This window comes from Nostoc sp. JL23 (assembly GCF_017115065.1).
GTDB classification, from domain to species: domain Bacteria; phylum Cyanobacteriota; class Cyanobacteriia; order Cyanobacteriales; family Nostocaceae; genus Nostoc; species Nostoc punctiforme_A.
In genome coordinates this window covers 1-57,671 of sequence record NZ_JABXKN010000108.1, presented here as the reverse complement: position 1 = coordinate 57,671, position 57,671 = coordinate 1, and the positions used below count along the sequence as shown (strand labels likewise).

Below are 57,671 nucleotides of genomic sequence, written 5' to 3'. Positions count from 1 at the left end.
TCCTAACACTCTTCCAAAGAAATTCTCTAATGCTATGATTGCTCTAGAATCGCGCAACTGCACCTTGAAAACTAAATATAGCTTGAATTTCAGGCTCCCGCTATTGCAATTCATCAAAATCCCTATTAGGGATTGAAACTTGAAGTCACGCTTTTACTGATAAAAATTGTATTGCAATTCATCAAAATCCCTATTAGGGATTGAAACTTGTTCTGTGCGCTTATGAACTCCTGAAGTACTCCTATTGCAATTCATCAAAATCCCTATTAGGGATTGAAACAACTTTTAAACCTGTGAAATCTCCTGATGAAGGAGATTGCAATTCATCAAAATCCCTATTAGGGATTGAAACACATTTTCACCAAAATCAATCCCCGGCTCAAAGAATTGCAATTCATCAAAATCCCTATTAGGGATTGAAACTAGAGCCAAAAAGATGGAGATTTTCATTCCTAATTTTTTTTTAGAGCTACCTTATTAATATGGAGTTAGGTTTGAACTCTAGCCAGAAATTTTTTGGAAGTCCCTTAATTTAGATTCTGTTTTGTGAAATCTAAATTAAGGGACTTTAATTAAACTGCCGTAATCAGTGCAACACTTGGACCAGATATAGCTATAGTTATTGCAACAGTAACAATAACTGAAGCTACAATCCGAGTATTTGGTCTAGCACCAGCAACAACAGATGTAAGATCATAGTCAGTTAAATCAGTCAGAAAGCTTTCTGAATCAGAGAACAAATCAGAACCAGCAGGTATATCAAAAATTTTGATATTAGCCATTTTATTTTTTTCTCCTCTCGTCAAGGTAGTTGAAGTTATGATGAGCTTAAAATTTTCGTGCTCTATTTTTATTCTCAGGTATTTTTTACATAACCTCAATGATTAATTTAATCAAAATAAGGACAAAAATAATATATTTATGTCCTGTTGATTTGTTAGAAGCAATACCAGGGCAAACGCATCTAAATTACTCTTACTCACAACCAAAGTTAAGAACCAACGAAAAATCAGCATTTATCGTTCGGTTTAGTCAAAGAGACTCAAAGCGATGCCTACGGCAAGCCGCAAAGCGTCTACGCCTAAAACTGTGCCAAGAAGCAAGCATTAATGACACCAACTATCTCGTATTTGCTAATAACCCAAGTTGCTAGTTATGGAGGAGTACGATACCTACAGTAAGCTCCGCTAAGGCACGCGACCACTTAAGCAACAAGGCGTTGCATAAATGCGGGATTAATTAGCGCTTAAAACCATTGATAATTCGTTTAAAAATGAGCGAAATCATCCCATGATTCAGCAATGCCAGCAACAAAATCCCCTCCAGTTAGAAAATTCGGAGGGGCACATGTTAAATGAAACAATTGCGATCTATGCTATCATCGGCGACCGACTCAAAGCGATTTACCAAACAAATAGCGATCGCTTTATTTTTCCCGATTTATCCAATCTTCTCCACCAGCTAACTGACTAAGGTAATCATCCATAATCGCTGGTAATTCCTTTGGTGAATAAGTATATGTTAAAGCCAGGAAACTAGTGGCTGTAGTTATAATCTGGTTTTTATCTAACATCGCTGACAACTGAGAGCGAGTAAATTTACCATTTATCACTTCCTCGCTCGCATCAGCGATCGCATCTTCCATAACTTCCTCTTCTATCAATTTATCCCAGTCATCTAAATTAATATAGTAAGATTTTTTATTATCTTTGATATTTAGCTTTTTAATTTCTCGGATTGAATTACGAATAGAATTTGCCCAGGAACCAGTTAAACGTTGTTCTACTTGGTTTTTAATTAAATGAATCAACAGAACGTTTAAATAAGCTTGGATATTCCGCATAATAGCTTGTTTGCTCATGCCTTCTAATTCATCTACAATTGCTAAGGCATCTGCATAACGTCCTTCCAAAATACTCTTTTTGAGGTCTATAAGTTCCTGGGTCATTTTTTATCGCCTACCTGCTTTCCAATCTTCTCCACCGGCTAGCTGAGTTAAATTTTCAGCCACAGTTGCGGGTAACTCCTTAGCTGAATAAGAATAAGTTAGCGCCAAAAACTTCAAAGCAGTATGAATAATCTGGTTTCTATCTACCATTTCAGTAAGTTGGAATTCATTGTACATTCCATTCAAAACTTCCACACTGGCATCACGCACTGCTACTTCTATTTCATCTTCAATATAAGTATCCCATTCGTTGAAATTGATATAAGAGGATTTTTTATTGTCTTTGAGATTAAGTTTCTTAATTTCTATAAGTGAGTTACGAATAGAAGCTGCCAATGAACCAGTTAATCGCTGCTCCAGTTGGTTTTTAATCAAATGAATCAGCAGAATCCTTAAATAAGCTTGGATATTCCGCAGAATAGCTTGTTTACTCATGCCCTCTAATTCATCAACAATTACTAAGGCATCTGCGTAACGTCCTTCCTGGATGCAAGTTCTGAGGTCTATTAATTCCTGTGTCATTTGTTATTAACCTCAAAATTTCATCATGCTAATTTCAATATAACAATCACCTATACTTTATTAATAGCAGAGTATCTTAACCTGCCATTAATAAAGCAGTATTGTTCACTTCTTCGCCTGTATCACTTGCAAACTACCACCTGCATATAAAGTTGGCTCACCCACATCAAACCCAGCCTCAGTTAACAATCCAGGCAAATCAGTTTCCAGTAATTCCCAAGCTGTTTCCGTCTCAAACAACAACAAAAACACCGATACCCCAGGCCAAAATATCGGATTTGTCGGAGCGTGAAAATCCACCAGCGTAAACACTCCTCCTGGCTTCAGTACTCGATAAACTTCATTAATAATTTTTCGTAATTGCTGAGGCTGCATCTCGTGTAATGCAACGCTGGTATGCACCACATCAAACAAATTATCTGCAAATGGCATCTCTTCGGCAAAAGCTTCTATGTATGAAGCTTCTGGTACATTTAGCCGCGCCCGTTGCAAAGACTTTGGTGAAGCATCCAAACCTGTTACATTTTGTGAAGTTTTTACTAAAAACTCCGTCGTTTGACCACTACCACAACATAAATCTAAAACCTGAGTATCTGAGTAAATTGTTAAGCCTTGCAAAGCAAGTTGCCGAAAACGCGCTTCACCACCTACACTTAAGGCTGCTAAACGAGAGATACCATCATATAACCACTGATAACGGTAACTCCAATCTCTTAAAATTGTTGCCATTGCATATTTCCTTGCTATTAAGCTTTATATTTAATAAAGATATATTGTTAACATTAGTAAAAAACCTGAAAAGATTGGGGGAAAGTAACTGCTATGGGTCGTGTAGGCGTCTTATTACTCAATCTCGGTGGCCCTGATAAGCTAGAAGATGTTGGGCCGTTTTTGTACAATCTATTTTCTGATCCGGAAATTATTCGCCTACCATTTCGCTGGTTGCAAAAGCCCCTAGCCTGGTTTATTGCCACGCGGCGAACCAGAACATCTCAAGAAAATTATAAGCAAATTGGTGGTGGTTCTCCATTGCGGCGGATTACAGAAGCCCAAGGGGAAGCTTTAAAAGAACAGTTAGGTTTTTTGGGGCAAGAAGTTAATATTTACGTGGGAATGCGTTATTGGCATCCCTATACAGAAGAAGCGATCGCACAAATTACCCAAGATAAGGTAGAACACCTGGTAATATTACCACTATATCCCCAGTTTTCTATCAGTACCAGTGGTTCCAGTTTCCGGCTTTTAGACAAGCTTTGGCAAGAAGATCCAAAACTTCAACCTATTGATTATACCGTCATTCCTTCTTGGTATAAACAACCAGGCTATCTTCAAGCAATGGCGCAACTCATAGCCCAGGAACTTGAGCAATTCCCTAACCCCGATGAAGTTCATATCTTCTTCAGCGCTCATGGCGTTCCGAAAAGCTACGTTGAAGAAGCAGGCGACCCTTACCAGATGGAAATTGAAGAATGTACTGCGTTGATTATGCAGACTCTCAATCGACCTAATGCCCACACTTTAGCTTACCAAAGTCGTGTCGGCCCAGTAGAATGGCTCCAACCATATACTGAAGATGCCCTCAAAGAACTAGGCGCACAAGGCGTGAAAGATTTGGTTGTCGTGCCTATCAGTTTTGTCTCAGAGCATATCGAGACACTACAAGAAATTGATATTGAGTATCGAGAAGTAGCTGAAGAATCAGGAATTCACAATTTCCGCCGCGTACCGGCTCCCAATACCCATCCAGTATTTATTAATGCACTAGCTGAATTAGTGATTGATGCGCTGAGAAACCCCAGTTTCAAGCTTTCGCAAGCTGCCCAAATGAAAAAGATGGTCAAGATGTACCCTCAAGAGCGTTGGGAGTGGGGTCTGACAACTAGTGCTGAAGTATGGAATGGTCGGATTGCGATGCTGGGTTTTATTGCCTTAATCGTAGAGCTGATTACCGGTCACGGCTTTTTGCACATGATTGGGCTTTTGCAGTAAATGAAAAGAGTTAGGAGTTAGGAGTTAGGAGTTTTAAATTTTTCTCGCTAACTTTTCACTCTTAACTTCTATCTTCATTCCTAACTTCTCACTTTTAACTCCTAACTTTTCTGCCGATACCAGTCATACCACTGCTTCGCACTACGAACTGCGAACCAGAGCATTATTAAAGCAATTACTCCTCCTTGCCAAGGAGCATCAAAGGCAAATAGTACTAGAGCAATGCACAAGGTATCTTGAAGAAAAACTGCCCACAACGGTAAGCCACGTAACCGATAGAACCAACCAATTTGGACAAGCTGGAGTACCAAAGCTAATAAACCTCCAATCATGGCAATTAGCCAGTTTGGGGTTGCTGTTGCGGTAGCTACTCCTAACCCCATAATTGCGCCCACGAAGGGAGACATAAGTAACTGAATCAGTTGGAGCAATCTTTGCCCCCAGAGCTTTTTTGAGACTAATAATTCAATTAATGACAAACTAGTGAGGCAGCCTAATAATATTGGTGGAGAAATGTGAGATAAAATAGGAACTTGTGACCACAAGTTGCTACCCTGCAATAATCCAATAATTAGCAAAGGTATGCCTATTCTCATTCCTGCTGCCGCAGAGGCAGAAAGTGTGGCTAGGATTTCAATCATCAAAGCACTGTTAACACTAATAAATAAGTAAGTATTTGTTCTATATACTACCCAGTGCTATCAATAATTCCAGCATTAAACAGATTGCAATCTTAAATGTTGTTGGTATCTTTATACAGCATAATTCAGAATTCAGGAGTCAGAATGGGCTACGCTCCGATGCGCTCACAGAAGTAAAACAGGCTTTATACCTGCCTTTGAGACTTACAGCTATTTTCAGGTAAATAGACCACGCGGTAGGGGCGCAAGGCCTTGCGCCCCGATGACGGGTGTGCTTCAAATACTTGAAAAATGATTGCGACAGATGGAAAACTGAAACACTTATCCAATGCATGTTTCACAATCCAAAATCTAAAATCCAAAATGGTATAACTTCAGTACCTCACTAACTTGAAATTCGCTGTATATCTTTTTTGATGATATCTGCGTATTTTTTGCTAACAGGTTTGTAGTAAGCGCTTAAACGCTTACTACAAGCAAATTAATCCTAAATACCTAATCGTTGGTAAACTTCTTCTAAATGCCGCAGATGTTGCTGGGGGTCGAAACAAACCTCTAGTTCTGCTGAAGACAATTTTTGGGTAACACGCGGGTCTTTGCTAATCAAGTCTTGGAAGTTTCCTTCTGGCTGATTCCAAGCGGCGTGAGCGCTTTCTTGAACGATCGCATAAGCTTCTTCTCGCCTGCTTCCCTTGTCTATTAAAGCCAGTAGCACTTTTTGGCTGAACACAACGCCGCCGTAACAGTTGAGATTGCGTTTCATGTTCTCAGGATAGACCAACAGGTTTTTGACCAAATCGGTTATTTCTGACAACATAAAATGCGTCAAAGTACAAGCATCTGGCAAAATTACCCGTTCTACAGAACTGTGAGAAATGTCTCGCTCATGCCATAAAGCAATGTTTTCTAAAGCTGCACCGGCATGACTTCTGACGAGTCGTGCCATTCCCGTCAGTCGTTCCGAACGGATGGGGTTGCGCTTGTGTGGCATGGCTGAGGAGCCTTTTTGACCTTTGGCGAAAAATTCTTCAACTTCTAAAACGTCTGTTTTTTGCAGGTTGCGAATTTCTACAGCAAAGCGATCAATGGTTGCGGCTACCAAAGCTAATTGTTGCACGTAGTCGGCGTGGCGATCGCGGGAAATAACTTGGGTTGAGGCTGTATCAGGTTCGAGTCCGAGTTTTTGGCAAGCGATCGCTTCTACACGCGGTTCAATATTCGCGTATGTTCCCACTGCACCAGAAATCTTACCCACAGCGATCGTTTTGCGGAGTATTCTTAGGCGTTCTTGGTGTCGCAACACTTCTGCTAACCAACCAGCTAGTTTAAAACCAAAAGTAATCGGTTCAGCGTGAATACCGTGCGATCGGCCAGCCATCACTGTATGACGATGTTCCCGTGCTTTTTGGCGAATTACCTGAATTAAATCTTCCAGACGTTGCAACAATATATCTAAACTGGCAACTAATTGCAGTGCCAAAGCTGTATCCAAAACATCCGAACTAGTTAAACCCAGGTGAATGTAGCGTCCGGCATCACCAACATATTCATTGACATTTGTCAAGAAAGCAATGACATCGTGGCGGACTACAGCCTCAATTTCCAGCACCCGTTTTGGATCAAAATCTGCCTTGGCTTTAATTTCGTCAACCGCCTCAGATGGAATGTAACCAAGTTCAGCTTGAGCCTCACAAACAGCAATTTCGACTTGCAACCAAGTTTTTAGTTTATAGGCTTCACTCCACAGATTAGCCATTTCGGGTAAAGTATAACGCTCAATCACAGTTCGGCACAGAATACAACCGTCATATTTTACAGTTTAATTAATGTAGATCGCTTTTTAACGCTACTTTTTGCTCAGGGACGATACTAGTTTTTGAATCCGACATGATAATACTAATCCTGCCGTCAGCCTCTATATACGCGAACTTCACATCAGCTAAAAATTCTACACCTTGCTGACGTAACTTGCTCATCAACTCATCATCTGTAATTAACTCTCGTTGCAGATGGCGCTCAATCATCCGACCGTTTTTTACCAGTAGCAACGGTGGCGGATTCAGGAAACGTTGGAACTGGGGAAGTTTGTAACCCAACCAGTTCAGCAAGTAACTCCAAAAAATCACTGTTCCTACCAGGATAGCGCCTTCAGTAATTGATGTGTAATTACTTGCCATAGCATTTTGAGCAGCTTCCGCAAATAGCACAACTACGAGTAAATCAGTAATTCCTAGTGTTCCTAGTTGTCGGCTAGGAAGTAGGCGTAGCACTGAGAACAGCGCTAAATAAACCAGCGATCCGCGGATAATCAACTCAAAGATGCTGATGCTAGGAATAAAAATTGCTTGCCAATTGATAAAAAACCATTTTTCCATTAGCACTGATATTCTTCCTTGTTCAATGGACTTCTGGCTTGTTCAATGGACTTCTGGAAAAAATCCAGTATAAAAAGAATTCAGAATTGCTGAATACTCTACTCATAAACTGTGGCAAGAAAAAATAATTAACTGGACTGGATATTAGATACTTCAATATCTATCAGATTTACAAATATAAATCTCCAGTAATCAATGATTAAAATCGCTGGTTTTTTCTTTTCTGCTTTAAGCGTTTGGGCTTTCTAAAATACTGAAAGAAGCGATTGATAAAGCGAGAAGATGGCTTTTTATTAGCCGATGCTTGTTCTCTTGGAGGTTTGCCATTATAGTTTGTGTTATCAGATATATGTACAGCATTTTTAGTTGGAACTATACCGCTTCCATGCCTTCGGGAATAAACTTGAGTAAATTCTGCACCGAAGAAAAGAATCTGTGCGGCATAATTAACCCAAGCTAAAATTACCACTAGTGAACCAGCAGCACCATAGGTCGATCCAAAACTGCCATTACCTAAATATTGTCCTAATAAAAATCTCCCAATAGAGAACAAAACTGAGGTAAGACCCGCTCCAACTAAAACATCACTCCATGCAATTTTGACATCTGGTAGAACTTTAAAAATTAGTCCGAACAGCACTGTCGTGATTGTAAAAGAGATGATTAAATTGGCAATCTGCCAGATGAAATCGAAACCTGGCAACAAGTTACTAAAGTACGTTACTAATGTTGCTAATATCGTACTAATTACTAGAGAAACTAAAAGTAAAAAGCCAATTCCGATCACCATTGCAAAAGACAAAACGCGGAGGCGAATCATATTATTTATGCCACGTCCAGGTTTGGGTTTAACTTCCCAAATCGTGTTCATGGCATCTTGCAACTCAGTAAATAAGCCTGTAGCACCTAATAGGAGAACTACAACACTAATGATCGAAGCGATCGCTCCTGTTTTTGGTTGGTTAGCATTTTTGATAGCTGTTTCGAGAAACTTTGCGCCATCTACCCCGACTAAACCTTGGATTTGGCCGACAATTTGACCTCTTGCCGCTTCCTCTCCAAATACTGCACCTGCGATCGCAATTACAATAATTAGCAATGGTGCAATAGAAAAAATCGTGTAATAAGCTAACGCCGCCGCTAACCGTGAGGCTTTATCGTCACTCCATTCTTTGAATGTCTCTTGTAATAACTTCCAAATTTCTTGCAAATTCATCCAATCAGTCTCCTTCTAGGGGATGTTGCTTAGTCCCTGATATATTGGATACTGATTTACTGAGTTCTGACATCCTCCCAAGGGTATTTGTGAAGCGTTCTTGGGGAGGAATTTAGAATTTTATAGTCACATGACAATGCGATGTTTAAGACGGGATACGCCTACCTGCCAATTGGCGATAATAAAGATGCGCTGATGTTGATCGAAGCAATGACACAGACCACAGCAATTAAAGAGTCTTTGCTCCGTTTGCATCCGCGAGAGAACTGTACGCCGTTTTGCAAATTCTCAAGCGTATTGGTCAGTTAATTTCTCCTACGTCTTAGCGTTCCCTTTTCCCTTTTATTGCATTCTATCTATCGTGCGATACTGAATCGCCTCCGCTACATGATTGGTTTTTAGCTCATCTTCTCCTGCTAAATCTGCAATAGTCCGTGCTACTTTGAGAATGCGATCGCTTGCTCTTGCCGATAAACCTAATTTTCTAATTGCTGCTTCTAATAAATTGCGGCTAGCATCATCTAACTTGCACCATTTCTGGAGATGACTACTTTGTAGATGGGCATTGCAACGCAGATTTACTTCTCCTTGGAAACGGGTTATTGCGCGATCGCTTGCTTGTTGCACTCGTTCGCGTACTGATATTGATGTTTCTCCCGTGGGCTGTTGGGTAATTTCTTCTGGTTTCAAACGATTCACTGCAACTTGTAAATCAATTCGATCCATCAACGGCCCAGAAAGTTTTGCCCAATATTGCTCGCGTTGGCGGGGAGAGCAAGTACATTGTTGGATGGTATCGCCATAGTAACCGCAAGGACAGGGATTAGTACTAGCCACCAAAGTAAACTGTGCGGGAAACATTACCGATAGTTTGGTACGGGAAATTGTGACATAGCCATCTTCTAAAGGTTGACGCAGAAATTCTAAAACATCTCGTTTAAATTCAGTGAGTTCATCAAGGATTTTCCGACATTACCAAGTACTCGATATTGTCAGTTCATCCAAGAACAGCACACCTCTGTGAGATAATGAGATTTCTCCAGGACGAGGGAAGCTACCACCGCCAACTAGAGAAGGCCCGGATGCCGAGTGGTGGGGACTGCGAAAAGGGCGATCGCGTACTAATGAACCACGATTTTTCAATAAACCAGCTACCGAATGAATGCGAGTCACTTCTAAAGATTCGGCAAAGCTCAACGGTGGTAAAATTCCTGGTAAGCGCCTTGCTAGCATGGTCTTTCCACTACCAGGCGGCCCGACAAAAATAAGTTATCTATAGCTCTTAAAAACAATTCTTTAAAGTCAACAACAACAACTTGACAAGTACATTTGCACTGTGTAGACTATCTAAAATTGAGCTATTCAACACAGTCCATAAAGTCTACAAAGTAAATGAAAGTTCAAAGGGTACGCATCCCCAATGGCGAGAAAGTAACCTGGATTGTACTAGGGGATGATTATTTGCCCGTAGAACCAATTCGGCAGTATCTAGCTTATTTAGAAAACATTGAGCGATCGCCAAACACAATTAGGTCTTACGCTCACCACCTCAGTCTTTATTGGGAATATCTTCAAACCTACGATTTGGATTGGACACAAGTTAGCGTAATTGAGCTTGCCGAATTTATGGCATGGCTTAGAAGTCCTAATCCTCAAGTTGCATCAATTCAAGAAGTGGTTGCCAAGCGTACAGAATCAACTGTAAACGTGATTCTGACTTCAGTCTGTATGCTTTACGATTTCCACGAAAAAACGGGTAAAGTACCGCATATTCCTCTCTATCGGTCACAGGTTATGCCAGGAAGGAAGTATAAAAGCTTCTTGCATCACATAACTAAAAGCAAATCGATAAGAACTCGTTTACTCAAACTCAAAGAACCAAAGCATTATCCAAAAACACTTTTACCTGGACAGGTCAAGCAACTTATTGATAGTTGCAAGCGAATTAGGGATAAATTTTTGATTTGTTTACTGCATGAAAGCGGTATGCGAATTGGGCAAGCACTAGGTCTAAGACATGAAGACATTCAGTCTTGGGATAATCTTATCAAAGTTATCCCTAGAGACGACAATGCTAATGGCGCTCGTGCTAAAGGTAACTCTCCTTACAATGTCGATGTCACTAAAGAATTGATGGGACTTTATAGCCAATATTTACAAGATGAATTTATGGAAATACTTGGTGATGACCTCAGTGACTATGTTTTTGTAAATCTTTGGGATGGAGAGATTGGCTCCGCAATGACATACAACAATGTCATAGATTTGTTCAATCGCCTCAAAAAGAAAACTGGGATTGCTGCTCATCCTCACATGCTTAGACATACACACGCTACAGAACTAGTTCGTGAAGGCGTGGAAATGGCTTATGTCCAGAAGCGACTAAACCACGCAAGTATTCAAACCACAATCGACACCTATGTTCATGTCAACAACGAAGACATGAAAAGAGAATACAACCAATATTTGAACAATAGATATGACGCAAAACCAGCCAGCAATTCAGAAGCAGAATAAAGTCTATCAATTTATCAACTGCCCAAAGTGTAAAAGCACCAGTTTCAGAAAGAATGGAAAAAATTCATCTGGCACTCAAAGTTATATATGTAAGCAGTGCAATAAAACTTTTACACCGGAGGCACTAGATTTAATTCAAGAATCTAAGGAAGTAAGCGTTAATCCTAAATATGAGTATTCTAAAGATATTTGGGATTGTCGGGCATTGGGAGTTGAGAGTGGTGTAGGAAAATCCAGTTATAAACTAAATTTCGTTCCTATAAAACAAGACTGGTTGAAAGAAACAGCGAAAACTTATTTAAAAGTTTGCTTGAGTTCCATCACATTTGCTTCTGTGCAAGAAAAACTTTGCTCAATTAGAAGATTATCAAAGTTTTTTTCAGAAAATTACCCAGATATTACTCCAGAGAATATAAATCGCAATATCATCACCGAGTACACAATATATTTAGCAAGTCAAAAATTAGCATCAAGTAGCCGATATAAGTTTATGAGTGATGCAAAATTGTTTTTTGACTCTGCTTATCAATATCAATGGCTTGATGTCCGAAGGTATTTGGTTCGTCCTGAAGATTTTCCTAAGAGAGAAAAAAGACTCCCTCGCTACATTCCAGAAGAAGTAATGCAGCAACTTAATCAATATCTGGATGATTTGGCAGAGCCAATAATGCGAATGATATTAGTATTGCAAGAGTGTGGGATGCGAATTTCAGAATTAGTAAATCTTAGCTTTGATTGTTTATTGCAGGATAAATCTGGAGATTGGTTTTTAAAATATTACCAATTCAAGATGAAAAAGGAAATTACTATACCTATCTCAAGAGAGGTTGTAAGGGTCATTCAAGAACAACAGAGATACATTCGTAAGCATTTTACTCAGAAAGAATTTAACTATTTATTCTGTGCAAATGTAGGGGCAGTCAGACCTGATTTTATTCCATCCCCTCATGTAATGCTGCGGAAAACGTTACCCAATCATCTTAACCGTTTAGCTAAAAGAAGAAATATTTGCAGCAACTCTGGTAATCTATGGCATTTTCAAAACCACCAGTTTCGTCATACGGTGGGAACACGGATGATAAATAATGGTGTTCCTCAGCACATTGTTCAGAGATATTTGGGACATGAATCTCCTAACATGACCGCTGTTTATGCCCACATCCATGACCAGACAATGAAAGAAGAAATTGCCAAATTTCAAGGCAAAATCGTCAATATTTCAGGGCAGGTTGTCGAGGCAAACAATATAGAAGCAGATGTAACTGATTTGCAATGGTTTAAGCGAAGCATTCAAGCTCAGGCGCTACCCAATGGCTCCTGTGCTTTACCTACCATTTCTCAAGGATGCCCCCATGCTAATGCCTGTTTAACCTGCACTCATTTCCGAACAAATACAGAATATTTAGCAGAACACAGACAGCAGTTAGAACAGACCAACCAGATTATTCAAAAAGCGGAAGCAAATGGATGGGTGCGCCAAGTTGAGATGAACCAGAAGGTCAAAACTAATCTAGAGAACATCATTTCCGTGTTGGAGGTGGATGCAAATGACGGTTGAGCGCAATATTGATGGACTACGTGGCAATGCTCAAAGGAAACGCCAAGAGGCATTCGAGAAAGTTGAGCAAGGAATTCAGAAGCTCATTAAAGAGCAACGAGTTATAAACTTTAATACTGTTGCCAAGGCTTCTGGGCTGAGTAAGGCTTGGCTTTATAAAGAGCCTGAAATTAAAGCTCGAATAGAACATCTTAGGGAGAATAACTCACAAACCAAGGAAATACCAGCAAAGCAAAGAAGCTCAGATGCTTCCAAGGATGCAATCATCAAAACTCTTAAAGAAAGAATTAAAAGGGTTGAAGCTGAGAATAGGGGGTTACGTGACCAGCATGAAGCAATTTATGGGCGTATCCTTCAAGCTTCTGAAATAGAGCAGCGATTGGAGAGACTGGAAGCAGAAAATACTAGGCTAAAGAAAGAATTGGAGGAATGTCTTTCTCAGCCACCCAAAAATTCAGCATTAGAGAAGTCTAACGTTACACCCCTCCGTACAAAAGGGACGAAAGGGGAGATTAGCGACACTATTAGAGATGAGTTAGCTACCTTGGGTATTAAGCTTACTAGCACCCTTGCTTCTAAGATCCGAAATTCGACTCAGGAGATAGTCGAATCAGCGATAGAAGCACTGAAAGAGCAGCTACAACATCAGATAATCAGAAGTCCTGGAGCGTGGCTAGCTACTGCAATTGATGATGCATGGCAGCCGAATCAGCCCCTTGGGGAAGAAACTCATGTGGCGGACATATTTAGTCAGTGGTATATCTTGGCTAGGGAATTTGGGATTGTAATCGGCAGTCGTAAAGAAGATGATGGCTCTATCTGGGTTCAAGAAAACACTGGTCACTGGTTCCTGTTTGAGCAGTTTTCCTCAAAATGGACTATTGAGTATTTGCGTTCAAAAGTGATGAAGTAAATAAAATAACAACTCATGCTTTTAAAATACGCAACTTTACAGAAGCAGTGCTAACTGGGATAGAAGACCTAAAAGAACAATACAGCATCGGGCAGTAGAAAATCCTGGAAAATGGCTTTTCAAGTCTCTTTGAGAGATTGCTCTAAGAGAAACGAAAAGAAGACTTACTTGGAGACTTTTGTTGTTGCCAGATGACGAAGGCGCACAAAAAAGTGGAGTCGTGCATTCTTCTTGTCTTTTCTTGAGACTTATGGTAAAAATTAAGGGTAGAAGTGAAAACTTCTACCCTTAATTCAGGGTTGCCGCAAAATCTAATTTCCTAGACTACAAGTTTCGCACGCTTAAGCTAGGCATTAGATTTGCGGTCAACTTAATCACTCTCTCGTACACCTGATTGATTGCAGGTGCAGATTCTTTATGGATAATATTTTAAACGGTAAAGCCGTAAAAAGTCAACCCCTCGAAGTTGTCTCTTCATCTCAACTCAAATCAACTGAAGACGATTTACTCAGTAGATTCAGAGCTATTCTACTTAAAAGAGATAATAAAGATTTGTTGATGCTTGAATATATATTAAAAGTCAATATCAATCATCGACTAAGCGTTCGAGTAGAACATTTGATGGAATATATGAATATGTCAAATGCTTCTGTTTCTATGCGCTTAAAAAAAATGCGTGAGACAGGGAAAGACATGGAGTTTCCATTACTTGAAGCCTTTAAAGACGGCAATGCTTTTTGTTATTATTTTACTAGCTCAATTGATTTGGACAGAGCTTTAAGCTCAATAAATCGTATTATGTCAATGCGTAGAATCAATTATGAGAGCTATGCAGCAGATAACGGTATCCTTACTGATGTAAACGAAGAATTACAGGATAAAAAAGAATACGAATCTGAAGAGCAACTACTAGACGAAGAAGATGAAATAGTAGATGAGCTAGACGAAGAAGATGAAATAGTAGATGAGCTAGACGAAGAAGATGAGCTAGACGAAGAAGATGAAATAGTAGATGAGATAGACGAAGAAGATGAGCTAGACGAAGAAGATGAAATAGTAGATGAGCTAGATGAAGAAGATGAAATAGTAGATGATGGGATTAATGAAAATCAAGCTTTAGAAGAAATCAGCTTTGATGAATTGTCTACTCGAACAGTCACTATGGGTGAAGTATTAGAAATGATAGGCGAAGCATCTAATACTTTAATCGAAACAATTACAGAAAAACTAACGGAAGTATTCAATGAAAAAATTACACAGCTAAATGATAGAATTGTAGAGCTTGAAAAAAAAGTATCTTCATCTCAAACATCGATTAATAATGAAGAATCGAATGAAGAACTTTTAGCTAGAGCGCGTATGCTGATCAGGCAGAAAATACATTCCAAGAAAGCCAAATAGCTTGAGTTAACTCAAGGGATTTTAGTCAGTCCAAAACGCAATACATATTGTGAAGTTTTGTCCTAGTAAGACAAAGCGACAAGGTGTAACCTTGCCGCAAATACATTCATGGGCGGTGCAGGTAGCCAGACGAGCCTCCTAAACTCAGCGCTGAGGGCTTCGATGCCCTACCGTCCAAACAAAACAAGACATTTCTTCTTTTTCTCTTTAGGTATCCTTTGATCTGCACAGCATAAGCATTTGCAGATTAAGTCCCTGTACATAATTCTAGTACATGGAAGTTACCTCTAGATGAGTTTACTCACAAGATATGGTTTTCTGAAGGTATCTAAAGTGACCAAAAATAAAGATTTTTCCAGAGATTTACTCCGTCGTGTCGAAGATGATGGTGAATACTTTACAGTTAAATCCACGGGGCGTTCTGGTATGTCTCAGCGTGGACTAGCCCGTTTTGTAGGCAAACATCCTAGCTCAATTTGGGATTGGGTCAACAAAGTTCGGAAAGCTGACCCGTTGGGTAATCAACTACCAGAACCATTGAAACCTTTTGCTGGCATGACTTTGACCCTGTTGGGTTACACTGATCCACAAGGGCGCGATATCTTAGAAGATCGGTTTTGTTCTGCATTGGTTGAATATTTCGCTTGGTGGGCGCAGGATGCTGAAACTAATATTCAAGCTAAACGTGCATTTGGGTTAATCCGTGAACTTGGGATGCGACTTTTCATTCATCAGAAAACAGGTTGGAAATCTGTTTCTGATTCAGATGACTTTGAAAAGTTGCTTCAATCTAATGAGCAACGCTCAACAGCAAGAAATATACTTAAAGACGAACTTCGCCCAGAACTGATGGAAGCGGTCAAAGAATGGCAAATCAAAAACAGTGCTTCACGAAAAATTTACTCGCAAACTCATGATGCCTTGAACGAATGTATACAAGGTGTAAAATCTAGGCAAATTAAAGAGCAAAATGGTCTACCTAAAAGCGCTTTAATTCGTGACCACTATGATACCAGACCATTAATTCATTATGCAGCTATAAGTCGTTTTGCTGCTAATGTCGTTAAATGCGGCATTCATCCTGTTGAAGCTGTTAAACTTGCTTGTGGGTTTTATTTTCCGCCTGATTACACTCCAGAAGCTGTGCCGCTTATTGAAAACATCCATAGAGTTACTAAACTTCTGGAAGCCAAGAAAAAAGAGCGAGAATTAGGCTGTGGTATTGAAACTCCTTTGATAACATCGTCTCAAGAGAGTTAAACTCCTACTTGCTGATAACAAGTTAGTACCTAACTTCAAATATTTAACCAAGCCCAGGATAAAACTTTTTATCCAGAGCGGTGAGATATTGTCTCACCGCTTGGCAAATTCATGGGCGGCGCTTGGTGCCAGTCGTGCCTCCTAAGCTCTGTGCTGAGGGGTTCAAATCCCCTGCCGTCCACAAACTTGTACATCCATCCTAATACCCTAATACAACTTTTGTTGCTCACTTACAGCTATCAATATGTTTTCACTGAATCTAGTCCCACCCAAGCCCTAGTATAGGGTAGCCATCTACGTCATCCACGTAATTGGCTAATTCATCTTTGTTATCCCAGTACCATTCTTGTAATTCGGTTATAACCTTACCTAATGTTGGCCAATTATCGTAGCCAACCCAGGTGAGGTCTTGCCATTTTTGTTGATTAACACACCAGTTGAAGTTGTGCCTGTGATGATTATCTGGATGCCCTGAGTTAACAACAAAGTAGTCATCTAGATTGTCATATCTAAAAATATTACCAAACCCTTGGACTGATGCATTGTAGGAATACGAAAAGGTTTGGACTAGACGGTTATTACCAGAATTGTCTAAAATATCTAAAAACTTGTCTACTGTTATCAGTATTTTGCCTTGACAGCCTATTTGACCTTTGAGGCGAATTTGAGGGATAACTTCATCCGAAATATCATCAAAGCGTCGCCCAGCAGAAAATTCCAGAGTATGGTCGTTAATAAAAAGAGAATCACGAAACTGATCTATCACAGTTTCGTGAATTTGTTCATAAGCAGAAAAATTATTGGGGGCGTGAACGCCTATATTTGTTTTCAATTTGACCTCTAATCTTCAAAAGCGCTAGCCAGCTACAAATATCAGGAAAATTAGATGCTTCGCCTGTTTGTAAAGCTTGACGCATGTCATCTGAAGACATTTTATACCGAGATTCGTATGAACGGATCTCATCATTAAGTTCTTTAATCCAAGCTTCTATTTGTTCCGAGGTTGGGCTAACCGCAGCTTGAAGCAGGGCATCTACGCGCTCCCCCTTCTCCTGCTTAGACATTGAAGAGAATTCAGTCAACCTAATTGAGGTGTCCATTACTGCCATGCTGCTACCCGCCCTTAAAAAGCTAATCCATGCACTTTTTAATTCCAAGATACTCAATTTAGGGGACAAATTCAGCATCTTGTGAAATATTTTAAGAAAAATTGTTAAAGTTAGCGCCACCGATCAAGGCGAACAAAACAGCGTGTAACGCTCGTACAGGGACTTAGATGTATATTGTGGCAACCAAAAAGTGACTTTCCCTCCCCTAAAAAATTTTACAATCTTCACAATTTCACATCCCACAACCTGACATGGTGAAAAATCATTCATAATCGCCTAGTTAATTGGATACTTAAGTATCCAAACAAAAAGGGATGCTTCGCCAAAAGTGTGATTACACACAGCTAACCTTCTTTAACCTCTAACTGATAAATTCTCATAGAAGGATATTCTGCCATCAATCGCCAGCAGCAATGCTCTGGAGCCAATGATGGTCTATCGCCGCAACGATATAGAAACACTGGCTCATCCTTTAAAATTCCCATCAGCAAGACTTGTTTCCAGTCTTGGTCGCCTAAATCCCAAATCAAGTGCGACCTGCCAACATATCCTGCATTCAGCAGACTGGCAAGCAGCCACTCCATAATTTGTTGAATCTGTTCTACTTCTAGCCCACTATCCTTTTGACCGTAGCTTTCAATTTCAGGTTTGTTAGATTTTGGTTTTAGGAGTCCCAACAGCAAAGACGGAATTCTCAAAAAACTTTTCATAACGGTGAATGAACTTTACGTTGTAATCATATCCACAAAGTAAAGCTATTGTCCAGAATGGGTTGCAGGTTTTTAGCTATAGATAAACGTTATTAGCTATCCCTTACTTCATCTTCATGGGGGCAATGCTGGAGAAATCAGGGATAGCGGAGAGACTCTTAGAAACTATGGGGATTTTGTTGGGACGCTTGCGCGGCGGACTGGCTTTAGCTGTGATTTTGGTGGGGGCGCTGTTAGCAGCGACTACTGGTGTAGTGGCGGCGATGGGTTTGATTTCTCTGCCAATTATGCTCCGCTATGGTTACAGCAAAGAATTAGCTACTGGTGTGATAGCTGCATCAGGAACCTTGGGGCAAATTATCCCGCCGAGTGTAGTATTGGTAGTGCTGGGCGACCAATTGGGTGTATCGGTGGGCGATTTGTTCATCGGTTCAGTGATTCCCGGTTTGATGATGGCTAGTGCATTTGCCCTACACGTGCTGATTGTGGCATTTTTGAAGCCAGATTTAGCACCAGCTTTACCTGCTGAGGTCAGAGATATTGGTGGTAAAGCTTTGGGAAGGCGGGTAATTCAAGTGATGATACCGCCTTTGATCCTGATTTTGTTGGTGCTGGGGAGTATATTTTTTGGCATTGCTACGCCGACAGAAGCGGGTGCAGTGGGTTGTGGTGGTGCGATCGCACTGGCGGCTGCTAATCGTAAACTTACCTTAGAATCTCTGCGTCAAGTTTGTGATGCTACTTTGCGAATTACCAGCATGGTAGTTTTTATCCTATTTGGTTCCACAGCTTTTAGTTTAGTCTTTCGGGGATTAAATGGCGATCGCTTCATGTTCGATGTTCTCGCCACTCTTCCCGGCGGTAAAACTGGCTTTTTGGTTGTCAGCATGGCGGTAGTATTTATCCTCGGCTTTTTCATCGACTTTTTTGAGATTGCCTTTATTGTCGTGCCGTTGTTTGTACCAGTTGCCCAAAACTTAGGTATTGACTTGATTTGGTATGGTGTAGTTTTGGGAGCAAATTTGCAAACATCTTTCCTCACACCTCCCTTTGGCTTTGCGCTGTTTTACTTGCGGGGTGTCGCGCCGCCAGAAGTTACAACAAAAGATATTTATCGTGGTGTAATACCGTTTATTTTGTTGCAACTATTGGTGGTGGTGTTAATTATTATTTTCCCAGGAATTGTCAGTTTCTTACCTTCTTTGGGAAACTAGCGCTCTCCTAGAGTTAAAAGTTACCAAGATTCCTACACCTCTTGCCAGTTTCAAAAAGGATGGCTAGAACATTGAATCACAAGTTATTGGATACAATTTCTGTCAAAAAACATTGCAGCCCTGCTCTCTGAATTTCCGTCAAATGCTGCTCTGCTGAATTCCTATCACCTGTCCAGACTATCGCCATCCCTTCTTTATGAATTCTAAACATAAGATTAATTGCCTGTTTTTCCGATATCCCAATAACTCTTACTAGAGTATTTACAACTGTTTCCATCGAACTGATATCATCGTCAGTAAAGATAAGGGCATGTGTCTCAATTCCAGTGAAAATTTTTCTGGATAAAATTGGCTCATTCGTCTGCTGAACAAGACGAGTTAGTAGATAGATAATAATGATACAAAGGAAAACAGATATTAGTAGCGCCATATAAAATTTATTTTGTATCAAGCTTAACTATTTACATTAGCATTGCTCAGTTAGTACAGCAAATGCTTTGCGAAATTAGGCGGTAGTGCGTGACTTCACAAAGTATCGGGATCTAACGCTTTGGTTTTGCCTGCGCGATACTCAGCGACTGCCTCACCGGCCACTTTAGCAAGGAAATTTTGGGACTTCGCAAAGGTCTTATCCCATTGAACTCCATCTTCAAGTTCTTCTAGAATTATTAGAGCGATCGCTTTCATCTTCAGAAACCCAACATGAACAAAGATCAAGCGTTGGGTTTCGTTCCTCAACCCAACCTTGTATCTTAGAAATAGTAGTAGACCGTCCGAATCTGATATCAGGGGTAAAAGATTGACCACTAATGTGATCAGCAGAGCTTGTGAGAAATGCGGGAGTCGTTGATTGAATTGGGGCAATCGTTGATTGAATTCGGGCAGTCGTTAATTGAATTCGGGCAACCCCCAATAATTTACATAAAGCTATTCAATGTTTTTGTAATAAATAAATTAATCTATATTGAAGAATGCGGGTGTCAAGTAACCCTAATTCTGTATATCTTAGTGCTGTAGGGGTAAAATTGTTGGCAAAGATTTCTCTTTACTCTGTGGTCTCTGCGCCTCTGCGGTGAAATAAATTACTTTTGAACCGCAGAGGCGCAGAGAACGCAGAGAGAAAAGCAAAGGTTTTATAAGTTACCTGATGTTATTAGAAGTGACAAAATTGGCATAACTTAATTCGTTAACGCGATTCCAATTAAAAATCTGCTGGCGAAAGGCTTTCCACTGTTCGTAGACTTGTTTAAAAGCCGCATCTTTACTGGCATTTTCTTCACATAACTCAAAGGATATTTTTTGGGCTGCTTGTAGAATCTCCTGGCTATAAGGAACTAGCTTTGTACCACCAGCCAATAACCGCGTTAGCGCTTGTCCATTTAAGGAGTCGTATTGACTCAGCATATTCAAATTGGCTTCAAAACTCGCTGTCTTCAAAACCTGTTGATATTCTTTGGGTAGGCGATTCCAGGCGGTGAGATTAACTAACACATCCAAGGTTGGCCCTGGTTCCCACCAACCAGGATAATAGTAGAATTTCGCGGCTTTATTTAAACCGAGTTTTTCGTCATCGTAAGGGCCTACCCACTCAGCAGCATCAATGGCTCCCCTATCTAATGCTAAATAAACTTCGCCTCCAGGTAATACTTGCACGTTTACCCCTAAACGGGACATGACTTCGCCACCCAATCCGGGAATTCGCATTTTCAAACCTTTGAGGTCAGAAATAGACTTGATTTCTTTTTTGAACCATCCCCCCATCTGTGCCCCAGTACTGCCAGCAGGGAAACTAATCACGTTAAAGTTGGTATAAATTTTGTGTATGGCTTCTAATCCACCACCGTTATAAAGCCAAGAATTCTGCTGTTGAGCATTTAAACCGAAAGGTACGGAGGTGGCAAAGGCTAATGCTGAATTTTTGCCGATGTAATAGTAACTAGATGTGTGTCCACATTCAACAGTCCCGGCTTGCACTGCATCGAGTACTTGCAATCCCGGTACTAACTCTCCAGCGGCAAAGGGCGTAATCTGGAAACGTCCATTGGTCATTTCTTCAACTCGCCGGGAAACTGTTTGAGCGCCGATAAAAGTACCTAAAGATTTGGGCCAGCTAGTTGCCATCCGCCAACGAATATTCGGCAATCCTGCTTGTACACTAGGGGATTTACCAGCTTGGCTACAGGAAACTAGAGTAGCAGCAGTTGCAGTGGCGATCGCAGCTGTGTTAAAAACCTCTCGGCGTTTCATAATTGTTCGTGATTTAAATTGCGGAAAATTTAGACTGATAGAGAATATTTATCAGGTTTTTGGCAATTTTTTAGCTTTAAGTACTAAATTAAACACGATAGGGACGCATAGCTATGCGTCCCTATCGTGTAATCCAGTTTTAGATGCTGAAACTTTCGCTTATTATTACCACCAATGTTGAGGTATTTTCAGGTTTTCCGGTAGGATTGTTGTGCGATCGCCAATAGCCTGTTCAATCTGGTATGATTCTACATTTTCTGAGCCATTCAAGTTAGCTCCACAGAGGTTAGCTTCTTGGAAATTAGCTTCTTGGAGGTTAGCTGTACTCAGTAATGCACTTTCTAGATTAGCACCAGCAAGTTTTGCTCTTTGCAAGTTACTACCAATCAGGTTTGTATCTTGGAGATTGCTACCCTCGAAGTTGACTTCTTCTAAATTGGCATCACAAAGGATTGCTCCTTCCAAGTTGGCATCACAAAGGATTGCTCCTTCCAAGTTGGCATCACAAAGAACTGTCCCTTCCAAGTTGGCATCATAAAGGATGGCTTGGGAAAGGTTCGCTTTTCTAAGAACTGCGCCTTGGAGATTGGCTTCTGGGAGGATTGCTTTTTGCAGGTTGGCTTCATAGAAGATTGAGCCACAAAGACAGGTAACAGATAAGTCTGCTTCAGAGAGGTTGACTCTGGTAAAATTGACCCATTGCAAGTTTGCCCCGACAAAAATTGCTCTAGAAAAGTTAGCTTCGGTTAAGTCTGCATTACTGAGGTCTGTATTGCGTAAATCGAGTTTTTGATTGACTTGATCTTTATATGAGTCACGTCTGCCAATAACAGTTAAGGCTGTTTGAATATCTGTAGGAAGTTTTGATAATTGTAGTGACTCATCTTCATATTCCCTATTCACCGGGGCATTCTCGCGGATAAAAGCAGCGAGGATTTCCATGATCGTCCAATGATCTTTCGGAGAATCTTTGGCAATTCGTTCTAAAGCATAAATGGCGGCAAATCGCGTTTCAATCTTTTCATTTCCTAATTGTTCAATCGCTTTAGAAAAGCGTTCGGAAACAATTTTTTGGGGAGTTAATTGTGTCTGATTGATACAATTTCCGGTATTGTTATTCCAAGCTAGTGTTCCAGCTAAGAGTTGCGTTAACAAGCTGTGGTTCTCATCCAGAGAGAGTCTGGAGGTGTAGTAACCATTAATAATTAATGCCAATCCTCCAATAATTATGGCAATCGTTGTTAAGGCTTGCGTGATGTATTCAATTTTTTCTTGATTTGAAAATCCTTGAATATTTTCAAAAAATAAAATAATTAAAGTGAATGATAAAATAAATATAACTGAGACAAATGCCAACAAAGTGGTGAGTCCATTGGTCTTTATGAAAGACATGTCATAAGTCTTCATATCCGACTCCTTACGGAAGTAAATCTAGGTTGATTCTAAGAGTATCCGTAAGGTTATGATAGAGTACAAACACGGATAAAATTTGCGAACCATTAAATCTACTATATAAAAATTATCTATATAACAGTCCTGAATCATTCGCAATCGACAAGATTATCGACTTTTTAGAAAAGTCAACTTAAGCCTTAGCAAATGGAATGAGACTGTTGGCGAATTCTTGATGGGTTTGACCCCTCACCCCTAAAACATTGGTTTGGCGTTCCTTTCCCGCCCTGAAATAAATTTCGGGCTAATAGCTCAAGTCCGTTGAAACGGACTCCAATCAGGGAAATCAAGAGCAATAGATAATGATGGGTTAGGCCCCCTATGAATTCGCCAGCAGAGTCATGGAATTCGCAGCTACACAGGCACAGTCCGCCTCCTCGGACTAAGGTCAAATCAAAGCTTTGAAACCCACGGAGGTGGGTTTTGTTTGTGTAGACGCGGTTTCTAACCGCCCATTTCGCGTTAAGTTGACACCAATGAAGCCCTTGCGCCCCTAAGCGTGGTCTATTTATCTGAAAATAACTGTAAGGCAAGATACGGCGATTTATCGCGTCTTTGCGATCTCGAATTTTCATCAAAAAACCTTAACCGAACCGTATTGACACAACATTTTCTGCATTACCCGGAGTATTCCAAGCAATTAAAAAGGCCATATTACTTGTGAAGAATAGTTCAAAATCTATAACGTTAATCAGCTTTATCTAATTACTCAGGTTGATAATAAACCCTAAGTAGATTGGACTAAGTTAGAAATCGCTATGAGCAATTCCTCTGGTGCTACAGGTTTAACGATGTGCTGTTGAAACCCTGCCCTTAGTGCGTATTGCTGATTGATTTCGCCTGCATAAGCAGTCAGAGCGATCGCAGGCATCTTTTTTCCCCCAATTTTTGCTTCCAGAGTCCGCACCTGTTGCATCAGCATATAGCCGTTCATCTCTGGCATCCCAATATCGCTAAGTAAGATATCTGGCTTTGACTCGGTTAGTGCTTGTAATGCTTCATATCCTGATGCTACTGCGGTGACGATCGCACCAAACTGTTCCAGCACAAAGCTGAAAAAGTCGCGGGTATCATCATTGTCATCCACAACCAGCACTTGTAAACCCATGAGGGGAGAGGAGGGAAAAACGGCAGTTGAGGAATCAGTATTTGTGTCATCGTTGATTGTTGCATTGTCTTTGATGAGCGGCAACCTCACTGTGAAAATCGCTCCTTGCTCCTCGCCTGGACTTTCCGCCCAAACTGTTCCCCCGTGCATCTCAATCAAGTGACGAGCGATCGCTAAACCTAACCCTAATCCACCAAACCTTCTAGTTGTTGTACTGTCACCCTGACGGAAATAATCAAATACATGAGGTAGAAAATTCGGGTTAATGCCTTTACCTGTATCGCTGATGCTAATCTGCGCCTGAGCATCGATGCACTCCAATTGCACACTTACTTTTCCCTCAGTCTCAGTAAACTTGACGGCATTCGATAGAAGGTTCCAGAAAACTTGCTGTAAGCGGGCTGGATCGCCCAGAACTTTCCCCACGCTGGGATCGAGCATCATCTCAATCTGAATAGTTTTAGCCTCTGCTGCCAAATGCACTGTTTCTATTGCGGCTTCAATGGTGGATACCAGATCGACTGGGATCGTGTTGAGGCTGAGTTTGCCTTGGAGGATGCGAGAAACATCTAGTAAGTCTTCAATGAGTTGAGCTTGTAATTTGGCATTGCGCTCAATAGTTTTCAGGGCTTTGTTGAGCGATGCCTCATCAAATTTCCGGCTCTGCAACAGTTTTGCCCAACCGAGAATCGGATTCAAGGGCGATCGCAATTCGTGGGAAAGTACCGCCAAAAACTCATCTTTGATGCGATTAGCAGCTTCAGCTTCCGCCCTGGCTGTTTGCTCAAGTTGCAAAAGGCGATCGCGTTCTGATTCGGTGCGTTTGCGATCGGTGATATCAGTTAACATGGCGATCGCACCTAAGCACTCACCCTGTTCATTCAAAATCGCTTTTGCAGAAATCAGTGTCCAGATGTACAAACCATCCTGGCAGCGCAATCGCCCTTCTTTAAGATCGCTCCCTTCTCCTTTGAACCACTCCAGTTTCTCTCGATCTGCAATATCATCACCCAGATCCATAAAATCAAATATAGAACGACCGATTATTTCTTCTACCGGATAACCCAACATCTGAGATATTCGCTGATTCACAAACTCTGTTCGGGTTTGGGAGTCAATCATCCAGATTCCCTCATAAGAAGTATCAACAATTCGGCGATACTTGGCTTCACTCTTTTGTAAAGACTCCTCTGCTTGCTTGCGCTTACGCCGCTCCTTAGCTTCCCGCAATGCGCGTTGCACTGAGGGAACTAACCGCCCTAGTCGTTGCTTTAATACATAATCGGTTGCACCGTTCTTCAAAGCTTCAATCGCTAATTCTTCACCCAGTACGGCAGAGACAAAGATAAAAGGAACCTCTGGAGTGCGATTTCGGGCAATTTCTAAGGCAGAAATTCCATCAAAAGACGGTAGGGCATAATCGGCAAGAATTAAATCGAAAGCCTCTGTTTCCAAAGCAGCTAGGAAATCAGCACCGGTTTCGACTCGGATCAGTTCGCAATTAATTCCTCCTTCAGTTAGTATTGCTTGGGCTAGCTCTACATCTAACAGGCTATCTTCCAAAAGAAGGAAACGCAGGACATTCATCAGTTGCTCTCCTTTTGAGGATGAGGTGCGGGAGGTAAAGCACCAACGGGAGGCTGATTGATCACTGCCCAAAATAGGCCGACACCTTTAATAGAATCGACAAAATCATGGTAATCTACTGGCTTCACAACATAAGCATTCACCCCTAACTCATAGCAGCGAACTAAATCCGGTTCCTCGCGTGAAGAAGTCAGTACCACTACTGGAATTACTCGCATTACGGGGTCAGATTTGAGTTGTACCAACACTTCTAGCCCATCGATTTTAGGCAGTTTCAAATCGAGTAGAACTACAACAGGATACCCTTCCATTCGTAACCGGAACAACCCCCGACGATAAAGATAATCTAGTGCTTCTTCGCCATCACGTACCACCACTACTTCATTAGCGAGATGGTTTTCTGACAAAGCGGCTAGGATTAACTCTGCATCGTTGGCACTGTCTTCAATTAGCAGAATTCGCTTCAGTTCTTTCATTCACTCTCCTTCTTGGACAATTTAGGCAGCGAGAAATAAAAGGTGGCGCCACTGTCAACTACAGCCTCTGCCCAAACTCGACCATTATGCCGATGAATAATGCGTTGCACGTTTGCCAATCCAACACCAGTGCCTTCAAATTGTGGGTCGCTATGCAGGCGTTGAAATACTCCGAATAGCTTGTGGACATATTGCATATTAAAGCCTACGCCGTTATCTTGTACAAAAAAGACAACTTCGTTTTCATTGTCAATACTGCCAACAGTAATTTCTGCTGGGTTTCGAGTCTGGGTATATTTTACGGCATTGCCTATCAGGTTGCGAAGCACCAGCCGTAGCATAGAGGGATCGCCCTGCACTTCTGGCAGTGACTCAATGTGCCAATGGATTCTGCGTCCTGGGGTTTCTGCGAGCGAGTCGCGTTTTACTTCTTGTACCAATTCCTCCATATTGAGATTGATGTAGCGCATTTCGGTGCGCCCCATGCGAGAAAATGTCAGCAACTCATCAATTAATATCCCTGCTTGTTTGGCAGTTTCGGCAATTATTTTTAAATAGCGCTGACTTTTTTGATCTAAGCTTGTTGAGCTATGGCGTTTCTGAAGCAATTCTACAAATCCGGCGATGTGGCGCAGCGGTGCCCGCAAGTCGTGAGAGACTGAGTAAGAGAAGGATTCGAGTTCTTTATTGGCGGCTTCGAGTTGGGCAGTGCGCTCTTGAATTCGTTGCTCTAGCATTTCATTGAGTTGTTGCAAGGCGGCTTCGGCAACCTTGCGATCGTGAATGTCGCTGGCGATGCCCACCCACTTGATAATCTGTCCAGCTGCATCTCGAAATGGTAAACCCCGGACAATATGCCAACGATAGCTACCATCAGAAACTTGACGAAAGCGAATTTCTACTTCGTAGTTGGTCGCGTTAGCAATAGCCTGCATCGAAGTTTTTAAGACGCGATCGCGATCATCGGGGTGAATGGCATAAATCCAGCCATAGCCAGTGGTCTGCTCCATTGTCAGTCCGGTGTAGTCTAACCAGTGTTGATTGCAATAGGTAATACCACCATCGCTATTGCCCATCCAAATGGCCTGTGGCGAGACTTCCGTTAAAATTCGGTATCGCTCCTCGCTGTCACGTAGCGCTTCTTCTACCAACTTGCGATCGTGGATATCAACACAAGAGCCGATATAGCCGAGAAACTCCCCCGTTGGTGCAAAACGAGGCACACCAGTATCAAAAACCCAACGGTATTCGCCATCACAGTGTCTGAGGCGATATTCCATTTTAAATTTTTGTCGGGCATCAAAGGCATTGGTGTATGTGTCTAAGCAACGCTGAAAATCATCAGGATGAACACCTTCAGTCCACCCATAGCCCATCTCTTCGTCCAGAGTCCGCCCAGTAAAATCTAGCCAGGGTTTATTAAAGTAGTTACAAAGTTTGTCAGTGCCGGACATCCAAATCAGTACGGGAGCAATGTCTGCCATGTGGCGAAAGCGTAATTCACTTTCGCGCAACGCCGCTTCTGCCTGATCGCGATCGCGTAGCGCAGCTTGCTGTTCGCTAATATCGGTGACTAACGCTACATACCCTTCAACGATTCCCTGTTTATTAAACTGGGGAGCGTAAATAGCATTAATGTAACGTGTCCCACCATCTTTATAAGGAACTTCACTTTCAAAAGTAACCTGCACTCCTGCTAGTACTTGTTCCACATAAGGACGAAGCACTTCATAAGCGGGTTCACCCAAAACTTCCCAAAGATGCTTCCCATAAACTTCTACCGTCGAATGCCCAAACCAATCTTGATAGGCTCGATTGTTGAAGCGGTAGCGTTGTTCTGAATCTACAAAGGTAATCAGAACTGGCAGCGTATCTGTAATTAAACGAAGTTCTGTTTCTCGTTGCCGCAGTGCTTCTTCCATGAGCTTACGGTTGGTGATATCGCACCAGCAATCTATTGCACCGATAATTTGATCTTGGGAATCTCGAATTGGCACTACATTAGCGATCGCTGTAATTGTAGTGCCATCTGGACGTTCAATGATGCATTCTTCATCGCGGATCGTTTCACCATAGCGCGTAGCTCGGTATAAAGGTAGTTGCTCTAAAGTGAGGGGCGTGACACCATCAGCCAAGAACAGGCTGTAGAGCTGAACATAAGATTCAGAAGACATACCCACGAGAGATTCATTCGGTCTGCCCAAAAGTTTTTGCGCGAGTTTGCTGTTAGCGATAATTGGGAAATCAGGGGGGCCACCAGCGATCGTAATTCCCTCTGGGACGTGTTCTAGGAGCATTTGCAAAATGCTCTGGGCTTCTTCTGCTTGGCGGGAGCGATACTGGGCTTCTGCTTGGGCTTGCTTGCGTTCGCTTAAGTCAAGAACAAAACCAATGATTGTCCGATCTCCCTGTTTAGCAAAGCCGAGTAGAACGGGAACTAGAGAGCCGTCTTTGCGGATGTATTCCTGCTCAAAGGGCTTACAACTCCCAGTAATTGTCAGTTCTTGAATTGATAGCTCACTCACCTCAATATATTCGAGTGGAACGATCTCGCCCCAGCGAATTCGACCAGAGCGCAAATCCTCGCGTGTATAATTGAGCATTTTGAGAAAGGCATCATTGGCTTCAATGATTAAGCCATTGAGATCGGCCACAATCACCCCAATAATACTAGACTCTGTTAAGCGACCAAACCGTGCTTCGCTTTCGTGTAGTGACTTCAGGTTCGCCTCAGCTTGCTGTTGGGCTGTGCGGCGTGATTCGTTAAGCCAGCTGATTAACCCTGCTGTCAGCATGAATACTAACAAGGGAACTACAATATTCGGATTTGTAATGTTCTGCGGATGGAGTGGTTTAAAAAAGAAGTAATTGACCGTAAAAGTAGACAAAAGGGTTGCAACTAATCCTGGCCCTAAACCACCGTACCAGGCACTCACCATCACCGCAGCAAAAAACAGCGCCCCAGGCGTTGGAATAAGATATGGATTGAGTAGCAGAGTTGTCCACAGTGCTAAGGCAACGGATAGCAAAGCAACACTATAGTGCAGCAGTTTCTCTCGGATGAATGTGCTTTTGTCTCTACCACCAGCAAAGATGTTTTGGGGTTCAGATGCCTTCGCCTGACGACTCATAACCCTACTTTGCTTCTGGAAAATACTGATTTAGCAGTCTTTTGCCGGGTTCACCCATTTTCGGTAACGTTTCTTCTACTAGTTTTAGCGCTATGTATGAAGGGACTGTATGACCTTTCTGCCAACGGTTGACTGTTTTGCAGGAAACTCCTACTTTAGCAGCAAACTGTTTTTGAGAAAGATTGATTTGCTGACGAAGTGCCCGAATTAAATCTAAAATTTTTAGCCGTTTTGTTACAGACATCTCTGTATTTTATCCCGATAGGATAATTAGCGTAGGACAGATGTCTTATTCATTGTCTCTTACTTGGGAAATATTTTCTCTGTTTCCGTCTCGAAGTGAACCGTTTGAGTTCAAAGCTTCGGCGATGAAGCTAAAAGGTTCGACGATGATGCTCAGAGGTTCGACAGTGAAGCTAAAAGGTTCAACGGTGATGCTCAGAGGTTCAACGATGAAGCTAAAAGGTTCAACGATGATGCTCAGAGGTTCGACGGTGAAGCTAAAAGGTTCGACGGTGAAGCTAAAAGGTTCAACGATGATGCTCAGAGGTTCAACGGTGAAGCTAAAAGATTCAACGATGATGCTCAGAGGTTCAAGTTTCAGTATCTAAGGGTGAAACTTGAGCTTTCTAATGTTCGGGTAGTTGAAGATTTTCCGGTAGGAGGATGTTTTAAAAGTCCTCTTCTCGGTAACAAAAAGTTTTAGATCCCCCTAAATTCCCCGATAAATTGGGGGACTTTAATTCCAGTTCCCCCCTTTTTAATGGGGGTTAGGGGGGATCAATAAGTTCCTAAAATCACAGCCAACCACTTTTCAAACAACTTCTAAGGATGAGTTTAATTTGATCTACTAATTTTTAATTGCGATTGTGAGTTCTATCGTGGGTAGGCATTGTTCAAGATGCTAAAAATTCACTGAGGATAACAACAGGTAAACCAGGAACATTACGAAAGCCTTTATCGTTAGTAATAAATTGGTTAGAATTAACAGATAAAGCTGTTGTAGCATGAATAGCATATTACGCAATGGAACAACTAAAACCTCCATTAATATTAGTTCACTGTTGATGATTTGAATGTCTCCTGTATAAAACTTAGACCAGAGTTGTTGCAGAATAGAGTAATAATCAGGGTTGCCTTCAATAGTATAAATAGCCACCGAAGTATCTATATAAATAGAGCCGCTTGTTGGAAGTATTAGCTGTCCCATGATAAGCGTTCTTCTTGTAGTTGTCTGTCTATATCCTCAGCAGATCTAGAAGGGTGTCTCCTACGGCTTTCTTCTATAATGTCCAGTACAGAACGATGTTTGGGTTCAGTTTTTTCTGGTAAAATCACAAATACATCAACGCTATCGCCTATTTCAGCTTCTGGAATTTCAATTTCTATTTTGTTTCCGGGTAAAACCTTGGTTGTGATACGTAAAGCTGATTGCATGGTTTTTCCCTCAAAATTTATTAATACTGTAGGCAAGATTGTTCTCTTCTATATTCTCCTACAACCTTTAGAGGGCGGTAGTACTCTCATCTATTTCTTGTTTTTCGTTAAATGATTGAAGAAGAATTCAGAAGTCAGAATGGGCTACGCCCCGCTGCGCTAACAGGAGTCAGAATCAATATGCTTCTACGATACGCTATGCGTAGCTTGCTAATAAATAAAATTAGAACTATAAACAAATTTCTCGGTGTGTCTGTCTTGTTATCAGACATAGGTTTCATTTTGTTCATCTCCAGAATTGTTACGGAGAATTTTTGGAAAAACTATAGCACTAAGTGAAAACGGTAGAATACGCCCAAATAACTAATGATGCTGTGATAACTTAACCCAATTGCCGCCAATGTGCCGGTGCTTCGATATAATCAGGTAGGCGAGTGGTGCGATCGCCAAGTGCCTCTCTAATCTGCTGCAACTCTAAGTTTTTCGCTCCTGTCAAAATAGTCCCTTCCAGTTTGACATCACTGAGATTAGCTTCTGAAAAGTTAGCTCCCATGAGGTTTGCCTGAGTTAGGTTAGCTTGATAAAAGGTTGCCCTATAGAGGTTTGCTCCAATCAGATTAGCCTGATACAGGTCAGCTTCCGTTAAGCTGGCTTCCGAAAGGTTGGCAAAATATACTTCTGTTTGGTGAAGTTTGGCTGCATTCAAATTAGCTCCAGAAAGGTTAGCTCCATTTAAGTTAGCCCCACAGAGATTAGCACCAATCAAACCCGTTTGGCGCAGGTTGGCTTTACCCAATTTTGCTCCTTGCAAATTAGCTAAAAACAACTTTGCTCCAGAGAGGTTAGCCATTTTTAAGGTCGCTTGTTGCAAGTTAACCTTATAAAGGTTCGCCCCCTGTAAATTAGCTGCACGCAGACTTGCACCAGAGAGGTTGGCTGAACGCAGGTTGGCTCCAGAGAGGTTAGTACGATTCAGGTTAGCCCAACAAAGGTTAGCTCCATATAAACTAGCTTTGAGTAATTTGGTTTCATAGAGAATAGACCTAATGAGTTTAGCGCCACTAAGGTCACATCCACTCAAGTCAGCCCCACGCAGGTCAGCCCCACTCAAGTCAGCCCCACGCAGGTCTGCTTGTTGCAAGTTAGTTTTTAGCAGGTCGGCTTGTCTAATGTCGGTATTACGTAAATCAAGTTTCTGATCTTTTGGGTCTTCGAGTAAATTACGCCTACCAATAACAGTCAGGGCTGCTTGAATATCGGTGCGTATTTTTGGGAATTCTTCATGGAGATTTGGCTCTACCTGCGGTGTCGAACGCGACCCACCTCTACGCCGACTTGAGTAAACTGCTCCTTGATATTCCGAGTTTTGTTGCTCCCCTTTTACGTGCTGGATGGGTGCATTCTCTCGCACAAAGGCAGTGAGAATTTCCATAATTGTCCAGTGTTCTTGAGGAAAATCCTGAGCTACCCTTTCTAGAGCGTAAATTGCGCCTGTCCGGGTTTCAACCTTTTCATGTCCAAGCTGGGCAATTGCGCCCATAAAGCGCTCCGCAATCAATCTGTCTTGATTGAGTTTGGCATTTTGCAGGCCAATTTCTAAGTTTTTCTCAGATGCGATCGCACTCTTCTGCATCGCTTGGGCACGCCTTGCTGCATAATAAGTATTAAACATTGCTGCCGATGCAAGAAAAACTATTGCAGTAGTTGTTAAAGCTTGGTTTCTATACTGGATTTTTTCTTGAATTGACAACTCTTTAATATTGGACAAGGCGAAGAAAATTACAGTCAACGAGCAGCCAAATATAGCTGTTAAAGTTATCAACCAATTCAAAAGAACGTCTGTCTTTTTAGAAGACATGGTAAAAATTTTCCTTACAACCTAGAATTATTACTTAGATGTTGCGGAAAAATAGTATAGCATTTAGCAGAAAATTATAATAGGTGTCAAAACACTCATTGAATTAAGGAATTATATCGAATATACTTTTACATCACGATATCAATAAACGCTTGCGCTACAAGAATTATAAATTACACTGACAGTAGGAGAGTAGGGAAAAAATTGTCATTTACTTGCACTTTACCCCTTAATCCCATCCCTTTAATAAGGGTAGTACCGCAAAGCGAAAGTCAAAAGTCAAAAGTCAAAAGAATTGTATTCCAAGCTCTTGCGCCGTGCTTTACTAGGAGAGACAAAGTGTGGTTTTGCTGGGGTGGAGTTTTTCGGGTTGAATAAACAATCAAGCGGATATGATATTACTCAGAGAATTTGGTTTCTCTGAGGTTTGCGCCATCAAGTATGGCGTTATTGAGAATTGCCCCATGCAAGCTAGCTAGATATAAACTGGCGCGATGCAGGTTAGCTCCAGAAAGGTTAGCTTTCTCTAGGTTGGCTGCACTGAGGATTGCTCCTTCTAAGTTCGCTAAATATAAATTAGCTCCTTCTAGGTTAGCTGCGCTAAGTATTGCCCCCGCTAGATTAGCTTGATAGAGATTGGCCCCAGCTAGATTAGCTTGATAAAGATTTGTCTGTTGTAGATTTGCCCCTTTCAAGTTTGCTCCTCTCATATCTGTGAAACTCAAATCAAGTTGCTCATTTGCTGGGTCTTTATTTGCATCTCTTCTGGCGATAACAGTCAGGGCGGCTTGAATATCTATACGAATTTTTGTTGACAGCTTGCTTGTTACTTTCTCCTGGGGCAGAAAAGGAGCATTTTTTCGTACAAAAGTAGTAAGAATCTCTATGATTATCCAGTGGTACTGTGGATGACTATGGGCAATTTGCTCTAAATCATTAATTACAGCTAAACTAATTTCTCTAGTGTTATTTTCAAGCTGTTCGCTTGCTATTCTTAAGCGTCGTCTTAGCAACTGATGCTGAGTTTGTTTAATTTCTCTCTGTAAAAGAGGTATCCGCAGAAATGTTTTTGATAAAATATTTTTCATAGGATGACGAGGACTAATAATTAATGAAAATAAATTTAAACAGTCGCTTCTTCTTGAAGGATTTATTTGCGTCTGCTATTGTTTCATATATAGTTAACATTGGAAATCCTAATTTAACTAACAAAACAAAAAGTAGAACTGTTGAGTAAGTAAATATAATCATACATACTCTTTCCATTCCCAATCATCAGTTGTATTCACTAGTGTTTAGTCTTCACTGACAACTAACTATCATCATGATAATTTTGATTTATTTATAATCAGTTATCAACTAAAGCCGAGTATTAAAATGCAGCAAAAAATACAACCAATAGTTAAAAAGCTGGTATTAATTGGTGGCGGTCACAGCCATGCTATTGTTATGAAAATGTTCGGCATGAAACCGTTAACGGGAGTAAATTTGACACTGATTACCACAGCATCAGAGACAGCCTACTCTGGGATGTTACCAGGACATATTGCCGGATTGTACAGCCACAGTGAATGTCATATTGATTTGCGACCCTTGGCGAACTTTGCTCAAGCACAATTGTATATTGACACAGTAGTTGCCCTTGACTTGAAAAATAACAAAGTTCTTTGTGCTAATGGACTTGCGGTAGATTTTGATGTGCTGTCTATTGATATTGGCAGCACTCCGGCCATACTGTCTGTATCAGGTGCGGCAGAATATGCGATCGCAGCAAAACCAGTATCGCAGCTATTAGAGCATTGGCATCAACTAGTTGCAGGCGTAGGTAAAAATCCTCAAGAACCAATTAGCATTGCGATCGTCGGTGGAGGTGCTGGCGGTGTAGAATTAGCGCTGTCAATGCAATCTTATTTACATAAGATTTTACATCAAACTCAACAACCTATTCAAAACCTGGAAATTCATTTATTTCACCGTGGACATGAACTGATGCCCAATTATCATCAATCAGTACGGCATCAACTTCAGCAAATTTTAACTAAGCGAGGTATTAAGTTACATCTTGGGGAAACTGTGTGTAAAATTGCACCTACAACCCACAAGGAAACTAAAGAAGTATTTGAAATTAAATGTGAATCTGGGTTGACGGTAGAGTGCAATAAAATTTTTTGGGTAACACAAGCATCAGCGCCCGAATGGTTAAAAAATGCTGGACTAGGAACTGATGAGCAAGGTTTTATTTTGGTAGAAGACACATTACAATCTCAAACACACCCACAGATATTTGCTGCTGGTGACATTGCCACAATGGTAAATCATCCACGTCCAAAAGCTGGGGTATTTGCTGTTAGACAAGGCAAACCTTTATTTGAGAATTTGCAGCAAATTTTATTAGGCAAGCCGCTTAAATCTTATAAACCACAGAAACAATATTTAAGTTTAATTGGTACAGGAGATGGACGAGCAATGTCTGCGACGGGCAACGCCTACGCAACCAGAGTAATTTTTACTTTACCACCCCACAAACTCTTGTGGCGTTACAAAGATTGGATTGACCGCCGCTTTATGGAACGCTTTCGCTTTGAATAATATCATGTCTGGATAATTTAGTTGCGATTCCCACAGTCATTGCACCCCACACGCCAGTCGCTCATGGGGGAAACCCCCAAGACCGCGCTGGTGGCTCCCCTTAATCCCCTCCCCGCAGGCCGTACACAAGTTGAATTACCCCCTTAATCCCCCCTTGTAAAGGGGGGAAATAAATCTAGTTCCCTCCCCTTTACAAGGGGAGGGTTAGGGTGGGGTAAAAGCTCAAAGCTGTTCAATTAGCTCAACAATTTGTTGATAATACTGGATATTCCCTTCTTGGTGATATAAGTCTGCGGATTTCTGGAAATCGGCAATTGCTCCTTGAGAGTCTCCCAGATTGCGATAGACATCTGCTCGAAGAATGTAAGCCGAAGCCCAATTAGGCTGACGCTGTAAGGCTTGATTTAAGTCTGCAAGCGCTCCTTGTAAGTCTCCCAACAGGGAACGACTACGGCCCCGATTGTACCAGTCTTCGGCAAAGCTAGGGTCGATCGCGATCGCTCGACTGTAATCTTCTATTGCGCGTTGATAATCTTCTAGGGCATAGCGAGCATTGGCGCGATCGCTGTAAAATGCAGCAGATTGGGGATTGATTTGCAAAGCTTGGGTGTAATCTGCGATCGCACTTTCATAAGCTTCTAAAGCATAATGGGTAGAACCTCGGTTGTAATATGCTTCAATTAAATCAGGATTAATTTTTAATGCTTGATTATAATCTGCGAGCGCTCCTTGTTCATCCCCCAAAAGACGACGAGCATTTCCCCGATTGCAGTACGCTTGGGAAAAATCAGGAACAAGCTTTATCGCTTGAGTGTTATCATCAATTGCTCCTTGTAAATCTTGCAGGGCTTCACGAGCAATACTCCGACCATAATAAGCTGCGGCTAATTTATCATTAATTTGCAATGCTTGATCGTAATCTTTAATTGCGCCTTTATGATCTCCTACAGAACGACGAGCCGCCGCGCGATCGCAATATCCTTCTGCTAAGTTAGGATTGAGTTGTAATAGGCGATTGCTATCTTCAATTGCACCTTGATAATCTCCCAATCGCCGACGAGCATTAGCCCGAAAGCCATATACTAAAGCTAGAGTCGGGTTTTCTTGTAATGCTTGGTTATAATCTGCGATCGCACCCTGATAGTCTTCAAGAGTACTACGAATCAAACCCCGCTCAGAATAGGCTTGCACATCATCAGGATTCAGCTTTAATGCTTGGTTAAAGTCTTCAATTGCTTCATGATAGTTCTTGAGGTGAGCAAGCACCAGACCTCGATTATAGTACGCTCCGGCAAAGTTAGGATTGATTTTTAGGGCGTGGTTGTAATCTGCGATTGCACTTTGATAATCTGCTAAAGCGTAGTGAGCATTACCTCGGTTATGATAAGCTTCCGCCAAGTTAGGATCTAATTCTAATGCCTGGTTGTGGTCAGCGATCGCTTCCTGATAATTGCCTAAAATATGGTGAATATTGCCGCGATTGCTATAAGCTGCGGCAAAATGGGGATGCCATTGTAAAGCTTGCTGAAAATCTGCGATTGCCCCTTGACGATCGCCGCACTCAAAAAGAGTTACGCCGCGATTATGATAAGCGTTGGCAATATCAATATTAATATTATCAGCTAATTGGGTACTCATTTCGATAGTTTGGATATAATCTGCGATCGCTTTGTCGTAGTTTTCCAAAGCAAAGTAGGCATTCCCGCGGCTGTGGTAAGATTGCGCCAGATTAGGATCGATTTGTAATGCTACGTTATGATCTGCGATCGCTCCTTCATAATCGGCTAAAAAGTAACGAGCATTAGCCCGGTTGTAATAGGCTGTGGCAAAATTGGGATTGATTTCGATGGCGCGATTGAAGTTAGCGATCGCATTGCGATAATCTTTGAGTTGACCACTTAAAATCAGCCCTAGATTATGGTAAGCTTCGGGATAGTCAGGATTTAACTTGATTGCTTGGGTGTAAGCTGCGATCGCTGCTTGATAATCTCCTTGCAAATTTTGGTTTAATCCTTGGTTAAAAAAATTTTCAGCATTCATATAATTTTTTGGCTTTTGACATTCTCAAGCCTAAAGCATCAGGATTCTTAACGATATGTTTTGAAAATCATTCCAACTACTGTTGTGGCTGTTGGTAAGATTTTTTATTTCAATTTTGCGAATGGATTTCATTTATTTGAAAGTTTGCTGTTGTTATAGGAAAGTGCATATTGATTTTTGTTTCAATCCTGCTAAACATTACTTAAGTTTAGGGTGCGCCTTCTGACGTAAGCGTTGCGATCGCGATGGTGGACTAAATAATCATAATTATGTACGTATAATTAGCTATAATTCCCAGAGTCATTGCACTCCACCCGCGAGGTGCTTCTCCCAGGGGGAGACGCTGCGCGTAGCTTGCTTCCCCGGAGGGGTATAAGTCGGGAAACCCGCTGTTAGCACCTGGCTATTTGGGCTTCTTCGGGTTTAATAATTAATCAAGCGGACATGATATTAGGCATTTAATCCACCATTGTTGAGTTGAGTTACTAATGACCGATGCAGTTAAACCTTGACTCGTCCTCGGAGTCAGCTTTACTCCTGATCAACTTTTTCGATGTCATCAGGTGTACCAGTGGCAGAAATTTTTGATGTACCAGATTTACCTGCACCGGAGTTACCACCAGAAGCACCAGCACCCCCTGAGTGTTTAGAATCCGTGTTGCCTTGTTCTTCTTGGAGCTGTTCAAGCCGGTTTTTTTCTTGAGCTTTATCTTTTTGGTCAGCCATATCTTATTTACATTTTTCGCGTAGCGATCGCTTTTAACTTTAACATTTTCCCGATTCTTGCGACATAACTAAACAAATGCTTTTAATTGGAGCTTCTAGACTGCGTTGCCGCAATAGCTTACTCCCTTTAAGACTCGCTTGTTGATTTTTGGATTATGAGATTGCCCAAATCCCTTTGCACACATCGTTGTAGTGCCTCGAAATTTACGTGCAGACCCGATTGTGAACATAATTGGTGGAGCGATGAGCAAAAGCGCAAACAGAATGTATTGATTTGGTCAGTTTTAAAACAACATAGGCACAAAAGTTATCTCATAACATTCAACATTCATTCTTCTGTGATTTGCATGACAAAAGGCTCTCTCTAGCGAGGGCGATAATGCCTAATAGTAAGACAACATCAGCATTTTCCGATCGCCAGATGAAATCCGAGAAATTTGTCAATCTGTAGGTATTACTTTAGAGTCCATTGTGTACATTTACTGCTTTAAAGGTTCAAGGGCTGCCAATACATTGATAGCCCTCGAAGAGGCAGGTATTTCTGCCAGAAATTATTTTGGCTCTTGGAATGAATGGTTTCGTGACTTATCACTACCCATTGATAGCAGAGTAATGTGAAGAAGGTAATTCAGGATTGCTATATCATGGATACTGGGACAGTAGACATAGATAATCTATGGTCTACCTTTTCAGACTTCGTTTGCATAATTTCAAACTTCCAGTCTGAAGAATAATCAGGCAACTCATAACCAACACTCTTAACATGAGCCAACATCAACTCATCTCGTTGATGCCAAACAGCAAATATTTTCTCCCTGCCATCATATAGCGTTTCTAAATCAATTTGATAAACCTCATTTACTCGCTTCAGCTTCAAACCCAACAAATTTAACAGTCGGCTGAGTATTTTTATTGCCGAAACCTGCTCTTTCTCCCCGACTAAATTAATACCAAGCGCTCTTTTAATATGTTTACTATGCTGAAAAGCAATATTTTTTAGCAATATCAAATCTGTATCGTTTTCATGAAATTCACGTTTTTCTTCGAGGAACTGAAGCATTCCTAAAGCTCTCATAGCTTCAACTTTTAGCGTATAAGTTTTTAAATCTGGGAGAAAAACTTTTCCTTCACCCCAAGATAATTGCTGATGCCATTCTTGCTCATCTCTAACGTGAAAATACTCGCTTTCATGAGTTAAATAATAGTGAATTAACAGTTGACTATAATATCCTTGTTCATCCTGTAATTTCAGCCAAGGAGTAATTTCTACACCATATCTTTGTCTAAGAACATATTTATTAATTTGGTTGCGTTCTCCATCCGTTAGGGAATGCTTAACTAACATCTGCTCATATTCCACATAATCGATATCTTTAGCATTGGCAACAGCAGATGCTACTGATAGTTGATTTTGCTGCTTAATATCTTTAATTTTACGTTTAATTTCTTTAGCCTTTTGACGACTTTGTGCCCAATCTTTTTGAACCTTAACAATTTCTAAAATTAACCTTTTGCGCGTAGCTAAATCATCGGCATCGGTTGCCAAAAATGCCAGACGTAAATCTCGAATAATATTATTGTGAACCGCATTACTCCGCACCTGAATTTGATGCCCATCAGCAATTAAACCATCTTGCATCGATTGTCGGTAAAGGCGAATAGAAGCATTTACCCTTGCAGATAACTTCGCCCAAGTTCGCAAATGAATCGGGTCATAAACTAAGGGTAAATCCACATCTATTTTATGTAGGGGACTCAGCAAAGCTAAGTTTTCTTTTTGATTTTCTTGATACCAATCAGATAACAAGCGATAATTTGTACTCCCACTACCAATTAGACCAATACCTCGTTTAGCACACCAGACAACACGCGGTACATCATCCCTGACTCTTGCTAACGCTTGTCTTGCTTCCGAGTCAGGAATTACCCCTTGAAAAATGCCATAAACCCGATCGAAATGTTGGACATCAATACTAATTCCTGTACCAAGGCTAGGGGTAACGAAAACTCCATCATATTCAGATATTTTTTGATTAATCGCTGCAATAAAATCAACCGCTGCGTGACCAGGTGTATTTGTTGTGTGACTACTAACCACCAGCGTTTTAGGAAATTGTCGCCGTAATTTTTGTAGCCGTTCTTTCAGATAACGTTCAATTGTTTCACAGCTATAACGCCCAGCCCGACTATCGGTAGTAACATAACATTTACGTCCAGCAAGTAAATCCAATTCCAGTTGGTGAATTAGCGGTGTTGGATTTGGTGAATCATAAAAAGTCACATCCCAACCTTGTTGAGGCTTCCACTGATTGAGAACTACCCAAGGTGTTAATTTAATTCCTGCCAGTCCTTGTAAATATTCAAGTGAAACATCTGATAAATCAGCATCTTGAGCAATTACTAACCCTCCACTGGTTAAAACTGTTGCAATTAGTTGCTGGAATAGTTTTAATATTTTTACCCGCTTGTGCTTACAAGTATTACTATTTAACAGATGCCATAAAGATTGCTCTACTTCATCTAAAATTACTATTGCTCCTCGCCAATTTTCTGGGTTAAGTTTCCAAATTGAATCAACACACAAGCCGAGGGATTGCTGAGGAAAGAGAGAGCGCAGTATGGGAGGAGCGGGGGTAAGTGTTTTATCAATCCTTTTTTCCCCATCGTCTTTATGTGTTCCCCATTGAATACCAATTTTTTCACACAAGAATCGTCCAAGTAGGATTCTGTGAGTAATTAATAAAACTGGTTGGTTTCGACTTTTTGCTTGTTGAACAACGCCTTGCAATGCCGTAGTTTTCCCCGTTCCTTTCGCTGATTTGACTCCTACTAATCCAGAAGTGGGAAAAGGTATTTCACCTATATAAGGACGGTTGAAGGTAAGTGCCGCAGGAATACTTAACTCAGTGTGGGGTTTGGTTTGAGCAAGATAAATTTCTAAATCAACACTTTGGCGATAAACTTTATCAAAACTACTTGCACCCTTAGCAACAATAAATTCATCAACCCCTTTTTCTATACCCGGAAGTTCGATGACTTTCACAGGACAATTTTTTTGCTGAAATAAACAGCCAAGTTGAGAAATAGCATTATTTACAGCAGTAATTGTCTTGGGTTGAGTTTCAAAATCAAAGCAAATGTAAAAGCTGCGCTTTGTAATCGCAAACGCGGCTAAATCAGGAATTAGCTGACGACTGGTAACTTTACCAAATTCATCTTTCACAACCCGATAACCACTGGTAATTCCGGGAATGGCAATGGCTACATATCCTTGCGTCAACAACGTGGCTGCTTTCTTTACACCCTCGCAGATGATGAGGGGAATGTTCTGTTGCATCACCCATTGCCAAAAGCCTCCAGCCTCGCCATCAGGAGTAATGGTGATATTTTCAGGCATGACCAGATTGTAACGCCCAGCGACTTGCTGCCACACTTGCAACGTTACCCGCAAACAAAACACTCGCGTTGGCGTGCTGGGAGGATGCTCGTACTTGATGGACTTGCCATTGTGATTTTGTCGGGGTTGGTTTGGCTTAAAGCATCCCCATTCCATCATTTGCCAATTATTCAGATGGTCTAGTCCCGAACACCACCAACCACCTTCTGTGATGTGAGCATAACGCTGCAACCAACTACTTCTCACCATTCCGGTATTGGTGCGGGGGAGTAGTTCAGAAATCAACAGGTACTCATAAGCTGTTACACCTTGGAGTGACCTAAAATTGAGATGCACTAAGTGTAAGTCTATACCACTACTCTTGACTAATTCTTCAAGGTGTTGGGGGTGTAAATAGTGCAGATGCATAGGGAAAGGCGCGAAGGGAAGACAATGAGATTAAAACAGTAACATGCATCTGCTTTTTTTTAATACGCGAGATTGCGAGGCTTTGATGATGCTTTTTTTACTTCATTGCCGGAGACACATCGGTTAGAACTGTAGTGGGTTATTCTGCCTATTAGATCCCCGAAGTAATAATTTTGTATTGTGATATTTGTTCGCTTTTAATTTTTATTTATCAGTAAATTTCTGCGTTAAGGAATGCGATCGCGGTATAACATCGCTATAAGGTAATATCTTCATATACTCCAGCAAAGCCTTTACACTGAGCATCCACTCTGTACCACGCCTGTAACCTCTCTGAATGAATAAAGACAAAAACGCTCACTGCTCCAAAGGTTTGAGATAGCCTTGAGTATTAATTTTTCTTTGCGATCGCAGCTAATACAGATAACTTGACGTAAAACTTTTACCTCAGTAGCACGGTAACTTCTCAAGCTGATTGGAGGTAAAATAAACAACAACTTTTAAAATAAGTTCAATCTGCTTTATAAACCCTTTGCTTTTAGTTGCGAATGTAGGAAATATGGCTTTGTACTTTTTCATTTTTCCGTGTGTTTGTTTCATCACTGGCTATTTTTTATTTAAAAATAGAAATAATGAAATCTCACATTTAGTGACTGTATTTGCAGCTATCAGCCTGATTTTGGGTTTAATGTTAGCTCCTTGGCAGATTTTACTTCTACTATTAATTCTTATTCTTGTCAGTACAATCTCCGAATATTATACAAGCAAAGTAGGCAGCAGAGAAACACAATATACACAACAGCCAATTCCCAAATCGGAACCAGATTATCACTTAATCTACCGTGGGGCTTGCTATCGTCATGACCTCAACGCCAAATTAGATGGGGAAACCACACCATCAGTAACCCATAAGTTGAGCTTTCGGGGATGTACTTATTTTGTTGGTGCCGATCCTAATACCCAATCGACTGGAATCATTACACCACAAGCAACTCATAAGTTGGGCTTTCGGGGAAGCACCTATTCTATAAATAGAACTACACACAGATAAATTAAAGAGCAAGGCAGTTAGAAACTTGGTGCAAGTCTCTGAAAGTTTACATTTTATTGGCTCATACCTTCCAAATCCAAGAGGCGATGTCTACAATGGACTATGAGGTACTAGTGCTATTTATGCCAAATTCTGCTGTAGCACCTGCAATTTAATGTAATTATAGACTTGATGCCCAGCAATATGCGATACCAGTGTAGAGCCTAGCAGCGATCGCTATAAATCATAACCATTTTAAGAAATACCTAATATATCTACTTTAAGAAATGGTATTAATATATGGCTTTGTCAAGATTCCTAAACGCACAAATAATGTTAAAAAATAAGAACATATTCTGGAAACTACTGTTGACAAAGCTTATTTTATATGGGTGGAGTGGAACTTCCTTGGTAAAAGAGATATCTAGTTAGTTTGATTCTTAACTATTCACTCCTTGGGGAGGCGGTTAGTCTCCAGAAATAGACAACATATTTTTAACCTGTAAAATTATGTGGAAATCAAAGTTAATATTTAGACTTATACTGTCGGCTGCGGCGATCGCTACTAGCGTACAGCTAAGTTCAGCGAATGACTATGCTATTGCTCAAAGTGCATCTTCAAATCCAACTGTTGAATCTGGGCAACAAAATCAAGCTTTAGAAGATGGCAAGGTTGCTATGGCAGGAGTTGGCATAGGAGCGATTGCAGGCTTACTCATTTCTGGTTTATGGTATCAGAAACGTCGTTACCACAAAATCCAGTCACGTGCCAAAATAAACCGCTTTCGTGAAGAGTTTCTCTGCGGCTCTTTAGCAGATTATTACTTATCTAATTCTAAAGCAAATTCTTCACCTACAAATTCTCGGAAAACTTTACCAGCACCCACTAAAGAAGAATCCCCTACTTGTGAGGAAACTGTCGTAACGCCAACTAAAGAAGAAATATCCGATCCCTCTACTTCTGAAACAAATAATCTAGCAGCAGAACCTACGCCAGCCGTACTATCTGATTCCTTATCTGACTCCTACCACAAGTTAATCGAGGAAATTGTTAATACCGCCCTCAACGATAAAATCAGTTCTCAAGAGTATATATATCGCCAATTAGTAGAAAATGTGAGCAGTGGTGATAGTGAAATCTTTGAACGCTGTTTGAGCGATCGCTTGCATTCCACCCAATCTGAACTACATAAAGTAATAAATTCTCCGAGTTTATTCCAAAACGAGACTCCTGAGTTAAAGAAAGCTCGTTTAAATAGCACCTTGAAGGCATTACAAAGTATTCAAGGGGAATGGGAACAAATCCAAAAACAAAAACTAAATTAAGCTCCAGTTACCGCAGTTGTGCTACAAATTCTCACGGACTGAAAAGCTTCTTGCTTTTCAGTCTTATTACAAAACCGAACTAACATTATTAAATTTATTGGTATGATCGGTTATGATTACTCGCTATAATTGCGAGAAAAATACAAGCGATCGCACTAAGTTTTTACAATAGATAGACATCAAATTTAGGTAGTTATTAACCAAATTCTGGATGAAATACAGCATCTCAAAGTTTATTTTTTGGGGTTAGGTTTCATGCTTCTTCGCCAATACCCAACTTTCTCAACACTTACCCACCATAGCGCATAGCATCCATAATCAGCCATGAGTTTGATTTTTTCTGCCATATATTCACCTTGATGTTATAGAGTATAAAACCTCTTATGCTTTCTACCTGTGTCGATCAAAATTAAGCCCTCCTCACTTTAGTAAGGGGGCTTAAGTATACTAGGGTTTAAATTTTTGTAGCTTATTTCGCTTTTTTGTTTAGGTTAATTTAGTTTGTTTAGGTTAATTTAGTTTGTTTAGGTTAATTTAGTTTGTTTAGGTTAATTTAGTTTGTTTAGGTTAATTTAGTTTGTTTAGGTTAATTTAGTTTGTTTAGGTTAATTTAGTTTGTTTAGATTAATTTAGTTTGTTTAGATTAATTTAGTTTGTTTAGGTTAATTTAGTTTGTTTAGGTTAATTTAGTGCGAGCTTTTGTTTTTATCCCTAGTACACTTTTTTGAGAATGTTTCACTTCTTTTTCAGATTTCCTTTTTTCTCTTTTTCCTGCCACTCAATAACTATATTTCCTGGGCAGGGTAGTAAAGGAATGCTAGGAGTCCCTGGATTGTAGTAGTTCATTAAAGTACACACAAACACAGGTATAAAACAGGCCGGTACACTTATTTTCATTGTAATCTCCTATTCAGTAGCTTGGATAGAACAGTACCTAGTTTGACTAGACTCTGTTTGCAGTTCTGACTTCTGAAGGAGATACAATGCGTCCAAACGCACGTCTTTAATGTAACACTAGCGTACACAAGTGTCAACAGCACAAAGAGCAAGTAGTGAAAAGTAGTGAAAGTAGACCTTACCCCTCATACCCCTCACTACCTACTCTTCTTAGTGTAGCTCTGAACTAAGCCCCGACAGCTTCCTTCGCAGCGTACAACACCTCAGCGTTGATTTCTTTGAAACCGCGATCGCGGGCAAATTTCTCAGTATTACGCTTCACTTTGCCGCGCACAAATCCCGGAATCTTATTCAATTCTGCTTGACCATCTTTTGTCCAATTCAAATCAGAATCAGCAGAAATTCCTCTAGTAATAACTTCTTTGGTATCATGACCACCGAAGATTTCTAATAGGTGATCTTCCATTCCCAAAGTGAAGGAATTGTAGATCAAATCTGTAATCTGATTCGTGCCTTCGTAACCCATAAATGGTTTGTAACCAATGGGGAAGTTTTGGACGTGGATTGGTGCAGCAATTACGCCACAAGGAATATCTAAGCGCTTACCAACATGGCGTTCCATTTGCGTACCGAAAATGGCAGAGGGTTCGACACGAGCGATCGCATCCCCAATTGCACCATGATCTTCGGAAATTAGCACTTCATCGCAATACTCGCTCACCTGTTCGCGGAACCAATCAGCATCATATTTACAGTAAGTACCAGCCCAAACAACATGAATCCCCATTTCTCGCGCCAGAATCTTGGTAATGGCGGCGGCGTGGGTGTTGTCACCAAAAACCACAGCTTTTTTACCAGTCAAGTTTTGACAGTCAATCGAACGGGAGAACCAAGCAGCCTGAGAGACATGGAGGGTTTGCTCATTGATGAAGTTTTCATAGTCAACTTCTGCACCTTGAGCGTTAATTACCTGCTGAATCTTGCGAATACAACGGGCAGTTTCCACTACACCCATTGGAGTAATGTCTATATAAGGTGTGCCAAATTGTTCTTCCAGGTAACGAGCTGTAGTCAAACCGAGTTCGCGGTAAGGCACCAGGTTAAACCAAGCTTGGGACATCTTTTTCAAGTCATTTACCGAAGCACCTTCAGGAATTAAGGTATTTACCTCAATTCCCAAGTCGGACATCAGCCGTTTTAGTTCGGTGCAATCGTGATTGTTGTGGAAACCGAGGGTGGTAGTACCGATAATGTTCACCGAGGGCTTTGCTGTTTTGCCCTCAGCCAATTCGCCCCGCTTCCGAGCTTTTTCAATGTAGTATTGGACAATTTGATCCAAAGTGCGATCGGCGGCTTGCAGTTCGTTGTAGCGGTAGTGGTTAACATCCGCTAGCATGACATCTCCTTTCGCTTCCAACTGCGCCCGTTCGACAAAGTTGTGCAAATCCTCTTGCAAAATGCTGGAGGTACAGGTGGGAGTTAACACAATCAAATCTGGGTGTTCCTCGGCATCCTTGCGGACGATGTTATCTACCACCTTCTCTTGGGAGCCGCGTGCCAAAACGTTGCGATCGACGACACTGGTTGTCACCGGGGTAAAATCCCTCTCCCGCGATAGCATAGAGCGCATGACGTTAAAGTAGTCATCGCCAATGGGGGCGTGCATAATCGCATGAACATTTTTAAAAGAACTAGCGATTCGCAGAGTGCCGATGTGGGCTGGTCCAGCATACATCCAGTAAGCCAATTTCATGTTTGTGTCTCCCTTTTAAACTCAAATAACTAAGTAAGTGGGCGTAAAAAATATAAGATAGAGCTTACCACCAACCCCTTCGGTGCGTAGTTTACCGCCGTAGGCATCGCCCAACGTGCCCTTAGCAGCGAAGGGGAGAGGTTTGGAGAGAGGTATTATCTTTGAATTCAACCCATTTACTTAATAAGTACTTGATTATTAAATCGTTTCTGATTTTCTCAAACCTGTTGGCTGAAAAAAAATAAGGTTTGTTGCGGGTTTTAGGGGAGGAGATATGCCTGAAACCTATTTACTACTTGGGATACAGCTATCAATTTAAACAACAGTTCTGTTCGTTTTGTAAAAAAATCTTAATGTTCCAGTAAATTAGACCTAACCCCCAGCCCCTTCCCTGCAAGAGTAAGATTCAAAGCCTCTCTCCTTTTAGGAGAGAGGTTTGGAGAGAGGTCAGAAGTCCTCATTCCCTAGTCTGCGGCGTTTTTACCTAATTCGTTAGGATGTACACAAGCTCATTTTCAGTACAAAAATTATGGTGAAAACACCCTCCCAGCTTTGGACAATTCCTCCTTTGGAAAATGGCGACAAACTCACCCGCTACGAATTTGAGCGTCGCTACAATGCCACCCCTAACCTGAAAAAAGCTGAATTAATCGAAGGGATTGTCTATATTATGCCAGCTGCTCTGCGTTTCCGAAGTCACGGTCAACCGCATGGTTGGATTTTGACATGCCTTGGTACTTACGAAGCTGCAACTCCTGGTGTAGCGTTGGGAATTGAACCTACCGTCCGCTTAGACTTAGATAACGAACCCCAACCCGATGTTGTTTTGTTGATTGTACCGGAAGCAGGAGGTCAAACGCGGCTGAGTGAAGATGATTATATTGAAGGTGCGCCAGAGTTAGTTGTGGAAATTGCTGCTAGTAGTGCAGCTATCGATCTTCATGGCAAAAAACAAGCTTATCGTCGCAACGGTGTTAAAGAATATATAGTTTGGCAAGTTTTAGACCAAAAATTGACTTGGTTTTCTCTTGAACAGGGTGAATATCTGGAATTAATACCTGACAATGAAGGCATTTTGCAAAGTCGGGTATTTCCAGGGTTGTGGTTAGCGGCGACGGAGTTATTAGCAGGTAATATGCAGGGTGTGTTGAAGGTTTTACAAGCAGGTTTGCAGTCTGCTGAACATGGAGATTTTATCAAGAAATTGGGTAGCGATTCTTGAAAAATTTCTAAATGCGAAAGTCCCTTAAGTAATTATGTTTGCACGCCAAATTCTTCTGGATCTATTCCCCAATTTACCCAGCGAATCGCTTCACGCGCTGAGTTCATATTCGGTGCAACTCGCAAGGCGTGAATAAATCTTGTGCTAGGGCAAGTCATTTTTAGTAAATGAATTGATTCTTCATCAACATCAGCATCAATTTTTAATAGAGTGTATTCATGCCAAGTATCTAATTCAACAGCTTGCAATTCTTGGCAAATTCGGGCGTAACCGATACCCTGAATTAAGACTCGGCGTAGTTCGGCGTTCTCTTCTGTTAAAAGCCATTGAGATTGCCATTGCTCAGGATGAATTTTACCGTATTTTTCAGGCAAGGTTACACCGTGGTAGGAGTAGAGGCTATATCCATCAATAAATTCAATGGCGGGTTCGCCTTCAGCGTGGAGGCGATTTTGATTGTCAAAAGATAATTTTGTGGGGCGATCGCATACTATACAAGTATTTTTACCTGCGAAAATCCAGCCGCACTCTTTGACTACTGACTCAAAGGAATTCCATCTTACTTGATCGTACACACAATTCAAAACCGAAATACAAAAATCCTTGAGACTTGCACAGCAAGCTAATATTTCATAGTGAATGCAGTCCTCCTTGGCATTTTCCACTTCAACTTGTAATTGACTTTCCAATTGTCTGTCTAATTCGCTCCATAATTCCCAGCAATGGTTACAATTATTCAAACTATTCTCTAGTTTTGTTTTTAATTCAAACCTCAGTAGAGAATCAAGTTCGCGATCAATTTGTTTATATAATTCATCCTCTAGGTCGTTACATACGTTTGCAGGCGGTAGTTCATAAATACATAATTCCCCCCACAGATCCGAACCATCCCAACTACTGCCAACCCAACTCCTATCAAGTTCTTGTGATAATTTGCTTAAAGTAGTTATCAAAGCAGCATTCGGGCTATCATAAAAAACTATCTCAGGTTCTTCCATACCAATCAAAACATAAGTAGCTTTGACCGCTTTCGCAGCTTTTTCACAATCAATTCGCTCAGTTGAAAGCGCGATCGCTCTCCACTTCTCCCGATAAACTGGAATCAAAGCCTCTTGCTCAGGCGTTAACTTTTCAATCAGCGACATATCGCCAACCTTCAGGCTCGTATTCCCGTTGAATTTTCACCATCCAGTCACCTTGGGGAATAGAAATAGCTTTATGCTCCTCATGAGCTAGCAATGCCGACTCTGAAAACACACGTAAATAAAGTGTGCTATCTTTCTCGTATAATTCGGCGTTTCCCTCAGTAATGCGATGCTTATGCCCCGTAACTTCGCCTTCTGCCAAAGTTAAGTGAGGTATTTTTTGTCCTTCAACCTGCTGCACAGGTAGTAAGATAACATCACCCTGACGAATTGGTTTCATGGTTTTGCTTTCCTGACATGGGTACAAATCCCACTTCGCTTTTGCTCTCAAGTTTGATTTAATTTTGGCACAAGCTCTATTCAAGTGGGGCATTGGGAATTGGGCATAGGGCATAGGGGATTGGGCATTGTGAAGAGGACAAGGAGAAAGACTTGTTAGTCACCTTGTCCCCTTGTCTCCCTGTTCCTTGCTTTCTCATCTTCCATGCCCAATGCCCCATGCCCCATACCCAATGCCCCATACCCAATGCCCAATGCCCCATACCCAATTGAGATATTTTGAAAACTGTAGTCGCCAATTATGCGTTAGATAAGTTAAAGATTGAAATAGCTGGAAATTCAGAGCCAGCGTACCCTCATTTATCCTCTGGGACAGACTGGGCATTAAGTTCAGCGGATTTTCTCCCAAGCAGGCAGTTTATGTGAGGATTAAATCACCGCCCTAAGCGTGACCTTTTATCTTGACAATTTGCAAAAGTTACCTCAATTTGACTGTTTAGCTTAGTAGCTCTTCTTTTTATTGAAATTTCCATGTCAACTCTCGTCATCGTCGAATCTCCAACCAAAGCTCGTACCATTCGCAACTACCTGCCAGCAGGCTATCGGGTGGAGGCGTCTATGGGTCATGTGCGTGACCTTCCTCAGTCGGCTAGTGAAATTCCCGCTGCCGTCAAAGGGGAATCATGGGCGCAGCTAGGGGTAAATGTGGACGCCGACTTTGAACCGGTATATGTTGTCCCGAAAGACAAAAAGAAAATTGTTACCCAGCTCAAAGATGCCCTCAAGGATGTAGATGAACTGATTCTGGCAACGGACGAAGACCGGGAAGGTGAAAGCATTAGTTGGCATTTATACCAATTGCTGAAGCCGAAAGTTCCGACTAAGCGGATGGTGTTTCACGAAATTACCCAAGAGGCGATCAAAAAAGCTCTGAAAAATTGCCGCAATATTGATGAGCAGTTGGTTCGCGCTCAAGAAACCCGGCGGATTTTAGATCGGCTTGTCGGCTATACCCTGTCTCCCCTGCTATGGAAAAAAATCGCCTGGGGATTATCTGCTGGGCGAGTGCAATCTGTAGCCGTGCGACTTTTAGTCACTAGGGAACGCCAACGCCGCGCTTTCCATGAGGGTACGTACTGGGATTTGAAAGCTAGTTTGTCAAAGGAAAAAACCCCCTTTGCTGCCCAGTTGGTAACATTAGGAGGAACCAAAATCGCTAACGGGAGCGATTTTGACGCAACGACCGGACAAATTACCGCAGGTCGCAATGTCTTGTTGCTCAACGAAGAACAAGCGGTAGCACTCAAGGAACGCCTAACTGGGAAAACCTGGAATGTTAACGACATTGAGGAACGCCCAGTGACGCGCAAACCGTCGCCACCGTTCACCACCTCGACGTTGCAGCAAGAATCTAACCGGAAACTGCGCCTCTCAGCTCGTGACACAATGCGGGTTGCCCAGAATTTGTACGAGCAAGGGTATATTACCTATATGCGGACAGATTCGGTACATTTGTCAGATCAAGCGATCGCAGCTGCTCGTAGTTGTGTAGAAAAGCTTTACGGTCAACAATACCTCAGTCCTCAACCCCGGCAATACACTACCAAATCCAAAGGCGCACAAGAAGCCCACGAAGCAATTCGTCCAGCGGGTAGCACCTTCCGCACTCCCCAAGAAACTGCTTTGGGCGGTCGGGAACTTGCCGTTTACGATTTGATTTGGAAGCGGACTGTTGCTTGTCAAATGGCTGATTCCCGGCAAACTCAAATTACTGTGCAATTGCAAGTCGAGGATGCTGGATTCCGTTCTTCTGGCAAACGGATTGAATTTCCTGGATACTTACGTGCCTACGTCGAAGGCTCAGACGACCCGGAAGCAGCACTGGAAGACCAGGAAGTAATTTTGCCGAATCTGAAAGTGGGAGATCGTCCAAATTGTACAGAGCTAGAAGCCGTTGGGCACGAAACTCAACCGCCAGCTAGATACACCGAAGCTTCTTTGGTGAAAACCTTAGAAAGCGAAGGTATCGGTCGTCCCAGTACCTACGCCAGCATTATTGGCACAATCATCGATAAGGGTTATGCCCATTTGGTGACTAATGCTCTCATTCCCACCTTCACCGCTTTTGCCGTCACCGACTTGCTGGAAAAACATTTCCCAGACATTGTTGATCCTAGTTTCACCTCGAAAATGGAGCAAACCCTCGATGACATTGCCACAGGTGAAGCGAAATGGCTGCCCTATTTGCAACAATTTTATCTGGGAGAAAAAGGGCTAGAAACCCTGGTAAAAGAACGGGAAAGTCAGATTGATGCCACCAAAGCGAGGACTGTAGAACTTGAAAATTTAGATGCCAAAGTCCGCATTGGGAAATATGGCCCTTATATTGAAGTCGAAAATGGTGAAGGAGTTATCACCGCTTCAATTCCCAAAGACCTGACACCAGCTGACCTCGACCCCAAACAGGTAGAAGTATTGCTGCGGCAAAAAATCACAGGACCTGACCAGGTAGGTCGCCATCCCGAAACTGGCGAACCAATTTATGTAAAAATTGGTGCTTACGGGCCTTATGTCCAATTGGGTGACAAAACCGACGAAAACCCCAAACCGAAACAAGCCTCCCTACTCAAAGGTGTCACCCCAGAAACCGTTACCCTGGAGATGGCTGTTGGTCTGTTGGCACTACCCCGGACATTAGGAGTTCATCCAGTTACTGGCGGCAAAATTCAAGCAAGTTTAGGACGCTTTGGCCCTTATGTGGTTCATGACCAGGGTAAGGAGGGGAAAGACTACCGCTCCCTAAAAGCTGCTGATAATGTATTGGCAATTAGCCTAGAACGTGCATTGGAACTGTTATCCGAACCAAAAAAAGGGCGCAGTTCTACCAACAGCAAGTCCAAAGCAGCCTTACGCGAATTGGGTACGCATCCAGAGGACGGAGAAACAATTAACATCTACGATGGCCCCTATGGCCCTTACATCAAGCATGGCAAAACTAATGTAAGTATCCCAGAAGGTCAAACGGTAGAAGATGTAACTCTGGCGACAGCGCTGAACTTGTTGGCAGCTAAGGCATCGACTGGGAAATCGACTCGCAAAACGAGTAAATCAACGGCTTCCAAATCTAAGTCAACAGCTAAATCCTCAACGACCGCGGCAAAGAAAAAGGGCACAGAAGGCTAGTGGCAAGTCAAACAATTTTGGATTTTAGATTTACGCTAGCGGTAGCGTTAGCGACTGTGCGTAGCGTCTTTGAGATTTATTTCGCCGATAACGGGCAAGGCATGAATCCCAAAATTCTCTAAATCTAAAATCTAAAATTCGTACTCAATAGTCTATCTAAAGTCCGATTTTTAACTCTTGACCCTTGATATCCATCCTTGATAGGATACAGTTCTGTAGATTCAAATGTGATACTCTAAAAAGTAAGGGAAAACACAACGCTAAATTTTAGAAGTGGCTTATATCCCAAATACGGGATTGTGTATCAGCCGGAGTGGAAGCAGAAGTGCGAAAGTATGTTATTTTCTGCGTACCTGTTAATCAAAAATTGAGGTAGTATCTCAGGAGCGGTCAGTTCATGGACTATATAGAAAAGGTGCTGGAAAAGCTTAAGGAATTAGCTCGTAGGCTAATTGAAAGCCTATTAGGGCCAGAGGCTGAACCGGAACCGGAACTGATTCCGATTCCTGTGAACGATCGCTCGCGCCGTCGCCACTAACCCCAAAGTGGCAAATTCGACGTTGCAACCCTTAAGTATTCTGGCACTGCATGGGCCAAACTTAAATTTACTAGGACAGCGAGAACCAGGAATTTATGGTTTGTTGACACTAGCTGAAATTAACCGCCTGTTAGAAGCAGAAGCATTCAAATTACAGGCGAAAGTTTTTCCTTTGCAGTCAAATCATGAAGGGATTTTGGTAGATAGTATTCATGGCGCGTTAGGGCAACATCAGGGAATTCTGATTAATGCAGGAGCGTACACCCACACAAGTGTGGCCTTGCGAGATGCGATCGCTGCTGTTAATTTGCCCACAGTGGAAGTACATCTGAGTAACATTTACCGCCGAGAAGAATTTCGCCATTATTCCTATATCGCCCCAGTTGCGATCGGGCAAATAAGTGGTTTTGGTGTTCAAAGTTACTTATTGGGCTTACAAGCTTTGATAGATCATTTAAGAGTTAGGAGTTAGAAGTTAGGAATTGGTAGTTGGTAGTAAAGTTAGGAATTAGTAATATTTCATTAACTCCTCACTTTTAACTACATAATTTATGCGTTACTCTCCTATAAGTCGGTTTAAAGGAACTTTACTCGGAGCATTGCTGGGGGGAAGTTTAGCTTCTGGTGGTAAAGTACAGTTTGAGAGTTACCTAGATTTAGGCAGAATGGCGGTTCTGGGTATCCAGAGTTTAATTGCCTTGGGTAGATTAGATTTAGATGATTGGATAGAGCGTCAGCAAGAAGAATCTGCTCATTCAACCGCAACTGATGACATATCGATAAAAATAATTATTGCCACATTACCAATAGCACTTTTTTTTCACGAAAATCCAATTAAGCTCCGACAAAACTTGCTGCGTGTGCTGAAAATCTGGGAGGATGATCCAGTAGTCAGGGATGGAACACTAGCAGTAGGGTATGCGATCGCTCTTGCCCTAAATGAAAAACTTGACCCTCTAACTCTTATCCCCCAAACAATTTCTTTTATCGGAGAAACACCGACATCAATACCAAAAAAATTATTAAGAATCCAGAATTTATTAGAGCAAGGGGCTGGATTATCAACGGCACAAGCTGAGTTTGCTAAGGAAGAAAAGCTCAGTAACATTATTGCTATGGCATTCTACTGCTTTTTAAGTACCTTAGAAGACTTTCGCCTGACAGTTTTGCAGGCTACTCACAATGACAATTCTCAAGTGCAAGATGCTACGTTTCTAGGCTCACAGGCTACAGGTGCAATTACTGGTGCTTTGTCAGGAGCATATAACGGGACAGGCGGAATTCCCGTAAATTGGCAAGTTCTGCTCTTGCAGAGCAATTCTCCAGTATGGGGACTAACTAGCTTTTCCCAAATGTTAGAATTGACCGATGCATTTGTGGGAGTATGGTCAGGAGTGTATAATCTTACCTTAAACCCAAAAGAGTTAACAGAAGAGGAATGTGAGTTAGCTCCGCTTTCAGTTTACGCAGCTCCTCGCGTTATTCGGTCGCGTTAATCTCAAATTAACCAGATAAGGGGTTAAAGGTAGGCAAACTTCCGCCAAAGTGTATTAGTCTCATATACTAGAATTTTTGCAGTAAACCCTTGGACTGATTCTGTAGCTAGCTATTGTGGCAAATCAACCGACTTGCAGCCGCCGCAGATCAAACTTTCCTGATGATTGTCTTTTTTGAACTATCAAAGTTGGCAATTGCAGGCAGAGATAATGAAAATGCATAAATTTTTGCAGTTCTTGAACCAGCAATTGACTCACTGGCGGCGACAGTACAAAACACTACGCCGTAAGGGAAAGTTAATGAGAAGTCCCAAAGGTAAAACCCATAGAAGGGAACTTCTAAGGACTATGCTCAAGAATGTATTCCTGTTTTTATCAAAAACCAATGAGAAAAGCGAACGCCGAAAACAAGAAAGAGCGCTAAGGTCAAAGGCAAAATCGGTCAAAATTAAGAGTAGTATTTATGCAGTTGCTTTAGATTGGGCATATAAACAGCGTTACTCGGTGATTTTGGCGATCGCTGTAATGTCCCTTACTGGTATTATTGGGCATAAATTATACAATCAGACTCAAATCCAAGTAGGACATCCCGCGCCCCAAACGATTACAGCACCTTACACAGCTAGCATTGAAGATCAGAAAAAAACTGAAGCCGAGCGCAAAGCCGTCAGTAAAAGCTCCTTACAGGTGTTAATGCTTGATGCGCGAATCAACGAAACAATCAACGAAAATTTGCAACAACTTCTAGATGATGGCAACGAAATTCGTGCTGTTGCTGGAGCTTTTCCTTTTTTTGATCCTGTAGTTTTATCCATCTCTACCCAACGTTACCTCCGCTCTTGTTCTGAGTTGGAATGGCAAGCATTGCTATCGGCTGTAGAAAATACTAAAAATCAGCAACAGAAGGGAATTGGACAAACCACCGCTTCATCCCGTCCATCATCCATCGCTGCACCCAATCAAAAACGCCAGCCGCACATCACATCCAAATCTGATACTCAGAATCTAGAGAAGACAGAGCCAGTAGATTTTTCTCAAAACACTGATTTTACTCAAGCTGTAGCAGAACTAGAATCTTACCGCCTCACAACTTCTGAGAAAAGCTTGTCCTTAGTGATTGCCGAAATTTCCCAAACACGTCAAAGATATATCCAAGCCACTGCCAAACTTTTAAAGTTAGAGACTGTTAGCCCCGAAGCAGTATATGAAGAATCTCTACTTTTGGATTTATCAGATGTGGAATGGGAAAAAACCCAAATGGGAATCCATGAAAGTATAGAGCGGATTCTCACCCAAGGCATCCCACAAGGACTGCCAAAAAATATCTTGCAAGATGCGGTGAGTTTACAATTACAGACCTTTGTACCAGAATCCGCTGAAACTTTGGCAAAAAATCTGTTGTTAGCTGTACTCAAGCCGAATCTGCAAAAAGATGAAGAACAAACCAGACAAAATGCTCAAAAGGCGGCGGCTGGTGTATCACCCGTGATGGTGAAGGTACGGCAGGGTGAGGTAATTGTCAAAAAAGGAGCGCAGATTACTGCATGGAACTTTGAGGTGCTGGAGCATTATCGCCTGATTCGCCGGGAGGTTAAGTGGCAGGAATTGGTGAAGTTAGGAGGCGTGATTGCGATCGCTATTGGCATTTTTGTCTGGGTAGAACGCCATATTGATTACGAATTGCGACAACGCGATCGCCTGTTGGTGTTACTGCTAACTCTAAGTGTGCCAGGAGTAATCGTCATCGGATTGCCCTATACCACTTGGAGCGCCCTTGGTTTATTGTTGGGAAGCTTTTACGGCCCCACTTTGGGGTTGACAGTTGTCGGGCTGCTGTGGCCGATATTAGGCATTAGCTTGGATATGAGCAAGGCTGCGCTTTTAGCTGGTGTGGGGGGAGGAATATTAGGTAGTTACATTGCCCAACGATTGCGATCGCGTGAAGAGTTAGCATTATTAGGCGTTGCGATCGCCTTAACTCAAGGCGGCATTTACCTTCTTGTTAAAATTTTAATTGGTCAAATATTTGGTTCAACCTGGTATATTGTCTTCCAAGAAGCGGGATTATTTGCTTTATCCGGTTTAGGCTGGAGTATTGTAGCTTTAGGCTTAAGTCCTTATCTAGAAAAAGTGTTTGATTTAGTTACCCCAATTCGCCTAGCAGAATTGGCAAACCCTAACCGCCCTTTATTAAAACGACTTGCTACTGAAACTCCTGGAACCTTTCAACATACCTTACTTGTGGCTACTCTTGCTGAAGCTGCTGCTAAAGAATTAGGATGCAATGTTGAACTAGTCAGGGCTGGAACATTATATCACGATATTGGCAAAATGCACGACCCTCTTGGCTTTATTGAAAATCAAATGGGAGGGCCGAATAAACACGATACTGAGATTAAAGATCCTTGGAAGAGTGCAGAAATTATCAAAAAGCACGTAACGGAAGGGTTGGTAATGGCGCGTAAACACCTTTTACCTACGGCAATTCAAGCTTTTATTCCAGAGCATCAGGGAACGATGCTGATTGCTTATTTCCATCACCAAGCCCAGCAAATGGCTCAGTCAGATCCAAGTTTAACTGTAGACGACGCAGATTTTCGCTACGATGGGCCAATTCCCCAGTCACGGGAAACCGGAATTGTCATGTTAGCAGATTCTTGTGAAGCGGCGCTGCGATCGCTGCAAGCATCGGCTAAATCTGTGGGAGAGAAGCGATCGCTCAAAGATGTCTCCAGCGAACAAGCTTTAGCAATGCTGAATAATATTCTACGTGCCAAATGGCAAGACAATCAACTTGTAGATTCAGGACTAAAACGGGAAGAGATGTCACAAATTGCCCAGATATTTGTGGATGTTTGGCAGCAATTTCATCACAAACGGATTGCTTATCCGAAGTTGAAGGCTAGTAGCACTGGGCGCAGAAATGTTGAATACTGATACAAAACTTTACATAGATAGTTACACTAACTCTAA

At 41.6% G+C, this 57,671-nt stretch carries 44 protein-coding genes, 4 pseudogenes and 1 CRISPR repeat array; of the genes and pseudogenes, 19 read left to right on the top strand and 29 right to left on the bottom strand.

Annotated elements, in window-relative coordinates; genetic code table 11:
• Window positions 1-102 precede the first annotated feature (102 nt).
• Window positions 103-423: a CRISPR direct-repeat array (repeat unit 37 nt; unit sequence ATTGCAATTCATCAAAATCCCTATTAGGGATTGAAAC).
• 149 nt (window positions 424-572) lie between these two features.
• From HWQ42_RS21825 to HWQ42_RS21810, 4 genes are all read right to left on the bottom strand, one after another.
• Window positions 573-782, bottom strand: a complete 210-nt coding sequence (locus tag HWQ42_RS21825; RefSeq protein ID WP_292816085.1) for a hypothetical protein — start codon at window positions 780-782, stop codon at window positions 573-575.
• 644 nt (window positions 783-1,426) lie between these two features.
• Window positions 1,427-1,948, bottom strand: a complete 522-nt coding sequence (locus tag HWQ42_RS21820; protein WP_292816083.1) for a DUF29 family protein — start codon at window positions 1,946-1,948, stop codon at window positions 1,427-1,429.
• A gap of 3 nt (window positions 1,949-1,951) precedes the next feature.
• A complete protein-coding gene (locus tag HWQ42_RS21815; RefSeq protein WP_292816082.1) occupies window positions 1,952-2,470 on the bottom strand; it encodes a hypothetical protein in 519 nt (172 codons plus the stop codon).
• Window positions 2,471-2,575: 105 nt separating this feature from the next.
• Complete coding sequence (locus HWQ42_RS21810) at window positions 2,576-3,199, bottom strand: class I SAM-dependent methyltransferase (RefSeq protein ID WP_292816080.1); 624 nt, start codon at window positions 3,197-3,199, stop codon at window positions 2,576-2,578.
• Window positions 3,200-3,292: 93 nt separating this feature from the next.
• Between HWQ42_RS21810 and hemH the strand changes: the two genes are divergently transcribed.
• Window positions 3,293-4,459, top strand: a complete 1,167-nt coding sequence (gene hemH, locus HWQ42_RS21805; protein ID WP_292816079.1) for a ferrochelatase — start codon at window positions 3,293-3,295, stop codon at window positions 4,457-4,459.
• Between the two features lie 101 nt (window positions 4,460-4,560).
• On the opposite strand, the gene HWQ42_RS21800 is transcribed toward hemH, so the two are convergent.
• The 5 genes and pseudogenes from HWQ42_RS21800 to HWQ42_RS21780 all read right to left on the bottom strand — a co-directional run.
• On the bottom strand, window positions 4,561-5,100 hold the full coding sequence (locus tag HWQ42_RS21800; RefSeq protein ID WP_292816077.1) for a DUF4126 domain-containing protein: 540 nt from the start codon (window positions 5,098-5,100) through the stop codon (window positions 4,561-4,563).
• 487 nt (window positions 5,101-5,587) lie between these two features.
• Window positions 5,588-6,883 carry an adenylosuccinate lyase gene (purB, locus tag HWQ42_RS21795; protein WP_292816075.1) on the bottom strand — a complete coding sequence of 432 codons (1,296 nt, stop codon included), beginning with the start codon at window positions 6,881-6,883 and terminating at the stop codon, window positions 5,588-5,590.
• A gap of 40 nt (window positions 6,884-6,923) precedes the next feature.
• Window positions 6,924-7,475, bottom strand: a complete 552-nt coding sequence (locus tag HWQ42_RS21790; RefSeq protein WP_292737422.1) for a DUF421 domain-containing protein — start codon at window positions 7,473-7,475, stop codon at window positions 6,924-6,926.
• 199 nt (window positions 7,476-7,674) lie between these two features.
• Window positions 7,675-8,691: a YihY/virulence factor BrkB family protein gene (locus tag HWQ42_RS21785; protein WP_292816073.1), complete on the bottom strand. Its 1,017-nt coding sequence runs from the start codon at window positions 8,689-8,691 to the stop codon at window positions 7,675-7,677.
• A gap of 342 nt (window positions 8,692-9,033) precedes the next feature.
• A pseudogene (locus HWQ42_RS21780) lies at window positions 9,034-9,960 on the bottom strand (YifB family Mg chelatase-like AAA ATPase); the annotation flags it as partial.
• Window positions 9,961-10,083: 123 nt separating this feature from the next.
• Here HWQ42_RS21780 and HWQ42_RS21775 point away from each other — a divergent pair.
• The 6 genes and pseudogenes from HWQ42_RS21775 (at window position 10,084) to HWQ42_RS21750 (ending at window position 16,340) form a co-directional block, all read left to right on the top strand.
• Complete coding sequence (locus tag HWQ42_RS21775; protein ID WP_292816071.1) at window positions 10,084-11,208, top strand: tyrosine-type recombinase/integrase; 1,125 nt, start codon at window positions 10,084-10,086, stop codon at window positions 11,206-11,208.
• Between the two features lie 19 nt (window positions 11,209-11,227).
• Window positions 11,228-11,320, top strand: a pseudogene (locus HWQ42_RS21770) (IS1 family transposase); the annotation flags it as partial.
• 222 nt (window positions 11,321-11,542) lie between these two features.
• Window positions 11,543-12,766 carry a site-specific integrase gene (locus HWQ42_RS21765; RefSeq protein WP_292816120.1) on the top strand — a complete coding sequence of 408 codons (1,224 nt, stop codon included), beginning with the start codon at window positions 11,543-11,545 and terminating at the stop codon, window positions 12,764-12,766.
• Window positions 12,756-13,679, top strand: a complete 924-nt coding sequence (locus HWQ42_RS21760; protein ID WP_292816048.1) for a DUF6262 family protein — start codon at window positions 12,756-12,758, stop codon at window positions 13,677-13,679. Before HWQ42_RS21765 ends, HWQ42_RS21760 begins: the two co-directional genes overlap by 11 nt.
• 417 nt (window positions 13,680-14,096) lie before the next feature.
• A complete protein-coding gene (locus tag HWQ42_RS21755) occupies window positions 14,097-15,080 on the top strand; it encodes a hypothetical protein (RefSeq protein WP_292816046.1) in 984 nt (327 codons plus the stop codon).
• 291 nt (window positions 15,081-15,371) lie between these two features.
• Window positions 15,372-16,340, top strand: a complete 969-nt coding sequence (locus tag HWQ42_RS21750; RefSeq protein WP_292816044.1) for a hypothetical protein — start codon at window positions 15,372-15,374, stop codon at window positions 16,338-16,340.
• A 259-nt stretch (window positions 16,341-16,599) separates the two neighbouring features.
• On the opposite strand, the gene HWQ42_RS21745 is transcribed toward HWQ42_RS21750, so the two are convergent.
• From HWQ42_RS21745 to HWQ42_RS21735, 3 genes are all read right to left on the bottom strand, one after another.
• Window positions 16,600-17,172 (bottom strand): hypothetical protein, encoded by a 573-nt coding sequence (locus HWQ42_RS21745; protein WP_292816042.1) that lies wholly within the window; start codon window positions 17,170-17,172, stop codon window positions 16,600-16,602.
• Window positions 17,138-17,404 carry a hypothetical protein gene (locus HWQ42_RS21740; protein ID WP_292816040.1) on the bottom strand — a complete coding sequence of 89 codons (267 nt, stop codon included), beginning with the start codon at window positions 17,402-17,404 and terminating at the stop codon, window positions 17,138-17,140. The genes HWQ42_RS21745 and HWQ42_RS21740 overlap by 35 nt, the downstream gene beginning before the upstream one ends.
• A gap of 389 nt (window positions 17,405-17,793) precedes the next feature.
• Window positions 17,794-18,147: a hypothetical protein gene (locus tag HWQ42_RS21735; protein ID WP_292816038.1), complete on the bottom strand. Its 354-nt coding sequence runs from the start codon at window positions 18,145-18,147 to the stop codon at window positions 17,794-17,796.
• Window positions 18,148-18,245: 98 nt separating this feature from the next.
• Here HWQ42_RS21735 and HWQ42_RS21730 point away from each other — a divergent pair.
• Window positions 18,246-19,373: pseudogene (locus tag HWQ42_RS21730) on the top strand (TRAP transporter large permease subunit); the annotation flags it as partial.
• Window positions 19,374-19,449: 76 nt separating this feature from the next.
• On the opposite strand, the gene HWQ42_RS21725 reads toward HWQ42_RS21730, so the two are convergent.
• The 8 genes from HWQ42_RS21725 to HWQ42_RS21690 all read right to left on the bottom strand — a co-directional run bounded on the left by HWQ42_RS21725 (window position 19,450) and on the right by HWQ42_RS21690 (window position 29,618).
• Window positions 19,450-19,803, bottom strand: a complete 354-nt coding sequence (locus HWQ42_RS21725) for an ATP-dependent Clp protease adaptor ClpS (RefSeq protein ID WP_292816037.1) — start codon at window positions 19,801-19,803, stop codon at window positions 19,450-19,452.
• A 95-nt stretch (window positions 19,804-19,898) separates the two neighbouring features.
• Complete coding sequence (locus HWQ42_RS21720; RefSeq protein WP_292816128.1) at window positions 19,899-20,111, bottom strand: hypothetical protein; 213 nt, start codon at window positions 20,109-20,111, stop codon at window positions 19,899-19,901.
• A gap of 402 nt (window positions 20,112-20,513) precedes the next feature.
• Window positions 20,514-21,620: a TRAP transporter substrate-binding protein gene (locus tag HWQ42_RS21715; RefSeq protein ID WP_292816035.1), complete on the bottom strand. Its 1,107-nt coding sequence runs from the start codon at window positions 21,618-21,620 to the stop codon at window positions 20,514-20,516.
• A 165-nt stretch (window positions 21,621-21,785) separates the two neighbouring features.
• On the bottom strand, window positions 21,786-23,012 hold the full coding sequence (locus tag HWQ42_RS21710) for a pentapeptide repeat-containing protein (RefSeq protein WP_292816033.1): 1,227 nt from the start codon (window positions 23,010-23,012) through the stop codon (window positions 21,786-21,788).
• 787 nt (window positions 23,013-23,799) lie between these two features.
• Window positions 23,800-25,767, bottom strand: a complete 1,968-nt coding sequence (locus HWQ42_RS21705; RefSeq protein ID WP_292816031.1) for a response regulator — start codon at window positions 25,765-25,767, stop codon at window positions 23,800-23,802.
• The gene (locus HWQ42_RS21700; RefSeq protein WP_292737322.1) at window positions 25,767-26,243 is read right to left on the bottom strand and encodes a response regulator; all 477 of its coding nucleotides are present in this window, start codon (window positions 26,241-26,243) and stop codon (window positions 25,767-25,769) included. The genes HWQ42_RS21705 and HWQ42_RS21700 overlap by 1 nt, the downstream gene beginning before the upstream one ends.
• Window positions 26,240-29,374, bottom strand: a complete 3,135-nt coding sequence (locus HWQ42_RS21695) for a PAS domain S-box protein (RefSeq protein WP_292816029.1) — start codon at window positions 29,372-29,374, stop codon at window positions 26,240-26,242. Before HWQ42_RS21695 ends, HWQ42_RS21700 begins: the two co-directional genes overlap by 4 nt.
• A gap of 4 nt (window positions 29,375-29,378) precedes the next feature.
• Window positions 29,379-29,618 carry a DNA-binding transcriptional regulator gene (locus tag HWQ42_RS21690; protein ID WP_292816027.1) on the bottom strand — a complete coding sequence of 80 codons (240 nt, stop codon included), beginning with the start codon at window positions 29,616-29,618 and terminating at the stop codon, window positions 29,379-29,381.
• 40 nt (window positions 29,619-29,658) lie between these two features.
• On the opposite strand from HWQ42_RS21690, the gene HWQ42_RS21685 reads away from it, so the two are divergent.
• Window positions 29,659-29,985, top strand: coding sequence for a hypothetical protein (locus HWQ42_RS21685; protein ID WP_292816026.1), 327 nt, complete (start codon window positions 29,659-29,661; stop codon window positions 29,983-29,985).
• Between the two features lie 586 nt (window positions 29,986-30,571).
• Here HWQ42_RS21685 and HWQ42_RS21680 read toward each other — a convergent pair.
• The 3 genes from HWQ42_RS21680 to HWQ42_RS21670 form a co-directional block, all read right to left on the bottom strand.
• Window positions 30,572-30,847, bottom strand: coding sequence for a hypothetical protein (locus HWQ42_RS21680; RefSeq protein ID WP_292816024.1), 276 nt, complete (start codon window positions 30,845-30,847; stop codon window positions 30,572-30,574).
• Window positions 30,848-31,193: 346 nt separating this feature from the next.
• Window positions 31,194-32,669, bottom strand: a complete 1,476-nt coding sequence (locus HWQ42_RS21675) for a pentapeptide repeat-containing protein (protein WP_292816022.1) — start codon at window positions 32,667-32,669, stop codon at window positions 31,194-31,196.
• A 398-nt stretch (window positions 32,670-33,067) separates the two neighbouring features.
• On the bottom strand, window positions 33,068-33,757 hold the full coding sequence (locus HWQ42_RS21670; RefSeq protein ID WP_292816020.1) for a pentapeptide repeat-containing protein: 690 nt from the start codon (window positions 33,755-33,757) through the stop codon (window positions 33,068-33,070).
• A gap of 289 nt (window positions 33,758-34,046) precedes the next feature.
• On the opposite strand from HWQ42_RS21670, the gene HWQ42_RS21665 reads away from it, so the two are divergent.
• On the top strand, window positions 34,047-35,258 hold the full coding sequence (locus tag HWQ42_RS21665; RefSeq protein WP_292816018.1) for an FAD-dependent oxidoreductase: 1,212 nt from the start codon (window positions 34,047-34,049) through the stop codon (window positions 35,256-35,258).
• 222 nt (window positions 35,259-35,480) lie between these two features.
• Here HWQ42_RS21665 and HWQ42_RS21660 read toward each other — a convergent pair whose 3' ends face one another.
• Window positions 35,481-37,298, bottom strand: a complete 1,818-nt coding sequence (locus HWQ42_RS21660; RefSeq protein WP_292816016.1) for a tetratricopeptide repeat protein — start codon at window positions 37,296-37,298, stop codon at window positions 35,481-35,483.
• A 531-nt stretch (window positions 37,299-37,829) separates the two neighbouring features.
• Window positions 37,830-38,024: a hypothetical protein gene (locus HWQ42_RS21655; RefSeq protein ID WP_094350397.1), complete on the bottom strand. Its 195-nt coding sequence runs from the start codon at window positions 38,022-38,024 to the stop codon at window positions 37,830-37,832.
• Between the two features lie 385 nt (window positions 38,025-38,409).
• On the opposite strand from HWQ42_RS21655, the pseudogene HWQ42_RS21650 reads away from it, so the two are divergent.
• Window positions 38,410-38,642: pseudogene (locus HWQ42_RS21650) on the top strand (sulfurtransferase); the annotation flags it as partial.
• Window positions 38,643-38,661: 19 nt separating this feature from the next.
• Here HWQ42_RS21650 and HWQ42_RS21645 read toward each other — a convergent pair.
• A complete protein-coding gene (locus HWQ42_RS21645) occupies window positions 38,662-41,829 on the bottom strand; it encodes a plasmid replication protein, CyRepA1 family (protein ID WP_292816014.1) in 3,168 nt (1,055 codons plus the stop codon).
• Window positions 41,830-42,478: 649 nt separating this feature from the next.
• Here HWQ42_RS21645 and HWQ42_RS21640 point away from each other — a divergent pair.
• On the top strand, window positions 42,479-42,880 hold the full coding sequence (locus HWQ42_RS21640) for a DUF4278 domain-containing protein (protein ID WP_292816012.1): 402 nt from the start codon (window positions 42,479-42,481) through the stop codon (window positions 42,878-42,880).
• 489 nt (window positions 42,881-43,369) lie between these two features.
• A complete protein-coding gene (locus HWQ42_RS21635; protein ID WP_292816010.1) occupies window positions 43,370-44,185 on the top strand; it encodes a hypothetical protein in 816 nt (271 codons plus the stop codon).
• Between the two features lie 1,123 nt (window positions 44,186-45,308).
• Here the strand turns inward: HWQ42_RS21635 and bchB are convergent.
• Window positions 45,309-46,835, bottom strand: coding sequence for a ferredoxin:protochlorophyllide reductase (ATP-dependent) subunit B (bchB, locus tag HWQ42_RS21630; protein WP_292816008.1), 1,527 nt, complete (start codon window positions 46,833-46,835; stop codon window positions 45,309-45,311).
• A gap of 529 nt (window positions 46,836-47,364) precedes the next feature.
• Here bchB and HWQ42_RS21625 point away from each other — a divergent pair.
• Window positions 47,365-48,057 (top strand): Uma2 family endonuclease, encoded by a 693-nt coding sequence (locus tag HWQ42_RS21625; protein ID WP_292816006.1) that lies wholly within the window; start codon window positions 47,365-47,367, stop codon window positions 48,055-48,057.
• Between the two features lie 32 nt (window positions 48,058-48,089).
• Here the strand turns inward: HWQ42_RS21625 and HWQ42_RS21620 are convergent, their stop codons facing one another.
• Both HWQ42_RS21620 and HWQ42_RS21615 read right to left on the bottom strand, forming a co-directional pair.
• Complete coding sequence (locus HWQ42_RS21620; RefSeq protein WP_292816004.1) at window positions 48,090-49,202, bottom strand: DUF6745 domain-containing protein; 1,113 nt, start codon at window positions 49,200-49,202, stop codon at window positions 48,090-48,092.
• On the bottom strand, window positions 49,189-49,482 hold the full coding sequence (locus HWQ42_RS21615; RefSeq protein ID WP_094350307.1) for a hypothetical protein: 294 nt from the start codon (window positions 49,480-49,482) through the stop codon (window positions 49,189-49,191). The genes HWQ42_RS21620 and HWQ42_RS21615 overlap by 14 nt, the downstream gene beginning before the upstream one ends.
• A 530-nt stretch (window positions 49,483-50,012) precedes the next feature.
• On the opposite strand from HWQ42_RS21615, the gene topA reads away from it, so the two are divergent.
• The 5 genes from topA to HWQ42_RS21590 all read left to right on the top strand — a co-directional run bounded on the left by topA (window position 50,013) and on the right by HWQ42_RS21590 (window position 57,635).
• Window positions 50,013-52,664, top strand: a complete 2,652-nt coding sequence (topA, locus tag HWQ42_RS21610; RefSeq protein WP_292816002.1) for a type I DNA topoisomerase — start codon at window positions 50,013-50,015, stop codon at window positions 52,662-52,664.
• A gap of 397 nt (window positions 52,665-53,061) precedes the next feature.
• Window positions 53,062-53,202, top strand: a complete 141-nt coding sequence (locus HWQ42_RS21605; RefSeq protein ID WP_012410890.1) for a hypothetical protein — start codon at window positions 53,062-53,064, stop codon at window positions 53,200-53,202.
• A 22-nt stretch (window positions 53,203-53,224) separates the two neighbouring features.
• Window positions 53,225-53,674 carry a type II 3-dehydroquinate dehydratase gene (gene aroQ / locus HWQ42_RS21600; RefSeq protein WP_292816116.1) on the top strand — a complete coding sequence of 150 codons (450 nt, stop codon included), beginning with the start codon at window positions 53,225-53,227 and terminating at the stop codon, window positions 53,672-53,674.
• 79 nt (window positions 53,675-53,753) lie between these two features.
• Entirely contained in the window at window positions 53,754-54,698 is a 945-nt protein-coding gene (locus HWQ42_RS21595) for an ADP-ribosylglycohydrolase family protein (RefSeq protein WP_292816000.1), read from the top strand.
• Between the two features lie 210 nt (window positions 54,699-54,908).
• Complete coding sequence (locus HWQ42_RS21590; RefSeq protein ID WP_292815998.1) at window positions 54,909-57,635, top strand: HD family phosphohydrolase; 2,727 nt, start codon at window positions 54,909-54,911, stop codon at window positions 57,633-57,635.
• Window positions 57,636-57,671: the final 36 nt, after the last annotated feature.

Coding starts and splice junctions, on each gene's coding strand:
- HWQ42_RS21825 (WP_292816085.1), bottom strand. CDS start 782: ATGGCTAATATCAAAATTTTTGATATACCTGCTGGTTCTGATTTGTTC.
- HWQ42_RS21820 (WP_292816083.1), bottom strand. CDS start 1,948: ATGACCCAGGAACTTATAGACCTCAAAAAGAGTATTTTGGAAGGACGT.
- HWQ42_RS21815 (WP_292816082.1), bottom strand. CDS start 2,470: ATGACACAGGAATTAATAGACCTCAGAACTTGCATCCAGGAAGGACGT.
- HWQ42_RS21810 (WP_292816080.1), bottom strand. CDS start 3,199: ATGGCAACAATTTTAAGAGATTGGAGTTACCGTTATCAGTGGTTATAT.
- hemH (WP_292816079.1), top strand. CDS start 3,293: ATGGGTCGTGTAGGCGTCTTATTACTCAATCTCGGTGGCCCTGATAAG.
- HWQ42_RS21800 (WP_292816077.1), bottom strand. CDS start 5,100: ATGATTGAAATCCTAGCCACACTTTCTGCCTCTGCGGCAGCAGGAATG.
- HWQ42_RS21790 (WP_292737422.1), bottom strand. CDS start 7,475: ATGGAAAAATGGTTTTTTATCAATTGGCAAGCAATTTTTATTCCTAGC.
- HWQ42_RS21785 (WP_292816073.1), bottom strand. CDS start 8,691: ATGAATTTGCAAGAAATTTGGAAGTTATTACAAGAGACATTCAAAGAA.
- HWQ42_RS21775 (WP_292816071.1), top strand. CDS start 10,084: ATGAAAGTTCAAAGGGTACGCATCCCCAATGGCGAGAAAGTAACCTGG.
- HWQ42_RS21760 (WP_292816048.1), top strand. CDS start 12,756: ATGACGGTTGAGCGCAATATTGATGGACTACGTGGCAATGCTCAAAGG.
- HWQ42_RS21755 (WP_292816046.1), top strand. CDS start 14,097: ATGGATAATATTTTAAACGGTAAAGCCGTAAAAAGTCAACCCCTCGAA.
- HWQ42_RS21750 (WP_292816044.1), top strand. CDS start 15,372: ATGAGTTTACTCACAAGATATGGTTTTCTGAAGGTATCTAAAGTGACC.
- HWQ42_RS21740 (WP_292816040.1), bottom strand. CDS start 17,404: ATGTCTAAGCAGGAGAAGGGGGAGCGCGTAGATGCCCTGCTTCAAGCT.
- HWQ42_RS21725 (WP_292816037.1), bottom strand. CDS start 19,803: ATGGCGCTACTAATATCTGTTTTCCTTTGTATCATTATTATCTATCTA.
- HWQ42_RS21715 (WP_292816035.1), bottom strand. CDS start 21,620: ATGAAACGCCGAGAGGTTTTTAACACAGCTGCGATCGCCACTGCAACT.
- HWQ42_RS21710 (WP_292816033.1), bottom strand. CDS start 23,012: ATGTCTTTCATAAAGACCAATGGACTCACCACTTTGTTGGCATTTGTC.
- HWQ42_RS21705 (WP_292816031.1), bottom strand. CDS start 25,767: ATGAATGTCCTGCGTTTCCTTCTTTTGGAAGATAGCCTGTTAGATGTA.
- HWQ42_RS21700 (WP_292737322.1), bottom strand. CDS start 26,243: ATGAAAGAACTGAAGCGAATTCTGCTAATTGAAGACAGTGCCAACGAT.
- HWQ42_RS21695 (WP_292816029.1), bottom strand. CDS start 29,374: ATGAGTCGTCAGGCGAAGGCATCTGAACCCCAAAACATCTTTGCTGGT.
- HWQ42_RS21690 (WP_292816027.1), bottom strand. CDS start 29,618: ATGTCTGTAACAAAACGGCTAAAAATTTTAGATTTAATTCGGGCACTT.
- HWQ42_RS21685 (WP_292816026.1), top strand. CDS start 29,659: ATGTCTTATTCATTGTCTCTTACTTGGGAAATATTTTCTCTGTTTCCG.
- HWQ42_RS21675 (WP_292816022.1), bottom strand. CDS start 32,669: ATGTCTTCTAAAAAGACAGACGTTCTTTTGAATTGGTTGATAACTTTA.
- HWQ42_RS21670 (WP_292816020.1), bottom strand. CDS start 33,757: ATGAAAAATATTTTATCAAAAACATTTCTGCGGATACCTCTTTTACAG.
- HWQ42_RS21665 (WP_292816018.1), top strand. CDS start 34,047: ATGCAGCAAAAAATACAACCAATAGTTAAAAAGCTGGTATTAATTGGT.
- HWQ42_RS21660 (WP_292816016.1), bottom strand. CDS start 37,298: ATGAATGCTGAAAATTTTTTTAACCAAGGATTAAACCAAAATTTGCAA.
- HWQ42_RS21655 (WP_094350397.1), bottom strand. CDS start 38,024: ATGGCTGACCAAAAAGATAAAGCTCAAGAAAAAAACCGGCTTGAACAG.
- HWQ42_RS21645 (WP_292816014.1), bottom strand. CDS start 41,829: ATGCATCTGCACTATTTACACCCCCAACACCTTGAAGAATTAGTCAAG.
- HWQ42_RS21635 (WP_292816010.1), top strand. CDS start 43,370: ATGTGGAAATCAAAGTTAATATTTAGACTTATACTGTCGGCTGCGGCG.
- bchB (WP_292816008.1), bottom strand. CDS start 46,835: ATGAAATTGGCTTACTGGATGTATGCTGGACCAGCCCACATCGGCACT.
- HWQ42_RS21625 (WP_292816006.1), top strand. CDS start 47,365: ATGGTGAAAACACCCTCCCAGCTTTGGACAATTCCTCCTTTGGAAAAT.
- HWQ42_RS21620 (WP_292816004.1), bottom strand. CDS start 49,202: ATGTCGCTGATTGAAAAGTTAACGCCTGAGCAAGAGGCTTTGATTCCA.
- HWQ42_RS21615 (WP_094350307.1), bottom strand. CDS start 49,482: ATGAAACCAATTCGTCAGGGTGATGTTATCTTACTACCTGTGCAGCAG.
- topA (WP_292816002.1), top strand. CDS start 50,013: ATGTCAACTCTCGTCATCGTCGAATCTCCAACCAAAGCTCGTACCATT.
- HWQ42_RS21605 (WP_012410890.1), top strand. CDS start 53,062: ATGGACTATATAGAAAAGGTGCTGGAAAAGCTTAAGGAATTAGCTCGT.
- HWQ42_RS21595 (WP_292816000.1), top strand. CDS start 53,754: ATGCGTTACTCTCCTATAAGTCGGTTTAAAGGAACTTTACTCGGAGCA.
- HWQ42_RS21590 (WP_292815998.1), top strand. CDS start 54,909: ATGAAAATGCATAAATTTTTGCAGTTCTTGAACCAGCAATTGACTCAC.